Genomic DNA, 56,393 nt, shown 5'->3' with positions numbered 1-56,393 from the left:
AACACCCGTACACAGTGCACTCGGCCGCCCAGCTGGCACGCGACCTGCGGGAGGCCGGTGAATACGCCAACTCGGCCAAGATGCTGCGCACTGTGCACGAACAACTCGCCAGCCTGAAGGAGATCGGCAGCGAGGCGGGGGACACGCTGAACGCTCAGGTCAGTCTCGCGGTGTCGCTGCGGAGCGCGGGCCAGTTGGCGGAGGCGGCCGGACTGCTCGACGCGGCGTACCCGGTGCTCGAGGAGAAGTTCGGGCGGGACAATCCCGAAACGCTGATCTGCCAGGCGGCGCTGGTCGCGAATCTGCTGGCATTCGGCGAGACCGAACGCGCGGTGGCCGAGGCGACGCAGGTGGCAAGGATCTACGAGCAGCGGCTCGGGGCCACCCACCCGCACACCCTTGGCGCGTTCAGCAACCTCGCCGTGGCGCAGCGGGCCGTGGGCCGGGTTGCCGAGGCCCGCGCGACGGCCGAACGGGCGGCCGGTGCCCTGCGCGAGGCGCTCGGTCCGGACCACCCGCACACCCTCGCCGCTGAGGAGAACCTCGGCATCTGCCTCGCCGAGGAGGGGGACCGGGACGCCGCACTCGACCACCTCCGGGCAACCGCCGAGCGTTGGCTGGCCGCGTCCGGGTCGCGCCATCCGGACGCCCTGCGTTGCCAGGCGAACCTGGCACTCGTCGTGCGCGAGAACGTGGGCGACCGGCCGCCGACGGCCGCCCCGGTCGTCTCGTTGGGCGAGGTCGTCGGGGCCGACCACCCGGGCGTGCGGGCTCTGCGGGACGGGCGCCTGGTCGCACGGATCATCGACCCTCACCCGTTCTGAGTTCCAACGACACCAGACCGGGTCCGCCGCGTCCCCACGGAGCATGCCGATGAACAACGATCGCGAAGGCCAGGTCGTCACCTTCTACTCGTTCAAGGGGGGAACGGGTCGGACGATGGCGCTGGCCAACGTGGCCTGGATCCTGGCCGCCAGCGGCCGGCGGGTGCTCGTCGCCGACTGGGACCTCGAGTCACCCGGTCTGCACCGCTTCTTCCATCCGTTCCTCGACGCCGAGGCGATCCAGGGCACCAGCGGTGTGATCGACATGATCCGTGACTACGAGTGGGAGACCACCCGGGTCGACGACCGACCGGACCGCTGGATGGAGCAGTACGCCCGGGTCGGGCGGCACGCGTTCTCGCTGCGCTGGAGCTTTCCCGGCGACGGTGGTCTCGACTTCCTTTCCGCCGGCCGGCAGAACAGCGACTACGCAGTCTCGGTGAGCGGGCTGGACTGGGACAACTTCTACAACAGGCTGGGTGGGGCGCAGTTCTTCGAGGCGCTGCGGGCGGACATGAAGCGCCAGTACGACTTCACTTTGATCGACAGCCGGACGGGGCTCAGTGACGTCGCCGACATCTGCACCCTGCACCTGCCGGACACCCTTGTCGACTGCTTCACCCTCAGCGACCAGGGCATCGACGGCGCGGCCCTGGTGGCGCGCTCGGTCCGGGACCGGTACCGGCGGCGCGACATCCGGGTCCTGCCGGTGCCGATGCGGGTCGACGAGGCCGAGAAGGAGCGGGCGGAGGCGGGTCGCCTGCTGGCCATGCGGCGGTTCGCCGGGTTGCCGGCCAGCATGACCGAGGCGGAGCGGCGGCGTTACTGGGCGACGGTCGAGGTTCCGTATCGGCCGTTCTACGCGTACGAGGAGACACTTGCGACGTTCGGTGACCCGCCGGGCTCGCCGATGTCGTTGTTGGCCGCGTACGAGACGTTGACCGGGATCCTCACCGACGGCGCGGTGACCGCGCTACCCGTGATGGACGAGTCGGTGCGGGACCGGGGCAAGGCCCGTTTCCGCCGTCGCACCGAAGCGATCGACGGCCAGATCGTGCTCCGGTACGCGCCGGAGGACGCCATCTGGGCCGAGTGGCTGGAGCGGGTGCTCAGCTCCGCCGGGCTGCGGGTGGTGGACCTGACAGCCGCCGTCGGATCCGCCGGGACGCCGGCCCCGCGCACGCTGACAGTGGTCTCGCCAGCGTACGTGGCGACGCCGTCCGGCGGTCTGCCCGACCGGGACACGAGCACCGGCTCCACGGCCCTCGCCGTGTACGTCGCCGACCTTCGTCCGCTGGCCGAGTTCCCGTCCCAAAGCTCCACCAACATCGTCAAAGTGAGCGCCGCGACCGCCGTGGAACGGGTGTTGCGGCTGGTCGGCCGGCCGATGCCGTCGTCGGCGGACGGCCCGGCGGGCGGGAGTGCCCGCTACCCCGGCGCCGAGCCGTTGGTCTTCAACGCTCCGAACCGGAACGCCCGGTTCACCGGCCGGGAGGACGACCTGGCGCTGCTGCGCGCGCAGTTGCAGAGCGGGGGTAGCGCGGTGGTGCTGCCGGTCGCTCTGCAGGGCATGGGCGGCGTCGGCAAGACGCAGGTGGCTTTGGAATACGTGCACCGGTTCAAGGCCGCGTACGACGTCGTCTGGTGGATCGTGGCGGACCCGCCGCAGTTCGTCGACACCGCCCTCGCCGACCTTGCCGGCCGCCTCGGCATTCTCGTCGGGCCGAGCCTGTCCGACACGGTCCGGTCGGTGCTGCAGGTGCTCGGGCGCGGTGAGCCGTACGAGCGGTGGCTCGTGGTGCTGGACAATGCCGAAGAGCCCGACCAGATCGAGCCCTTCCTGCCGCGAGGCCCCGGGCACGTCCTGCTGACCTCCCGCAACCGCGCCTGGGGTGACCGGGCGAACCCGATCCAGGTGGACGTCTTCGACCGCACCGAGAGCGTGGCGCACCTCGCCCAGCGGGTGCCCACGATCAGCGCCGACGAGGCCGACCGGGTGGCGGAGGCGCTCGGCGACCTGCCGATCGCGGTGGCCGCCGCAGGCGCCTGGCTCGCCGACACCGGCACGTCGGTCGCCGACTACCTGCGGCAAATCGAACGGCACGGCCCCACCGCCCTCTCCATCGAGGCGACCTGGGACCTGTCTTTGAACCGGCTGCTGGAACAGGCGCCGGCCGCGTACCGGCTGCTGCAGCTCTGCTCGGTGCTGGCCCCCGAGATCGCCCTCGAACTCATCTACAGCGACGAGATGGCGGCTGCTCTCGTGCCGTTCGACCCGTCCGTTTCCGAGCGGCTCGTGCGCGGCGCCCTGGTCCAGCAGATCAACCGCCTGGCACTGCTGAAACTGGACGTCCAGGGCGGTCACGTCGAGGTGCACCGGCTGTTGCAGGCGGTGGTCCGCGACCGGATGACCGACGACGAGATCACCGCCGCCCGACACCAGGTGCACCTGGTGCTGGCCGCGTCCCGACCTCGTGGCGACGTGGACGACCCGAGCACCTGGGCTCGGCTGCGCATGCTCTGGCCGCACCTGGAGGTCTCCGAGGCGCTGACCTGCCCCGACGAGCCGGTGTGTCAGCTGCTGATCGGCCGGGTTCGTTATCTGTGGCAGCGCGGCGGTCTGGACCAGGCCGACGTGTTCAGCCAGGAGGTGGACGACATCTGGAGCGCCAGGCTCGGGGACACGCACGACGAGGTCGAGCCGTCGGCGCTGGGCCGCCAACTGCTGCACCTCCGGTTCAACCGGGCGAATATCCTGCGCAGCCTGGGCCGTTTCACCGAGTCCCGGGACCTGGACGAGGCGGTGCTGGCCGAGCAACACCGTCTGCTGGGTCCGATGCACCCGCACAGCCTGATGACCGCTGGCAGCCTCGGCAATGACCTGCGGGCGCTCGGCCACTACGCCGAGGCTCTGGAACGGAGCCGATCCACCTACGCCTCCTGGCTCCAGGTGTTCGGCGAGGACCACCCCGGGACGTTGAGCGCGGCAAGCGACCTCGCCGTCTCGTACCGGCTGGTCGGCGACTACCGGTCTGCCCGTCGCTGGGACGAGGAGGTGCACCAGCGGCGGCGGCTGGTGCTCGGCCCCACCCACCCCCACACCCTCGTCTCCGCCATGCGCCTCGGCATGGACTTTCGGGATGCTGGCGAGTACGAGAGGTCGGCCACCCTGCTACGCGCGGTGTACGACACGTACTGCGAGGTGCTCGGGCCGGATGACGGCCAGACTCTAATGGCGCAGGTCAACCTGGCGGTGTCCCTTCGCAGCTGCGGCCGGGGGAGCGAGGCGGCACCGATGTTCGAGACGGCCTACCGCCAACTCGATGAACGCTTCGGGCCGGACAACCCGGACACGGTGGCGTGCCGATCGAGCCGCGCGGCGAACCTGTTGGCGGTCGGTGATGCGGCCCGGGCATTGATCGAGTTGACCGCCGTGCGCCAAGCGTTCGAGGAGTTGCTCCGGTTCGGCCCGGAGCACCCGCACGTTCTGGCGACGGTGAGCAACATCTCGGCGGCGGAACGCGCGCTCGGCCGCAAATCGGACGCGCTCGCGTCGGCGGCCCAGGCGGCTGGCGAGTTGCGCAAGGTACTCGGCGCCGATCACCCGCACACGCTCGCGGCGGAGATCAACCAGGCGGTGTGCCTCGCCGAGGAGGGTGACTGGGAGTTGGCGCGGGACCGGCTGCGGGAGACCGCCGGGCGGCTGGCCAAGGTGATCGGTGCGGACCACCCCGACACGCTGCGTTGCCTCGGCGATCTAGCCTTGACGGCGAGGCGGGCCGGCGAAGGCCCCGTCAACGAGGACGTCGGCGTCGTGGCGGACCGACTGGCCGAGGTGATCGGTCTGGAACATCCCAGCGTGCAGACCCTGCGCGAACGGAGGTTCGTGGTCCGGGTGATCGACCCACACACCATCTGAGCGGGGCGTTCGGCGGGCGGCCGGTCGGGCCGACCCGCCGGTCCCGGCCGGCCGGTCAGAGCCGTGGGCTGGTCGCAAGGGCCGGCGTGGCCAGCCAGTTCAGGGTCTGCGGGAGGATCTCCACCGCCCCGAAGTGCGCGGAGCCGGGCTGCACCTGCACCTCGGCGCGCGCGATCCGCGAGGCGAGCCAGTGCGAGTGCTCCACCGGGGAGAAGCGGTCCTGCTCGCCGTGCCAGAGCCGGACCTCAGCGCGGATCGCGCTCAGGTCGAACCCCCAGCCACGCCGGATCGCCAGCACGTCGTCGATCCAACCCTCGGGGCCGTGTCGCAGCGCCTCGGAGTACATGTCGGTCAGCAGTCGGCGGATCGCGACGTCGTCGACCACCCGGATGTCCTCGTCGGGCAACTGGGGGCGGAGGAAGTCCAGCAGCGTCATCGGGTCCCGCCGCCCCTCTTCCGCGCGGACCGTCAGGTTGAGCGTGAGCGCGGCCAGGTCATCGTCGGCCTGCCCGTAGTCCTTTATGTTCGTCTCGGCCATCCCGGCGTACCAGTCCAGGTCGGGCGCGCCGGCCGGAGCGAGCCCCACCAGTACGGCGGCCCGGGTGACCCGGTCCGGCAGGAGCGCGGCGCAGGCCAGAGCATGCGGCCCGCCACCGGAGCGGCCCACCACCGCGAACCGCTCGATGCCGAGGTCGTCGGCGATCGCCGCCACGTCGGCCGCGGCATCGGCCACCCGCCGCCCCTCGTGCCGGTCGGAGTCGCCGTACCCGGGTCGGTCATAGCAGACGAGGTGCACGCCGAGGTGGTAGACGACGATGCCGCGGGGTCGGGGGCCACTGCGGCTGCCCGGGGTGCCGTGCAGCAGGAAGACCACGGGCCCGTCTGGCGCGCCCGAGGTCTCCACGGCGAGGTGCCGCCCGTCCGGCGTTATGACGGTGCGTTGTGCCGCATCTTGTCGCGTCACGTGTGGCCTCCCGCGGGTCGTTCTGCGCTGCCCAGCTGAGCGGAGCCGCGCAGCGGCCCTGAGTACGAAGACCCCGAATCGCCCGGGGTCACGTTCTGTGCCGAAGCGTACTGTCCGCCGTAAACCCTCACCATGGGCCGCCGGGTCAACGCCGCAGGACGGGACAACGCCGGTCGGAGGTGCCACCGGACCGGGCCGCTACCCTGGTAGCCCGAGGGGAAGGGGCACCAACAGGGTGGCTAGGACCTACAACGTCGTCACGTACGGCTGCCAGATGAACGTGCACGACTCCGAACGCATCTCCGGCCTGCTCGAGCAGGCGGGATACGAGCGTGCACCCGCTGGCGACGACACCCCGGACATCGTGGTCTTCAATACCTGCGCGGTGCGGGAGAACGCGGACAACCGGCTCTACGGCAACCTCGGTCGTCTGCGCCCGGTGAAGGACAAGCACCCCGGGATGCAGATCGCTGTCGGCGGCTGCCTCGCCCAGAAGGATCGGGGCGACATCGTCCGCAAGGCCCCCTGGGTGGACGTCGTCTTCGGCACCCACAACATCGGCGCGCTGCCGGTGCTGTTGGAGCGGGCCCGGCACAACGCCGCCGCCGAGGTGGAGATCCTGGAGTCCCTCGACGTCTTCCCGTCCACGCTGCCCACCCGCCGCGAGTCCACGTACGCCGGCTGGGTGTCGATCTCGGTGGGGTGCAACAACACCTGCACGTTCTGCATCGTGCCGGCGCTGCGCGGCAAGGAGAAGGACCGGCGTCCCGGCGACATCCTCTCCGAGGTGCGCGCCCTTGTCGACGAGGGCGTGCTGGAGGTGACCCTGCTCGGGCAGAACGTCAACTCGTACGGCGTGGAGTTCGGCGACCGGTACGCGTTCGGCAAGCTGCTGCGGGCCTGCGGCGACATCGACGGGTTGGAGCGGGTGCGGTTCACCAGCCCGCACCCGAAGGACTTCACCGACGACGTGATCGCCGCGATGGCCGAGACGCCGAACGTCTGCCACTCGCTGCACATGCCGTTGCAGTCCGGCTCCGACGACGTGCTCCGGGCGATGCGCCGGTCCTACCGCTCCGAGCGCTACCTGGGGATCATCGAGAAGGTCCGCGCGGCGATGCCGGGCGCGGCGATCACCACCGACATCATCGTCGGTTTCCCCGGTGAGACCGAGGCCGACTTCCAGCGCACCCTGGACGTGGTCCGGGAGGCCCGGTTCTCCTCGGCCTTCACCTTCCAGTACTCGAAGCGGCCCGGCACCCCCGCCGCGACAATGGACGACCAGCTACCCAAGCAGGTGGTGCAGGAGCGTTACGAGCGGTTGATCGCCTGCGTCGAGGAGATCACCTGGGCGGAGAACAAGCGCCTCGTCGGTGAGACCGTCGAGGTGCTGGTCGCGGTCGGCGAGGGCCGCAAGGACGAGCGGACCGGCCGGATGTCCGGTCGGGCCCGCGACGGTCGACTTGTGCACTTCGCGACCGAGACCGCCGACGGGGAGTCCCTGGCCGGTCAGATCCGGCCGGGCGACATCGTGCACACCACTGTCACGTACGCCGCGCCGCACCACCTGAACGCCGACGGCGCGCCGGTGGCGCACCGTCGCACCCGGGCCGGCGACGCGGCCGAGGCGGGGCGCTCCCCGCGTACCCCTGGGGTGTTGCTCGGTCTGCCGACGATCGGCGCACCGCCGGTCGTGGCTGCCCCCGCCGCTGGCTGCGCCACCCACTGACCACGCGGAAGGGGCCCCTGGACGAGGGGCCCCTCCGTGGTCAGACGGTGATCTTGCCGGCGCCGGCGCCGGCCGTCACGATGGACTTGACGTTGCTCGCGGTGTCCAGCTGGTACGAGTACGGGATGCTGGCGACGCTGCCGCCGGTCTGGCCGGTGGGCGAGTTGACGAAGTGGTTGTTGCGGGCGACCAGGCTGCCGGGCCCCGAGTCCCCCTCGCCGAGGTGGTACGGGTCGTCGACGTTCTCGAAGTAGTTGCCCTCGACGAGCACGCCGGCGTTCTCGGTGGACGCCACGCCGTAGCCGCCGTTGGCCCGGTAGTAGTTGTTGTAGACGTGCACCGGGTTGCCGAAGCGGACCCGGGGGTTGCGCTGGTTGCTGCCGTCGAACCAGTTGTGGTGGTAGCTCACCCGCAGGTGGCCGACGTCCTGGCTGGCGTTGTCGTCGCTGTGACCGAGCAGCATGGTCTTGTCGTGGCTGAAGACCCGGTTCCACGAGACGGTGACGAAGTCCGAGCCGCGCTTGATGTCGACGGCGCCGTCGTACCCGTTGCTGAAGCTGTTGTGGTCGATCCAGATGTTGGTGGCCGACTCCTGCACGTTTATCGCGTCGTCGTTCCAGTTGCGGAAGGTCAGGTTGCGAATGATCACGTTGCGGTCACCGCTGATGTTGAGCCCGCAGCCGACGATCGTCGCCCCGTAGTTGCCGATGATGGTCTTGTTGGACCGGACCCGCAGCATCCCCGAGCAGGTGATCGTCCCGGTCACCCGGATGACGGCGGCGCCTGTGGCGTTCAGCGCGCTGGTGAGGCCCGAGGCGTTGCTGACGGTGGTCGTGGCGGCGTTGCCGCCACCAGTGGTGCCGCCGTTCTGGGTGGCCCAGCCGACCAGCGCCGACGGCTGCTGGCCGGGCGGGGGAGTGGTCGACGGTGGCGGGGTGGTCGGCGGTGGGGTGGTCGGTGTGGTGCTGCCGGTGCAGGCGACGTTGTTCAGGCTGAAGCTGCTCGGAGCCGGGTTGCTGGAGTTGTTCCAACTCGCGTTGAAGCCGAACGAGGCGCTGGCGTTCGTCGCCAGGTTGCCGTTGTAGTCGACGTTCGTCGCGGAGACCTGGCTGCCGCTCTGCGTGACTGTGGCGCCCCACGCCTGGCTGGTCTGCTGACCGGCCCCGTACGACCAGCGCAGCGTCCACCCGGAGACCGGGTCGCCGAGGTTGGTGACTGTGACGTTGCCGGTGAATCCGCCCGGCCACTGGCTGGCGACCGAGTAGGCCACCTGGCAGCCGGCGGCCGCCTGGGCCGACACGGAGGTCAGGAGCCCGGCGGTGACCAGGGTGGCGGTGGCTGCGGCAGTGGTGGCGATCAGCGTCATTCGACGCCGTCCTGTGCGCATGCTGCTTCCTTTCGGTGAGGCGGACGGAGGTGTCGCGACGCCCATGCCCGTGGGCGGCGAATCTCGGCCGGGACCTGTGGTCCTCGGGCCCGCCGGTGCAGGTTCGTGAAGGAGAGCGGCTCCCGCGCTCGCACCCACCAACGAAGAGGCAAGCGCTTTCCCGATGAAAACATAGAAGAATCTGAATGTAAATGGCCGGGACGGCCGATGCGCTGCACACCGGCCGTCCCGGCAGCAATGCACCGGCCGTCCCGGCAAGCAGCGCACCGGCCGCCCCGGCAGTGGCGCACCGGCCGTCCTGGTGGATCAGCAGGCGGTGCCGTTGAGTTTCACAGTGCCCGGCGCGCTCGCCGTGCCGTTGGCGGTGAAGCCCACCGTGACCGACCCGCCTGCCGGCAGGGACGGAGCGTGGCTCGGAGCCGCCGCGGTCACCGTCGTACCGGACTGCGTGACAGTGGCGTTCCAACCGCTGCCCAACGTCACCCCGGACGGCCAACTCCAGGTGACCGACCACGGGTTCACCGCGCCCGAGCCGGTGTTCTTCACCGTCAACTCGCCCTGGAAGCCGCCCTGCCAGGCGTTGACCTGCCGGTAGGTGGCCGTGCAGGCGCCGGTCGGCGGGTCCGTCGGCCCGCCGGTCGGCGGCCCGCTGGTGCCACCACCGGACGGCGCGATCAGGTACGGCTGGAGGATCGCCTGCTTGACGGTGTTGACATTGGTCCAGTCGTCCAACGCGATACCGCCGGTGTCACCCGAGTTGGGGTTCCACGACCAGTAGGTGAAGGACATCCCGGTCACCCCGGTCCCGGTGTACGCCATCAACTTCTCCAGCCACACCTTGTCCTTCGGGTCGACCAGGGTGCTGCCGAACTCGCCCATCATGATCGGGGCGATGTTCTGCTTGTAGAGGTAACCGAAGTACTTGTCCCAGATGGCCGGCATGTTCGCCGGGTAGTCCGGGGCATCGAACCAGGTCTGCCGGTACACCGAGGTGGCGTACTCGTGCGGCGAGTAGACCAACCGGTTCGCCACACTCAGCCGGACCGGGAACTGACCCGCTTTCGACAGGTTGCCACCCCACCAACCGCAGTCCTCGTCGTTGCTGGTGTCGCCGTCCCAGACGTTGGAGAGGCCACCACTCGGGCAGCTCACCCCCTCCACGAAGATCAACCAGTTGGGCTGGACGCCGAGGATGGCGTTCCCGGCCCGCTCGGCGGCGAGCCGCCAGTCCCGGGTGGTGTCGCCACAGCCCCAGCACGCGCCGGTGGCCGCCGGGTTGGTGCCCTCCGCGTGCGGCTCGTTGTGCAGGTCGGCACCGATCACCGTCGGGTTGCCCGCGTACCGCTGAGCGAGCATCTTCCAGTCGTTGATCCAGGTTGCCTCGGAAACAGTCGACGTGTACCAGAGTGGTGACTGCCCGGCCGCCGTCGGCCGGTGCCGGTCCAGAATGATGCGCATGCCCTTGCTGCCGGCGTAGTTGATCACCTTGTCCAGGATCTGCAACGGCGACAGCCCGATCAGGTCCGGGTTGACGAAGTCGTTGATCCCACTGGCGGTCGCACCCGGCTTCAGGGCGTCGTTCGAGTACGGCACCCGCAACGTGTTGTAACCCAACCGGGCCATCGTGTCGAGCTGCCCCCGCCACGGGTTGTTCGACCACAGCCCGTGGAAGGTCTTGTTGTCGGTCTCCATGCCGAACCAGTTGATGCCGGTCAACCGGACCGTCGCACCGGTGCTGTCCACGATCTGGTTGCCACTGGTATGCAGATAACCCGTACCGGTGCCGGCGGCGACGGCCGGGCTGGTGCTGACAGCGGTGGCGAGGAAGACGCCAGCCGCGACGGTGACGAGCGCGGTGAGCGCGCCGCCGAGAGCCTTGGGACGGAACAATTCAAGCTCCACTTCGGAGATCCGGCGCCGTCCAGAAACGACGCCGGCGGGCGGCCGTCCGCACGTCACGGTCCCTCAGGGGTACGCGGACAGCACGCGACGGACCATGTCACGCGGACGTGGTCACTCGCGGAAGCTCACCGGCGACCCTCGACGGCGGATGCTCCGCCTTCGTCGCCCTCGCGCCGGTGGCCCTACCTGGCTCCGTCGCTCATTCTGATCAGCCCACGTCAATGCGTCAACATCAGGGATGTTGCTGTCTCCGGCCTGTCCGAGGCAGCAACATCCGGGAAACTGCGCGCATCTTGACGCGGTAGCGGCGACGCGGGCCCGGGTGAGCGGGGGTTCGGAGCGCGGAACGCGGGGCCTGTCTCGCGCGCATACCGGAGGCCGGACACGCGGGAGCCCCCGGTCCCATCAAGGGAACCGGGGGCTCCGGACGTCGTCAGCTCAGCCGGCCTGCTCGGCGAGTTGGAGGAACTGCCGCTTGGAGGCGAGGGCCTGCTCGGCCTCCTTGATCCGGCGTGCGTCCCCGGCGCTCTGCGCCCGGGCCAGCCGGTCCTCGGCTTCCGCGACCTGCGCCCGCATCTGGGCGAGCAGCGGGTTGTCCTCCTTGGTGGTGCGGCGCCACGCCGAGTCCATCACGTCACGGACCTTGTCGTCGATGACGCGCAGTCGACGCTCCAGCCCGGCGGCCGCTTCGCGGGGCACACGGCCGGCCTCGTGCCACTGGGCCTGGATCTCCCGCAGCTTGGCCTGGGCGCCCTTCGGGTCGGCGTCGATGTCCAACGCCTCGGCCTCGGCGAGCAGGGCCTGCTTGCGCTCCAGGTTGCCGCGCTGCTCGTTGTCCCGTGCGGAGAAGACCTCGCTACGCCGGCTGAAGAAGGCGTCCTGCGCACCCCGGAACCGTTCCCAGAGCTTCTGCTCGGCCTCCTTGGAGGCGCGCGGGGCGGCCTTCCACTGGGTCATCAGGTCCTTGAGCTGGTTGGCGGTGGCGGCCCAGTCGGTGGAGTCCGCGAGCTTCTCCGCTTCGGCGACCAACTCTTCCTTGGCGGTCTGGGCCTGCTTGCGCTGCGAGTCGAGGGAGGCGAAGTGGGCGCCGCGGCGGCGGGTGAAGCCGTCCCGGGCGGCGGCGAACCGCTTCCACAGCTCACCGTCGGCCTTCTTGTCGACCCCGCGGATGGTCTTCCACTCGTCGAGGATCTCCTTGAGCCGGTCGCCGGCGGTCTTCCACCCGGTGGATTCGGCGGCCAGCTTTTCGGCTTCCTCGACCAGCGCGGTCTTGCGGGCCAGGGCCTCGCCGCGGGCGGCGTCCCGGGCGGCGCGCGCTTCGCCGGCCTTCTCCTCGGCGAGGGTCGCCAGCTTGTCCAGGCGGGTGGCCAGCGCGTCGATGTCGCCGACCACGTTGGCCTCGGGCAGCGTGGTCCGGATCCGCCGGATCGTGCTCAACGAGTGCCCGGCGTCCGCCGCACCCGACTTGAGCCGCGCCTCGGTCAGGTCCACCTCGGTCACCAGGTCGGCGAAGCGTCGTGCGAAGTGTGCCAGGCCCTCCTCCGGTGCTCCCGCCTGCCAGGATCCGACCACCCGCTCTCCCTCGGTGGTCTTGACGTACACGGTGCCGTCCGCGTCCACCCGTCCGAAGGCAGTCCAGTCGCTCATGTGCCCATCCTCGTTCTCCCGGCGTCGAGGGATCGATCCCCCGCCGCCGCCACGGCGCAGCCAAGTTACTTCCGGCATTGTCACAGGTCCGACCCGGTCCGCGTCGAGCGCCTATCGCCGACCGTGACCATACGGTGTCCTAGGGGCCGAATGACCGGATCGGCGCGGAGACGCACCGGGGATTCCCGCTACGGTGGACGGGTGCCACTGGTCGCCGCCGCCGTCTGCCCGCATCCGCCCCTGCTCGTGCCCGAGGTGGCCGGCTCCGCAGCCCCGGAGTTGGACGATCTGCGGGCGGCCTGTGACACCGCCGTACGCCGGCTGTTGACCACCGATCCGGACATTGTGGTCCTGGTGGGCACCGGCCCGGTGACCGGCCCGATCCGCACCCCGGCGACCGGTTCCCTCCAGCCGTGGGGTGTCGACCTGGACGTGCCGATGGTGGCGGGCCAACCGGACCGGGGCGCGGTGCTGCCGTTGAGCCTGACCATCGGTGCGTGGTTGCTGGCCCGGCACGAAACCCGACCGCCGGTGACGGCCGTGCAGGTGGCCGCCGACGCCGGCCCGGCCGAGCTGGCCGCGCTCGCCGACGAGGTCGGTGCCGCCGGTGACCGGGTGGCGTCGCTGGTGCTCGGGGACGGGTCGGCCTGCCGCGGGGAGAAAGCACCCGGGTACGACGACGCGCGTGCCCTCCCGTACGACCAGAGGGTTGCCGAAGCGCTGGCCGACGCGGACCTGGACGCCCTGCTCGACCTCGACCCGGTGGTGTCGACGGAGCTGAAGGCCGCCGGTCGCGCCCCCTGGCAGGTGCTCGCGGGCGCGGCCCGCGCGGCCGGTGGTGGGTGGCGCGGCGAGTTGCTGCACGACTCCGCTCCCTACGGGGTGGCGTACTTCGTGGCGTCCTGGGAGCGGGCGTGACAGGCCTGGTCGTCGCCGTGGTCGGCCCGACCGCGGCCGGTAAGTCCGCGCTGAGCATCGCGTTGGCGCATGCGCTGAACGGGGAGGTGGTCAACGCCGACTCGATGCAGCTCTACCGGGGCATGGACATTGGTACGGCGAAGCTGACCCTCGCCGAGCGGGACGGGGTGCCGCATCACCTGCTGGATGTCTGGGAGGTCACCGAGGCGGCGAGCGTCGCGGAGTACCAGCGGCTGGCCCGCGCGGCGGTGGACGACATCCTGTCGCGGGGGCGGGTGCCGCTGCTGGTCGGTGGCTCCGGGCTGTACGTGCGGGCGGTGCTGGAGCGCTTCGAGTTCCCCGGCACGGACGCGGCGCTGCGGGAGCGGCTGGAACGGGAGTTGGCCGAGGGCGGCCCGGCCCCGCTGTACGCGCGGCTGCGCGCCGCCGACCCGGTCGCCGCCGAGAGCATCCTGCCGGCCAACGGCCGGCGGATCGTCCGGGCCCTGGAGGTGATCGAGCTGACCGGCGCGCCGTTCGCCGCCTCGTTGCCGCAGCCCACGCCGTACTACCCGTCGGTGCAGCTCGGCGTCGACCTGGACACCGGTCTGCTGGACGAGCGGATCGCGCTGCGGGTGGACCGGATGTGGGCCGACGGCCTGGTGCCGGAGACCCGGGAACTGGTCGGACGCGGGCTGCCCGAGGGGCGGACGGCGAGTCGGGCGCTCGGCTACCAGCAGGTGCTGCGCCTGCTCGCCGGTGAGCTGACCGAGGCGCAGGCGCACGACGAGACGGTCCGGGCGACCCGGCGGTTCGTCCGCCGGCAGCGGTCCTGGTTCCGCCGCGACCCGCGGATCCACTGGCTGGACTCGACGGAACCAGACCTGATCGGGGCCGCCCTGCGTCTGGTGCCGGCCGCTGCGCGATGATGGGGGCGTGGAGTTCACCAAGGGCCACGGCACCGGCAACGACTTCGTCCTCCTTCCCGACCCGGACGGTCAGCTCGACCTGACCCCGGAGCTGGTCGCGGCGCTCTGCGACAGGCGTCGGGGCATCGGCGCGGACGGCGTCCTGCGGGTGGTCCGCGCGGCCAAGCATCCGGACGGCGCGGGTCTGGCCGGCGAGGCCGAGTGGTTCATGGACTACTGGAACGCTGACGGCTCGTTCGCCGAGATGTGCGGCAACGGCGCTCGGGTCTTCGTGCGCTACCTGCTCGACAGCGGGTTGGCCACGCCCGCCGGCGCGGCGTTGCCGGTGGCAACCCGGGCCGGCGTCGTTCGCGCGCTGGTCGAGGGCGACGCCGTGTCCGTCGAGATGCGTCGACCCCAGGTGTACGACAGTTCTGCCGCCACCCTCGGCGGGCTGACCCTGACCGGTGCGGTGGTGGACGTCGGCAACCCGCACCTGGTCTGCGTCCTGCCGGCCGGCGTGGAGCTGTCGGCGCTGGACCTGACCGTCGCGCCCGGGTTCGACCAGGCGGTCTTCCCGAGCGGGGTGAACGTCGAGTTCATCGTGGCGGGCGACCCGGTCGACGGCACCGACGAGCACAGCCTGATGCGGGTGTACGAGCGCGGCAGCGCCGAGACCCTGTCCTGCGGGACCGGTGCCTGCGCGGTGGGCGCGGTGGCACTGCGCGACGCCGGCCTGGACACCGGCGTGGTCGCCGTCGACGTCCCCGGCGGTCGCCTGACGGTGACCGTCACCGAAACCTCCTGCTGGCTCTCCGGCCCCGCCGTCCTGGTGGCGACCGGCGAGATCAGCCTGTCCGCGCTCGCGGTGTGAACAGTCGGTCGAGGTGGTAGGTCAGGATCGCCAGCGCGCTCGCGCCGTCGCGTTGACCGCCGAGCACGCTGGAGCCCAGCCCGTTCGTCAGCGCCAGTAGCCCGGCGGCGACCGCGTCACAGTTCAGCTCCGGGTCGACGTCACCGTCCTGCTGGGCTTGCCGGAGTTGTCCGGCGAGCAGCCGTTCGAGCTTGTCGGGGTACGTGGTGCCGTGCCGTTCGGCGAGGTCCGGCTCGGTGAACACCAGCGCGTAGTAGCCGGTGTAGGCCCTGGTGAGCTGGTGGCCCTCGGGGTCCGTCGGGAGGACGGCGGAGAGGGTGCCGACGACGACGGTGCGCGGGGTGACCGGGCCGAGTGCCCGAATCCGTGCCTCGACGCGGGCGGTCAGCTGTTCGCCGAGATAGCCCAGCGCGGTCATCAGCAGCTCGTCCTTGGTGTGGAAGTAGTACTGCACCAGCCGTAGCGACACCCCGGCCTCGGCGGCCACCTCCCGCATGCTGGCGGACTGCAGTCCCCGGCTGCTGGCGATCCGCAGCAGCGCGTCGCCGATCTGCCGACGCCGCTGTTCATGGTCGACGCGCTTGGGCACTGGGCGGTCCGTCCTGTTCGGTCAGCGAGCTTTGATGGTACGGTCGTACCATGAAAAACCCCGGGGAGACGGAGTCATCGTGACAGTCGCACGGATCGGCGAGTTCACCAGCGATCGCGCCCGCGTCCGGTTCCTTGACGCGTACGAGCGGACCCGGCGTCGGGTGTGGCCCGCCGGCGCGGTTGCCGTCGACCTGCCGACGAGCTTCGGTCACACCCGGGCCTACCGATGGGGAGCCGGAGACGCTACGCCGTTCGTGCTGCTGCCCGGAGCCGGCGGCAACGCCCTGAGTTGGCACCCGCACGTACGCCGTCTCGGGCGGCACCGGCCGGTGATCGCCCTCGACCCGGTTGGCGAACCCGGCTGCTCCGTGCAGTCGCTGCCGCTCGACGACGGTCGGGACTGGGCGCGCTGGCTGTCCGAGGTCCTCGACGGGATGGGCGTGGACCGGGCGTACCTCGTCGGCTCGTCGTTCGGTGGTTGGGTGGGGTTGCAGTACTCCCGGCACTCACCCGGCCGGGTGGCGGGCCTTCTCCTCCTCGACCCGGCCGGCTTCGGCACCGTCAACGGCCGGTTCCTCGCCTGGGTGGTGCTGGGCGGCCTGGCCGGCCTCGCCCCCGCCCCGGTCCGCCGCGGCGCGGCCCGGCTGCTGCGCAACGCGACCCTGCGCGACGACGACCTGATGGGGCTGGCCCGCGCCACCTTCGGCTTCCGCCGCCGGCACCCGGTCCCACCGGCGCTCACCGACGACGAGTTGCGTGATCTCGCGGTGCCGGTCCTGGCGCTGCTCGGCGAGCGCAGCCAGCTGTACGACGCCCCGTCGGTGGCCGACCGGATCAGTGGCCTGATTCCGGGCGCCCGGTCGGAGGTCGTTCCCGGCGCGGGTCACGACCTGCCGCTGAGCCACCCGGACCTCATCGCCGCCCGCGCCGCCACCTTCGCACCCACCACCCAACCCCGACCCCCCGCCCCCGCCCCCGAAAGTTGATCAAGAGGTTTGCGTCAGAATCAGCGCGATTCCTGACGCAAACCTCTTGATCAACAAGGTGGGGGAGTGGGGTTGGGGGGCCGGGGTTACGGGGTGGCGCTGGCGGTGGCGGCGATCTCGGGGAGGTCCGCGGGGCCGGGGTCGGCGGCCGGGAGCGGGCTGGGGTTGTGCGCGGCGGCGCGGACGGCGGCGGCGACCGCCGGGGCGACCCGGGAGTCGAACACGCTCGGCACGATCACCGTCGGGTTGATCTTGTCTTCGCCGACCACGTCCGCGATGGCCCGGGCGGCCGCGAGGGCCATCTCCTCGGTGAACTCCTCGGCGTGCGCGTCGAGCATGCCGCGGAACACCCCGGGGAAGGCGAGCACGTTGTTGATCTGGTTCGGCTGGTCCGAACGGCCGGTGGCGACCACTGCGGCGTGCTTGCGCGCCTCCCGGGGGTCGACCTCCGGGTCCGGGTTGGCGAGCGCGAAGACGATCGAGTCCTTCGCCATCTGGGCGATGTCGTCGCCGGTGAGCAGGTTCGGCGCGCTCACCCCGATGAACACGTCGGCACCCCGGATCGCTCCGGGAAGGTCGCCGGAGTAGTTCTCCTTGTTGGTGTTCTCCGCCAGCCACTGCCACGCCGAGTTGAGCCCGGTCAACCCGCGGTGCAGGGCGCCCTCCCGGTCGCACGCGATGATGTCGCCGACGCCCTGGCGCAGCAGCAGCTTCATGATCGCGGTGCCGGCCGCGCCGGCTCCGGAGACGACCACCCGGACGTCCGCGAGTTGCTTGCCCACCACCCGCAGCGCGTTGGTCAGCGCGGCCAGCACGCAGATCGCGGTGCCGTGCTGATCGTCGTGGAAGACCGGAATGTCCAGCGCCTCGCGCAGCCGGGCCTCGATCTCGAAGCAGCGCGGCGCAGCGATGTCCTCCAGGTTGATGCCGCCGTAGGCCGGCGCGATCGCCTTGACGATCTGCACGATCTCGTCGGTGTCCTGGGTGTCCAGCACCACCGGCCAGGCGTCCACCCCGCCGAAGCGCTTGAACAGCGCGGCCTTGCCCTCCATCACCGGCAGCGACGCGGCCGGGCCGAGGTTGCCCAGCCCGAGCACCGCCGAGCCGTCGCTGACCACAGCGACGGTGTTGCGCTTGATGGTCAGTCGCCGGGCGTCGGCCGGGTTCTCGGCGATCGCCATGCAGACCCGGGCAACCCCGGGGGTGTACGCGCGGGACAGCTCGTCGCGGTTGCGCAGCGCGACCTTCGAGGTCACCTCGATCTTGCCGCCCAGGTGCAGCAGGAACGTCCGGTCCGACACCTTGCGTACGTCCACGCCGTCCAGCGCGGTCAGCGCGTCGACCACCTGGTCGGCGTGACCGGCGTCGGCGGTGTCGCAGGTGAGGTCGACGATGACGTTGGTCGGGTCCGAGTCCACCACGTCCAGCGCCGTGACGATCGCCCCGGCCTCGCCGACGGAGGTGGTGAGCCGGCCGATCGAGGAGGCGTCCGCGGTCACGGCGATCCGGATGGTGATCGAAAATCCGGCGCTGGGCATTCGGGTGATGGCCACGGGATCCCTCCGTAACGGCTGTGCGGCCGTTCGGCCGCCGCCCGCATTTCTACCGGGTTGTCGCGGCCGACCAGCATTCGCCCCCACTTTTGGCGACCTTCACCATGGGCATATAGCAGGTGCGTTCGGCGTTGTGTCATGTCAGGATTACGTTCTACTTATCAAAACGGACAGGAGAACCGCTTGCGAGACCAGGAGAGCTTTGTCCCCGTCGAGGACGAGCTCGACGACGTCACCACCGGCGAGATGGAGCTGTCGGAGCGGCAGTCCCTCCGACGCGTCCCGGGCCTGTCAACCGAGCTCACCGACGTCACCGAGGTGGAATACCGCCAGCTGCGGCTGGAGCGGGTCGTCCTGGTGGGCGTCTGGACCGAAGGCACTGTCACCGACGCGGAAAACTCGCTGACCGAGCTCGCCGCGCTGGCCGAAACCGCCGGTTCGCAGGTGCTCGAAGGGCTCATCCAACGTCGTACCCGACCTGACCCGGCCACGTACATCGGCCGTGGCAAGGTCGACGATCTTGGCGCGGTGGTGCTCGCCACCGGCGCCGACACGGTCATCTGTGACGGTGAGCTGTCCCCGTCGCAGCTGCGCAACCTGGAGCAGCGCACCAAGGTCAAGGTCGTCGACCGCACCGCGCTGATCCTCGACATCTTCGCCCAGCACGCCAAGAGCAAGGAAGGTAAGGCGCAGGTCGAGCTGGCCCAGCTCGAATACCTGCTGCCTCGACTGCGCGGTTGGGGTGAGACGCTCTCCCGGCAGACCGGTGGTTCCGGCCGGGGTGGCGGCGCCGGCGGCGGTGTGGGTGTCCGTGGTCCCGGTGAGACCAAGCTGGAGACCGACCGGCGGCGCATCCGGCACCGCATCTCCCGGCTGCGGCGCGAGATCAAGAGCATGAAGACGGTACGCGTGACCAAGCGTTCCCGCCGTTCCCGTAACTCCGTTCCCGCGGTGGCCATCGCCGGCTACACCAACGCCGGCAAGTCCAGCCTCCTCAATCGCCTGACCGGCGCGGGCGTGCTGGTGGAGAACGCGCTGTTCGCCACGCTGGACCCGACGACCCGCAAGGCCACCACCTCGGACGGGCGGCTCTACACCCTCTCCGACACCGTCGGCTTCGTTCGACACCTTCCGCACCAGATCGTCGAGGCGTTCCGCTCGACGCTGGAGGAGGTCGCGCAGGCGGATCTGGTGGTGCACGTCGTGGACGGCGCCCACCCGGATCCGGAGGAGCAGGTCCGGGCGGTCCACACGGTGCTTGCCGAGGTCAGCGCGGACCGGCTCCCCGAGCTGTTGGTGGTCAACAAGACCGACGCCGCTGACGAGGACACTCTGCTGCGGCTCAAGCGGCTCTGGCCGGACGCGATCTTCGTGTCCGCGCACTCCGGGCGGGGCATGGACGAGCTGCGCGCGGCGATCGAGGAGCGGCTGCCCAGTCCGGCCGTCGAGGTCCGCGCCGTGCTGCCGTACGACCGGGGCGACCTGGTCGCTCGGGCGCACCGTACGGGTGAGGTGCTCAGCACGTCGCACCTGCCGGAGGGCACTCTGCTGCACGTCCGGGTCGGCGCGGAGCTGGCGGCGGAGCTGACGGCCTTCGACGTGGAGCGGCAGGGGCAGGCGGCCGGCAGCCGGTCCTGACCGGCCACGGCGTCATCCCCCGGAAACGCGCGGCATGCGACACTGGCCGAATGCGCCGCGTTGTTTCCTCGGTCACGGTTGCCCTCGGCCTGCTCGGGGCAACCGTGGCGCTCGCCGGAGCCGCCGCGGCGGCTCCCGCCCCTGGGGCGTCCGGGCCGCCCGCCGCGAACCCTGGCCAGAAGCGATGCACGATCACCGACGAACGCCTACGGGAGCTGTCCGGGCTGGTCGCCACCAAGAGTGGCTACATCGTCATCAACGACGGCACCGACGTCGCGGAGCGCAAGCGGGTCTTCTTCCTCGACAGCAAGTGCAAGATCTCGAAGGAGCCGGTCCGCTACTCGGGGCAGGGTCCGTTCGACACCGAGGATCTCGCCCTGTCCAAGGACGGCCGCACCCTCTGGATCGCCGACACCGGTGACAACCCCGACTCGAAGGAGCGCCGCAGCCGCGTCGCGCTCTGGTCGATGCCGGTCACCGGCGCCAGGCAGCCGACGCTGCACCGGCTCTCCTACCCCGAGGCCAAACCGCACGACGCTGAGGCGTTGCTCATCGGCGACGACGGAAAACCGCTGATCATCACCAAGGTGACCAGCGGCAAGGCCGAGATCTACACGCCGTCGGCGGCCCTCAAGAGCGGCGACACCGATCCGGTGCCGATGCGTAAGGCCGGCGAGCTCACGCTGCCGAAGACCCAGACGGAGAACACCCTCAACACGTTCGGCCGGATCGCCATCACCGGCGCGTCCCGGGCACCGGACGGCTCCCGGGTGGTTCTGCGCACGTACGCGGACGCCTTCGAGTTCGACGTGACCGGTGGCGACATCGTGGGTGCGCTCACCACCGGCAAGCCGCGGGTGACGCCGCTGGCCGACCCGTTCGGCGAGGCCATCAGCTACACCCCGGACGGAAAGTCGTTCCTCACCGTCTCCGACGCGGGCCGGTTCACCGAGGACGAGCCGATCGACATCCTCGGCTACACCCCGTCCACGTCGACGGCCGCGCCACTGGCCGCCGAGGACGGTGCCAAACCGGCCGCCTCGAAGTCCTGGACCGACGGGCTGAGCCTCGACGACATCACGTACCTGGTGGGGGCGGTCGGGCTGATCGGCCTGCTGTTGGTCGCCGCAGGAATCTTCGGCATCGTTCGCGCCCGCCGTCGGCCGCCGACAGCTGACGCGTCCGACCCGTCGGAGCCGGACGATGAGCCGTTCGGCCCGCGTGCCGGCCGTGCCGTTGACGGGTTCCCTGCCGACGATGACCGCAGGGGTGGTGTGTACGGGGGCGGCGCGCCGGCCGGCGGCGCCGTCTACGGCGGTGGTCCGGGTCGCGGCGGCCCGGCCCCGGCGGGTGGCGCGGGTCGTGGTGGCCCGGCCCCGGCGGGTGGCGCGGGTCGTGGTGGCCCGGCCCCGGCGGGTGGCGCGGGTCGTGGTGGCCCGGCCCCGGCGGGCGGTGGGGTGTACGGCGGTGGCGGCCGGCCGGCCTCGGCTGACGGCGGCTACGGTGCGCCGCGACCGGACGGCGGCGGTGCTGGCGTTTACGGCGGCGGTGGTCGTCCCCCCGCTGGCGGCGGTGGTCGTCCCCCGGCTGGTGGTGGTCGTCCCCCGGCTGGTGGTGGTCGTCCGCAGGGCGGCGGTGGCCGTCCTGGCGGTGGCGTGTACGGCGGCGGTGACGGCGGTCAGCCCGGTCGCGCGGAGCCGCCCCGGCGCGGTGGGCCGGAGCCCGACCACCGGGGCCAGCGGCCCAGCCGGCGACGTGACGAGGACGCGCCCGTCGACCCGTACGGGCAGTATCCCGGGGGCGGTCGCGGCCCACGGGGCGACCGTTACTGATCGGACGCTGTAGCGCTCACCCGGTCTGACGAGCGGTGTGGGTGAGCGCTGGTGGCACCCACCCGCCGATCGGTCAGATCCGGCGTAGCACCGCCACGACCCGGCCCATGATGGTGGCGTCGTCGCCGGGGATCGGGTCGAAGGCCGGGTTCTGCGGCATCAGCCAGACGTGCCCGTCGCGCCGCCGGTAGGTCTTCACTGTCGCCTCGCCGTCGAGCATGGCGGCCACGATCTCGCCGGAGTCGGCGGTCGGCTGCTGCCGGACGACCACCCAGTCGCCGTCGCAGATCGCCGCGTCGAGCATCGAGTCGCCCTTGACCTGGAGCATGAAGACCTCGCCCTCACCCACCAGCTCGCGGGGGAGCGGGAAGATGTCCTCCACGGCCTGCTCGGCGAGGATCGGCCCACCGGCGGCGATCCGACCGAGCATCGGCACGTACGCCGGGGTGGGCCGCTGTGCCCTCGACAGCTCGTCGTCGATCACCTCGCTGGGGGCGCGTACGTCCACCGCGCGCGGCCGGTTCGGGTCGCGGCGCAGGAAGCCCTTCTTCTCCAGCTCCTTGAGCTGGTAGGCGACGCTGGACGGCGACACCAGGCCGACCGCCTCGCCGATCTCGCGGACGCTCGGCGGGTAGCCGTGGCGCTCCACCCAGGTGCGGATGAATTCCAGGATGCGCCGTTGGCGGGCGGTCAGGTCGACCGTCGCCGGGTCGGGGAAGGCGCTGACCACCGGGGTGACCGGACGCACGGCGGGCTGACCCGTCCGGCTGCGCGCGGCGCTGCGGCGTCGGGTGGCCGGGGGGCCCGCCTCGGTGATCTGCTGCGGGCTCTTCGGCCGGCTGGCCCGTTCCTCGGTCACGTCCGTCCTCCCTGGTCGGCGCTGGGTGCCTCGTCGGCTCGTGGTGCGTGCGGTGGTGCCACGTTGTTCATGACCGTATAGGTGAGATCAGTCATTTTCAAACATCTGTACGACCTCTCACCGGCGTGTCGGGGTGAAAAAGCGCTCCGCTCGTACGGATGTTCTGATAAATGGTACGTCAGGTAGCACTGGTGTTCGATCCTGCATCATTTCCCGGCTGGGTCCGGCCGGCTGGCCGGTAACCCGGGCGGCATCGTGACGTTGGGTCTTCGGGCGTTGTGCGGTGCGTTGATGACCGGATGGTCCGTGACGCGCCGGACACGCCGACCAACTTGACCCGGCTTCCGCAGCGACATACCGTCGACCCCTAGATGTAGTAGTGACACGGGCGTAAGTTGCCTACAGGTTGGGTCTGACTACCGACCGCACTCCCGTAAGGTTCATCACGGCGGGCGCTGTGAGCGCATCACACCGCCGTGGTGAGTCGTGCCCGGGCGTGCCCGGTACGACGCGGTTGATCACGATTAGGAGGTAGGCGATGCGGTGTCCGTACTGCCGGCACGCTGACTCCCGGGTGGTCGACTCGCGGGAGGCCGACGACGGCCAGCTCATCCGACGGCGGCGATCCTGCCCGGAGTGCGGCAAGCGGTTCACCACCGTCGAGGAGGCGGTCCTCGCTGTCGTCAAGCGCAGCGGGGTGACCGAGCCGTTCAGTCGCACGAAGATCATCGGCGGGGTGCGTAAGGCGTGCCAGGGCCGGCCCGTGGACGACGACTCCCTCGCGCTGCTCGCGCAGCGGGTGGAGGAGTCGGTCCGGGCCAAGGGGGCCGCCGAGATCCCCAGCCACGACGTGGGCCTGGCGATCCTGGGTCCGCTACGCGACCTGGACGAGATCGCCTACCTGCGGTTCGCCAGCGTCTATCGCTCGTTCGACTCGCTCGCCGACTTCGAGCGCGAGATCGAGACGTTGCGGGCCGCGGCGCGAGCCCGGGAGCAGGGCCGGGCCGATGCGGTGGAAACCGCCGGCCGTACCAGCTGAGTCTTCACGGTTTTTCACAGAGATTGGGACGCGCGGTGGGGCACCGCGCAGACGAGGGGGGCGACGGCGTGACAACTAGCCGTTCACGAAACAAGGCAGGCGCGGGGCTGAAGATCGAGCGGGTGTGGACGACCGAGGGGGTCCACCCGTACGACGAGCTCTCCTGGGAGCGCCGTGACGTCGTGATGACCAACTGGCGGGACGGCTCGATCAACTTCGAGCAGCGTGGGGTGGAGTTCCCGGAGTCGTGGAGCGTCAACGCCGCGAACATCGTCACCACCAAGTACTTCCGGGGAGCGGTGGGGACCCCGGAGCGCGAGTGGTCGCTCCGGCAGCTGATCGACCGGGTGGTCACCACGTACCGCACCGCTGGTGAGGAGTACGGCTACTTCGCGAGCCCGGCCGACGCCGAGATCTTCGCGCACGAGCTGACCTGGATGCTGCTGAACCAGGTGTTCAGCTTCAACTCGCCGGTCTGGTTCAACGTCGGCACGCCGTCGCCGCAGCAGGTCAGCGCCTGCTTCATCCTGGCCGTCGACGACTCGATGGACTCGATCCTCGACTGGTACAAGGAGGAGGGGCTGATCTTCAAGGGCGGCTCCGGCTCCGGGGTCAACCTGTCGCGCATCCGTTCGTCCCGTGAGCTGCTCTCCTCCGGCGGCAACGCCTCCGGCCCGGTCAGCTTCATGCGCGGCGCGGACGCCTCCGCCGGCACCATCAAGTCCGGCGGCGCGACCCGCCGGGCGGCCAAGATGGTCATCATCGACGTGGACCACCCGGACATCCAGGAGTTCGTGGTCACGAAGGCGCGCGAGGAGGACAAGATCCGCGCGCTGCGTGACGCCGGGTTCGACATGGACCTCGGTGGCTCCGACATCGTCAGCGTGCAGTACCAGAACGCCAACAACTCGGTCCGGGTCTCCGACGAGTTCATGTCGGCGGTCGAGAACGGCAAGGGCTTCGACCTGCGCGGCCGGCTGGACGGCTCGGTGATCGAGACCGTCGACGCCAAGAACCTGTTCCGCTCCATCTCCCAGGCAGCCTGGGAGTGCGCCGACCCCGGTCTGCAGTACGACGACACGATCAACGACTGGCACACCTGCCCGGAGACCGGGCGGATCACCGCGTCGAACCCGTGCTCGGAGTACCTGCACCTGGACAACTCCTCGTGCAACCTGGCGTCGCTCAACCTGATGAAGTTCCTCCGCGCCGACGGTGGCTTCGAGGTGGAGAAGTTCGTCAAGTCCGTCGAGTTCGTCATCACCGCGATGGACATCTCGATCTGCTTCGCGGACTTCCCGACCGAGAAGATCGGTGAGACGTCCCGCGCCTACCGGCAGCTCGGCATCGGCTACGCCAACCTGGGTGCCCTGCTGATGGCCACCGGCCTGCCGTACGACTCGGAGCAGGGCCGCTCGGTCGCCGCGTCGATCACGTCGCTGATGACCGGCACCGCCTACCGCCGTTCCGCCGAGCTGGCCGGTGTCGTCGGCCCGTACGACGGCTACGCCCGCAACGCTGAGCCGCACAAGCGGGTCATGCGCAAGCACGCCGCGGCCAACGACGAGATCAAGCCGACCAGCCCGGTGGCCACCGCGATCGTCCGCGAGGCGACCAAGCAGTGGACCCAGGGCAACAAGATCGGCGACAAGAATGGGTGGCGTAACGCGCAGGCCAGCGTGCTCGCCCCGACCGGCACCATCGGCTTCATGATGGACTGCGACACGACCGGCGTGGAGCCGGACCTGGCGCTCGTCAAGTTCAAGAAGCTGGTCGGCGGCGGCTCGATGCAGATCGTCAACCAGACGGTGCCGCGCGCCCTGCGCAGCCTCGGCTACCCCGAGGAGCAGGTCGAGGCGATCGTCGAGCACATCGCCGACCACGGCCACGTGGTGGACGCCCCCGGCCTCAAGCCGGAGCACTACCCGGTCTTCGACTGCGCCATGGGGGAGCGGACGATCGCCCCGATGGGTCACGTGCGGATGATGGCGGCCATCCAGCCGTTCGTCTCCGGCGCGATCTCCAAGACGGTCAACATGCCGGAGGCGGCCACCGTCGAGGACGTCGAGAAGATCTACTTCGAGGGCTGGAAGCTCGGCCTCAAGGCGCTGGCGATCTACCGGGACAACTGCAAGGTCGGCCAGCCGCTGTCGGTGGCCAAGTCCAACAAGACCACCGAGCCGGCCGCCGTCGAGACCGCAACCGCCGCGCCGGCCGCGGTCGAGAAGGTCATCGAGTACCGGCCGGTGCGTAAGCGCCTGCCGAAGAAGCGCCCGTCCGAGACGGTCAGCTTCTCCGTCGGTGGCGCCGAGGGCTACCTGACCGCGTCGTCCTACCCGGACGACGGCCTCGGTGAGGTCTTCCTCAAGATGTCCAAGCAGGGCTCGACCCTGGCCGGGGTGATGGACGCCTTCTCGGTGGCCATCAGCATCGGCCTCCAGTACGGCGTGCCGCTGGAGACGTTCGTCAGCAAGTTCACCAACATGCGCTTCGAGCCGGCCGGCATGACCGACGACCCGGACGTGCGGATGGCAGCCTCGGTGATGGACTACATCTTCCGTCGCCTGGCACTGGACTTCCTGCCCTACGAGCGTCGCGCCGAGCTGGGCATCTTCACCGCGTCGGAGCGGGCCGCGCAGCTGCGGGCCGAGGCCGACGCGGAGAGCGCCGCGGCGATGGGCGCGGAACTCACCGTGATGGCGTCCTCGGCACCGGTGGAGACCCCGGCGAAGCCGGAGGCGCTCGCCCAGCCGGCCCAGGAGATGGCCGACGTGGCCGCCGCCAAGCCGGCTCCGAGCGTGGGTTCCAGCACCGAACTGCTGGAGGCCGTGATCGGCAAGGCCGCCGACGCGCCGCTCTGCTTCACCTGCGGTACGAAGATGCGCCCCGCCGGTAGCTGCTACGTCTGCGAGGGCTGCGGCTCCACCAGCGGCTGCAGCTGACGTACGCGAATCGCGGCGCTGCCCCGGTCTCCGTGCTGGAGGTCGGGGCAGCGCCGTTTGGTTGATCGTAGGCCCGCGCAGGGGCTATGTGTCTGTTGGCGAAACCCAGTACGGCACCTCCGATGCGCGAGTCGATTCACGAGGCCTTTTCCAAAGCGGTTCACGCTTCGGAAATCTGAGGCGCGCAAACTCTCAATTCTTGGCCCGCCTCAATGGGGTGAGTGTTAGGCAACGACATGTTGCCAGAAGTATGGCGCAAAGACGCTCAACGGATTCTCCACCGCTGCTTGTTCGTCGAGTGTTTTGCGAATTTGGGTAGCGATCTGAGCTTTGAATGATTCAAGTTGAGGAACGAGCGAGTAGATGTCCGTTGTATCTATAACGACGGTTCGAACTTGTCCCACGTCGAATGGTAGTGGATCAGCGGCTCGACTAATTTGCACGATCGGCTTCCGTACCGCGTGCCTTAGTGCGAGTTCATAGAAAACGTTCGGGTTGTGGAACGACAGATCTGCTATCACCAGCTTGCTGCGAACGATGTATTCGATGATTTGGCGTGTAATCATACCGGCGTTGCCGATCTGGTCCGCGCGCACAAGCTGGAGTCCGAACTCGGACAATGCTGGTTCAATCAAGGAGCCCATGAAGAGGTCTGAATGCCTTCGATGCTCGGACTCCTCCGTGCCAATAGGGGTGATGTAGAAGCAGGTTTTTCCAAAATCCTCAGTGTTGCTACCGGGCTTCGCCTCGTTCCGAGGGTTCGGTAGGGCGGGGATTGTTTGTAGAAGTGATGCATTGTTGGTGCGAGGCAGAAAGTCGTCGAGCACCGTATCTATGCTAAGTACGCGCTCAGCTCCGCTTATTGAGCGCAGCACTCCCGTGAATTTCATGTTCACGGTGAATGTCTCAATGCATTTCGTTAGGTCGTCATCTGGTACGCCCAAGTCCCGCGCTTTGTCCATCAAGACTGCTTGTGCGGGAAGTCGGTTTCCGTTGTAAGTCTGGAAAAGTGTATTAAAAACTTCTATCTGCTCGATGGCCAACTTGAAGCGGGCGCGTGCCTTGGTTGACGGCGTGACATCATCTGCCACCGCCAGCAGGCCGTCTTCGGTCAGAGATAGGTGCTCGGCGCTGTAGCCCCCAGTGGTTAGGTGGTATTTTGCGCTGTTGGTCACTAACTGGCGAGTGGGACCGCTATCCGGGCTCTTTCCCAGGCTGTCGAACAACGTGAGCCTGCGAACCGGCTTGCCTGCCCCATATTCGTATATGGCTTTGGCGAGATCTAAGGCATCTTCGAAAGTTGCTGCTGGGAAGAGCGGTGTTCGACGAGTCTTCTTAGGTTCTGCGGAAGTCTTCTTGTTGGACGCTTTGCGGGCGGTTGTGGCCTTCTTTGTGGCTGCTTTTCGGGGCCGCGCGGCGGCGATCTTAGGAGACGGGCGGGTGCTGGAAGGTCCGTTGACCCGCTGCAGGTAGGGCCTCTGCTTGTCGGATTGATCATCAACAAAATGCGAAGACTGCTCGGATGCTGATGATCCACTTGCGGCGGAGTCGACATTTTCCAGCGTCGAACCGTTGGGTGAGGTGTCCACGCCTGCAGCCTAGGGGGACCACAGCCTTGTTTGCCGTAGGCGGGCCGCCACTGCTTCAATGATCAATCCGAGGCGTTGCAGTTCGTTGCGATGTCCTCGTCGTATACAGGGTGGTGCTACGTCTCGTAGGTCTTTGCGTTGAGCGGAGCCACCTGAAGGGTGTCCTTGGGCTGCTCGCTGACCTCTGCCAGGCGTAGGAGTTGATTGGGCATCGTCTTCGCGTCACCGATGCTTCCGCGTAGAGCCGACTCCCTGAGGATGAAGCTCAGATCGGGCCCGTCGTCCTACCGGAGAATCGACTGCCGTTCCCTGCGCACGGCAACCTGCCGGTCGACCTCATTGGTGGGCGGGCGTGGGTGGGCGGTCGCGTTCATGGCGCGGATGTAGGCCTCGACCTGAAGGACTCCGGGGATGACCTCTGGCTGGTGCCAGCAGATCTCTGACGCGTCACCTTCGAGGTCTAGGTACTGGCGGAACCATTCCGAAGCGGCGTTTCGATGTGTGCTGCCGAGTCAACGGTCGTCGTCGCCCTCGGTCGGACGTGGTGGGCGGTTGTGTTTGGCCCACTCGTCTACCTCGTCCGCGTCCCAGATGGTCGTCCCGATCAGGCGGGCCATCGGCTCGGGGAAGCCAGGGCGGCGGGTGATCTGCAGTACCCGCTGCCGCGACACGTTGAACAAGGCGGCCAACTCGCCAGGCCCGTACAAGCGCGGTCGCTTCACGGCCTGAAGGTAGGGGCAACTTTAGCTTGACTATCGTCACTTGCAGATTGACAAGACAGCACCGTGTGGTGTGTGGTGGAGTGGTCACGCCAGGCGACGGCGGGATAACTCGCCGGGAGGTCGGGTGCCAAAGCGCGTGCCGTACGACGACTACCTGCTGGCGGTGGCGCTGACCTTGGCTCGGCGGCATCGGCCGGTCTGGTCGTGGCGACGGTGGCGGTGGGTGTGCCGGTGTGGCGCTGATCTGCCGTGTCGGGCCCGGCACCGCATCCCGATCCGACGAGGCCACTGGCCAGGGGAGGAGCAGGAGTGACCGAGGATCAGGTCGGACAAATCTTGTCCGTGCACCTGCCCGGCGTCGACGGGCTCTGCGCCGGCTGTCGCTGGTGGTGGGCGCGGCTGTCCCCGTACCCCTGCTGTCAGGCGGTATGGGCGGTCCGCTGGCACGCCCGGTCGGCCATCCGGCGTTTCCTGGACGGTCTGCGGTGACCACCCACGGCCCGGTTCTTCCGGTGTGGACCTGCGGCGGCTGCGCCGCGCCCTGGCCCTGCCGAACCCGGCGCACGGAATTGCATGCCGAGTTCGAGGGCGCACCCGTGTCGTTGGCCCTCTACATGGGGTCCTACCTGGTCTGGGCGGCCGAGGACCTGACCTGGGTGCCTGCCGGGCTGCTACACCGACGTTTCCTGGGCTGGGTCCGGTGAGTCTGATCCGGCGGGGCGACGAGCGGTTCCACTACAGCGACAACTCGCACAAGTGGATCCCGCCGAACCCGGACTACGACCAGGAGGTCTGGGACGAGATGGTCCGGCAGCACCAACTCCAGCACCTGGAGGAGATCTCCAACCGCAGGAAGCCGCCTCGATCAAGTGATGAGAAATAGGTCGAAAGATGGCCTCGGGACCTACTTTTCATCACTTGATCATGGAATCGAGCGAAGCGGGCTACTGGTTTGCTCGTTCGGCGGCGCGTACGGCGTTGCGGAACAGCATCGCGACGGTGGTCGGGCCGACCCCACCGACCCGGGGGGTGATGGCACCGGCCACCTCGGCGCACGCTTCGTCCACGTCCGGCAGGAGGCGCCGCCCGTCGTAGCGGACGCCGGCGCCGATGACGACCGCGCCGGGCTTGACATGCTCAGGCTTCACGATCCCGGGTACGCCGGCGGCGGCCACGAGGATGTCGGCGCGGCGGGTGTAGCGGTCCCAGTCGGGCACGCCGGTGTGGACGACGGTGACGGCGGCGTTGGCGGTCGGGCGCTTCTGGGCGAGCAGCATGGCCAGGGGGCGGCCCAGGGTGGCGCCGCGACCGAGGATGACGACCTCACGGCCGGCGACGGGAATCTCGTAGTACGCCAGGAGGGCTTCGATGCCGGCGGGGGTGCACGGCAGCGGGCCGGGCAGGCCGACGGCGAGACGCCCCATGTTCAGTGGGTGCATGCCGTCGACGTCCTTGTCCGGGTCGATGGTCTGCAACGCCGCGTCGTAGTCCAGATGCCCCGGCACGGGGTACTGCACGAGCAGCCCGTGCACGTCCGGATCGGTGTTGAATCGGGCAATGGCCTGGTGCAGCTCGGCCTGGGTGGCGGTGGCCGGCAGATGCACGTGCGGGGAGGCGAACCCGAGCGCGGCAGCCTGACGCTGCTTGATGGCGATGTAACCGGCGCTGGCGTCGTCGTCGCCGACGAGGATGGTGGCGAGGCTCGGTGTGATCCCGCGGCTGCGCAGCCGGGTCGCCGCGGCGGCGGTCTCGGCCAGGACGGCTTCGGCGACTGGTGCACCCGGCAGGAGCCGGGCCGCGCCCGATGAGGTGTGGTGCTCGGCGGATGGGCTGGTCGTGGTCATGACGGTTCCTCGACGCAGGCGCCCAGGCGGTCGACGCCCGCGAGAGGCTCCCCGATGGTTGTGACCATCCCCGTGCCGCCAGTCGCCGGTGCCTCGATCATGCCCCATCACCAGGGCAACTGCCCAGTTGGACCAGCACCGCCGCCGTCAGCGGCGGGTGGGCTCAGTCGGTCGGCAGCAGCGGGCGCATGAACGTCCGCTCGTACCGCACGACACAACCCGAGTTGTCCCGGATGCTGTCGGCCGCGAGGAACTCCGGGTCGTTGCCGAACCGCGCGCGGTAACGCTCGTAGGCCGCCAGGCTCTCGAAGCTGAACAGCGCCTCGGCCTTGTCGCTGGCGCCCTCGGCGGGCAGGAAGTAGCCGTGGTGCACGCCACCGTGCGTGGCCACCAGCCGCATCCATGCCCGGGCGAAGTCCTCGAACGCTTCGATCTGCGCGGGATCGATGGTGTAGTGCACGACACAGGTGATCACGCCGTCACCCTACGGCCGGATGTTCGGTAACACTCGTGCTCCGCCTGACGAAGAAGGGGTGTGAAGGCTACGAGGGAGGACGGCCTGTGAATGAGCCGAGCCGAGCCGACGATGACATCTCCGGCATCGGAGCCGATCCGCTGGCTTTCGAGGTCTTCTACCGCCGGCACCTGGAGGCGGTGGGCCGTTTCGTGGCGCGGCGGGTCGACGACCCGCATCTCGCCGCCGACCTCACCGCCGACGTGTTCCTGGCGGTGATCGAGTCGGCGGCCGGCTACCGGCCGGAGCGGGGCAGCCAGATCGGCTGGCTGTACGGGGTGGCCCGCAACGTCATCGGCGACGAGCGGCGTCGGGCGGCCCAACGGCTGCGGGTGACCGGCCGACTGGCCGGACGACGGGACCTCGGCCCCGATGACATCGCGCGCATCGAGGAGCGGATCGACGCCGAGTCGGCGGCCCGCCGCACCCACAGGGCGCTGAGCGAGCTGCCCGAGGGCACCCGGACGCTTGTCGAACTCGTCGCCGTGGACGGCCTCAGCGTCGCGGAGGCGGCGACAGTGCTCGGGATGTCACCGGTGGCCGCCCGGGTCCGCCTGCATCGTGCCCGCCGCATCGTCCGCGCCGTGCTCGCCCGCCCGGTCACCACCCTCGCCTGATGAGACGGAGATGACGATGAACGAGACCGAACGGTCGCCGCAGGGGTTCGAGGAGCAGCTTCTCAGGGATCTGACCGCACACGTCGCCCAACGGGCCGAGGAGGCGTCGGCGGTCCGTCCGGCCGGACGCCGTGCCCAGTTCCTGCGCGGTTGGCGTCTCGTCGGAGCGCTCGGACTGGCGGTGACGCTGACGGCCGGTGCGTTGGCGGTCCAGACCATGAGGCTTGGCGATCAGCCGCCGCCGACTGCCAGCGCCTCGGAGATCTTCCACCTGGCGGCCGACGCGGCCCGGCAACAGCCGGAGCTCACCGCCCGACCCGACCAGTACGTCTTCACCGAAACCCTGGCGACGATCCGGGACCTGCCGGACAGCGGGCCCTACCAGACCATCCGGAACCAGCTGTGGCAGTCGGCTGGCGGAGTCGCGTACACGAAGGGACGCTACCGACCGGAGGCTGATCCGAACGGGTGGGGCGAGCTGAGGGAGCTCCGCATCGACGATGCCGCCGATCCCACGAAGGAGCTTGACGCGTTCCAGCCGCCGGCGTACCACGGCGACCTGCCCACCGACCCGGACGAGCTGCTTCGCTACCTTCGGGAACACCCGGTCGACCTGCATCTCCCCGAAGGGGCCGACGAGGAGGCCGTCTACGGTGACGAGAGCATGGCGTACACCACGGCGCGGTCGATGCTCAACGGCTACGTGCCGCCCCGCGCGCTCGCGGCGCTGTACGAAGTGCTGGCCCGGGAGCCCGGCGCGACAGTCATCTCCGCCGACGTGGTGGACGCCGCAGGCCGGCACGGGGTGGCGATCCGGATGCCCGGCGTGATCGCTGGCAACGTGGACCTGCTCTTCGACCGCGACACCCACGTCTTCCTCGGGCGCCGCCACTCGGTGATACGCAACGGCAAGGAGTCACTGGAGTCGGCTGCCGCGCTCCTGCGGGTCGCCATCGTCGACCGGCCGGGCCAGGTGCCGTGAGCCAGCCGGTCACGGCCGGCCGGTCAGGGCTGGGCGAACAGGGGGCCGTAGTTCGAGCGGAACATCTGCTCGCCGAGGCGGCGCATCACCAGGTCGCGCAGCGCGGGCGGGAGCCCGGTGGCCTTGTCGCGGCGATGGGTCTGGCTGAGCACCCAGTCGGTACGCGGGCGGCGCCGCGCCTCGTACCCGCGCAGGGCCTCGGCAACGGACCCGGCGGTCGCCAACGACGAGGCGAGCACGACCGCGTCCTCCAGGGCCATCGCCGCGCCCTGGGCCATGTTCGGTGAGGTGGCGTGGGCGGCGTCGCCGATCAGCAGCACCGGCCCCCGGGACCAGGCGTCGAGCACGACCTCCTGGTTCGGCCCGGCGTGCAGGGTGCTGTCGTCGTAGTCGAGGGCCTTGAGCATGGTGGCCACCGGCTCGGTGAACGTCTCCGCCAGCTCGTCGCGCCAGCCGGGCCGGTCGGCCACCGGGCCGTCGTTGTAGTAGCAGTACGTCCGCTCGGCGCTGATCGGAATGGTCAGGAACTGCCTGCCGCGCCCCAACTGCACCGACCAGACCGGCTCGTCGTCGATGCGGGGGGCGACCCACCGGTACGCGTACTGGCCGAGGTCGCGGGCGGCCTGACCGTCGAAGGCGAGCCGGCGGACCGTCGAGTTCACCCCGTCCGCGCCGAGCACCAGGTCGTACCGTTCGGTGGCACCGTCGTCGAACTCGACGGCGGCCTGGTCGCCCTCCGCGAGGAGCGCGACCGGTTGGCGGCCCCAGCGGATCGGGGTGTCGCCGACGCCGGCGAGCAGCGCCCGGTGCAGTTGTGCTCGGGGCAGCGACACGCACGGCCCGACGCCCCGCCACAGCGCGGCCACGTCGATGTCGAATAGGCGACGCCCGCGCTGGTTGGCGCTGCGCTGCCGGGTGATCTCCACGGACACGTCGGCGACCGGCTTCCGCAGACCGAGTACGTCGAGCATCCGGGTGGCGTTGCCGGTCAGGTAGATCCCGGTGCCGGAGTCGGTCGGCCCGGATGCCCGCTCGACCACGTCGACAGTGGCACCCCACTCGCGCAGCGCGGCAACCGCCGCCAGCCCGGCGACACCTCCGCCGACGATCAGCACCCGGACGCCGTCACCCCGCACGACACATTCCTCCCCGTTGCCCCTGCGCGACCCCGCTGAGCTGCTGCTCAACCGTCCAACCGCGGCAGCACTCTACGAGGCGGGTGAGCCGGCGCACGGGAACGGGGGCTGAAATACCGAGGAATGGGCTGCGACGATGAGGCCATGACGACCGCTGAGACGTACGCCGAGTTCGGCAGCCGCGAGGCGCGCGGTGTGTCGCCCACGTATGAGCGCCTGTCGCAGGCGGTCGCCCGCGACGATGACCTGCTCACCCTGCTCGACGGGCTGCCGCCGGCCAAGCGGCAGCCGAATCTGCTGTTCGGCGTCGTCCGTTGGCTCGGTGGTCCGGTCGACGACCCGGCCGCGTTCCACGACTACGTGGTGACGCACTGGCCGGCCATCGAGACGCAGATGCTCACCCGGGCGACCCAGACGAACGAGGCGGGCCGATGCGCGGTCCTGCTGCCGGTGCTCGCCGCGCTGCCGCAGCCCCTCGCCCTGCTGGAGGTCGGTGCGTCGGCCGGGCTCTGCCTCTACCCCGACCGGTACGCGTACCGCTACGGCGACCATCAGGTGGGCTCCGGTGAGCCGCTTCTCGACTGCACGGCCGACAGGTTGGTGCCGCCGGCAGGCGTACCCCAGGTGGTGTGGCGGGCCGGGCTCGACCTCAACCCGCTCGATGTGACCGACAGCGACGACGTGTCCTGGTTGGACGCGCTGATCTGGCCGGAACAGGCCCATCGGCGGGCCCGGCTGCGCGCCGCGGCGGCGGTGGCCGCGGCCGACCCGCCGTTGTTGGTCCGCGGTGACCTGGTGGACGATCTGCCGGCGCTGGCCGCGCAGGCACCGACCGATGCGACGCTGGTGGTCTTCCACACGTCCGTGCTCTATCAGGTGCCGTCCCCGCGCCGGGACGCGTTCGTCCGGTTGGTCGGCGAGCTGCCGGGGCACTGGGTGGCGAACGAGGCGCCCACGGTGCTCCGGTACGACGGGCTGCCCGCCCCGCCGAGCGACGCGCTGCACAACGTCCTCGCGCTCGACGGAAAGCCGCTGGCCTGGACCAGGGGCCACGGTCAGGCGCTCACCTGGTTCGGCTGACGCCGCCCAGCCGACCCCGCTCCCTAGCCTCCAGGCACGGTCAGCTCAGCGGGCCGGCTCGGGCATCCGGTGGCGTAGGGCCCGGATGAACCAGGCCACCGCAGGCGCCGTCGCATCGCCTGTCGACCAGCCGTTGAGCACCGCCAACAGGTCGAGGTAGCGGTCCCGGCGGGGGTCGTTGGCCGGCACCAGCCGGTCGAGCAACCGCCGACGCAGGTCGGCCTCGTCGGAGCGACCGTGCAGGCTCGCGTACCGGTTGCTGACGGCCGCGACCACCGGGCCGGCGTCCGGGCTGGTTGGGTCGAGGCCGGCCGCGAGGGCGGGTGCCACCGCGTCCCGGACCAGCGCGACGGCGTCCGGGCGGGGCAGCCCCGGGATGTCGTGGTCGGCGGCGTGCTGCCGCGCGAGCCGCCGCATCCGGGCCCGGAACTCCCGGTCCCGGCACAACTCGGCCAGCTCCAGCCACGCCTCGACCTGCTCAGTGCTCGGGTCGTCGGGAAGCTCCGGTGTCATTGAGACGATCACACCCGGGTACGCGGTCTGGTCGCCGAGACCGGCGAAGACGCCGTCCAGGAAGTCGGTGACCAACTGCCCGCGTTCGCGGGTGGTGAGCTGGGCCAGCCGGTGCAGCTCGTCCACCTCGGCCGGGCTCGACCCGCGCCTCGCCGCGACGGTGAGCACCGCCTGGCGCAGCCGCAGCACCCGGATCTGCACGGCCAACGCCTCGGCGTGCGCGGCGGCCACCTCGTGCAGGGGCACCTCGTCGTTCACCACCCGCCGGATGGTGGCCAGGTCCAGGCCCAGGTCACGCAACGTCCGGACCAGCTCCAACCGGGCCACGGCCGCCGGGCCGTACCGCCGGTAGCCGGCCGGGCTCCGATCGGTCGGCGGCACGATCCCGCTGTCGGCGTAGTACCGGATGGTCTTGACGCTCAGGCCGGTCCGTCGGGCCAGCTCGCCGATCGTGTGACGCGTCTCCCCGCTCATGCCCCCACCCTCGCGTCTCCCCCCGGTGGAGACTCAAGCACCATCCGAGCCGGCGAGGAATGCCCCGACCGTCGCGGTGAACGCCTCGGCGTCGTCGAGCCACGGGTAGTGCCCGGCGCCCGGCTGGACGACCAGCGTGGCGCGCGGACTCAGCTCGGCGAACCGGGCCACCAGTCCCGGCGGCGCGGCCAGGTCGACCGCACCGGCGAGCAGCAGCACCAGGCCTCGATGTGTGGCGAGCGCCGTACGACAGGCCGGCGGGTCGAAGGCGCCTTCAGAGCTGAAGATCCGCGCCGCCTCTTCGTTGCGCTGACCATCCTCGGCCGCCTGATGCGCCCGTGCCGTCTCGTCCCACCGGCCGTAGAGGAACGGCGCGATTGCCTGCCGGGCGTCCGGGTCGGCCTGACCTGAGAGGACCGACTCCAACGCCGCTGCCGCTGCTGGAAACCACGGCTCGTCGGCCCGGGGCTGGATGACCTCCTGGCGCTGGGCAGCGGTCACCTCCAGCCCGACCGCTCGGATGCTCGGGTTGATGAGCGCGAGTCGGCCCACCCGATCGGGGTGCCGGGTCAGGTATCGCAGAGCCAGGTTGGCGCCGGCGGAGTGCCCGAGCAGATCCAGCCGGTCGAGGCCCAGGTGTCCGCGTAGCGCCTCCACATCGTCGACCATGCGGTCGCAGCGGTAGGTCGAGACGTCCGCTGGGGCCTCCGAGCGGCCGGTGCCCCGTGGATCGAGGATGACAAGCGTCCGGTGTGCGCCCAGACCGCCGAGGTCACCGAGGTACGCGGAGTCGCGCATCGGCCCGCCCGGCAGGCAGACGAGCGGGTCTCCAACCCCGATCGTCCGGTACGCGAGGGTGGTCCCGTCGATCCCGGCGAAGGTGCTCATCATCGGTCAGCGGACCCGCTGGTGGCGGAGCAGGACCACGCCGTTGCCGAAGACGCGGCTCTCCACCAGCCGCAGACCTGTCGGAGTCTCGGCGTCGGGGAAGAGTCGGCGGCCCCGACCGACAAGCACCGGGTGGACGTAGATCCGGTACTCGTCGATCAGGTCGTGTCGGGCGAACGTCGCGGCCAGGTCAGCCCCACCGAGCGCCAGGTCGCCGCCCGGTTCGGCGGTGAGTTTGCGGACCTGCTCGACGTCGACCTCGCGCACGACTGTGGAGTTCCAGTCGGCGTGGTCGAGGGTGCGCGAATAGACGATCTTCGGCATGTCCCGCCAGATCCGGGCGAACTCGCGCTCCGGGCCGCTGGCGGTCGGGTCCTGATCGGCGGTCGGCCAGTAGGCGGCCATCAGCTCGTAGCTGACCCGGCCGTTGAGGAACCCGCCCATCGGGGCGATCACGTCGTTGAAGTGCTGGTGCAACTCCTCGTCGACCTGGTGCCAACTGATGTCGCCACCCGGGCCTTCGAAGAACCCGTCCAACGACAGCCTCATCTGCACAACGATCTTCCGCATCGCGTCTCCTCCGTAGGCGTCGACGGGTGTCGAACCCGATCGTCGTCGGACCGTACGACGAAACGCGACCACGCCGGGGGCATGTCGCCGGATTCCAGGCAGCGGGAGGCCGACACCGCACCGTCCCTAGACTGCTGCGGTGAGCGAAGAGCGGAAACCCCTGGCCGGCCGGCCGCTCACCGAGCCGCACCCCTCCCGGCTGTCGCCGGAGCACCCCGACCGGGCCCCGATCCTCGCCGCGCACACCGCCGCATTGGCCGCCGGTGAGGCTGGTTACCTCGACCCGGCGAGCGGGCTGTTCGTGCTCAGCGCCGGCTTCCTGGCCCGTCGTGGCACGTGCTGCGGGCGCGGCTGCCGGCACTGTCCGTACGTGGACGATCCACCGTCGGAATAGGCGTGAGCGGGGGCTTTCGCCCGACACCGACACCCCGTACGGTGTCCGACGGACACCTGGCGGGCGCCTTCCGCCGTCGGTCGGCGAGAGGGTGGAACGTGCGCGGGCGGATCATGGTCGCCGGGCTGGCCGGGCTGCTGGTGAGCGGGTGCGCCGACGAGGCGGAACCGGTGGCGGTGCCGCCACCGGCGCCGATCGCTGTGGACGTGGCGGCGGCCTCCTCGGGCGGCGCCTGCCGTCTGCTGGACTTCGGGGTGATCGAGCAGGTGGTGAAGGTCCGCTTCGACGTGGCGGCGGCCAGCGCGCAGGGCGACACCCACACCTGTGTGGTCCGGGCCGCGGGTGCCACCCTGCCGGAGCTGGCGCTCAGCGTGACCGAGACCACGATCGACAAGACCACCTTCGGCGCGGACGTGGTGCCGGACAAGGCGGCGAAGGTCACCGGGCTGGGTCAGCAGGCGTACAAGCGGACCACCGCGGCGGCGAGCGGGCACGGGCCGGTCGCCGAAGTCGGCTGGCTGGCCGGCGACGGAAGGCTGGCCACGGTGAGTTGGACCACTGCCCGTGGCAGTGAGCGCTCGGCGGCGGAGAAGCTGACCGGTGACCTGACCACGTTGGCGAAAAAGGTGGACACCCGGGCGTTGTGACGCCCGGATGCCCGGTTGATCAGTTGGCGGCGACGAAAACCCGGGAGGCGACCTCGCGGGGCAGCCGCACCCGGTCACCGGAGCGGTCGATCGACACCCCGTCGCGCTCCTGGGCCACTGTCACAGTGGCGCCCGGGTCGACACCGGCGGCGTGCAGCTGACGCAGCACGTCGCCGTCGGTCTGCACGCTCTCGCAGATCCGGCGGACGACCACCGGCCCGGAGAGGCCGGGGAAGGCCAGGTTGCGCTCACCCTCGGCGGCCTCGGTCGCTTCCGCCTCGGGGGAGCCCAGCTCCTCCAGACCCGGGATCGGGTTGCCGTACGGGGAGCGGGTCGGCCGGTTGAGCAGGTCGTAGACCCGCTTCTCCACCGCGTCGCTCATCACGTGCTCCCAGCGGCAGGCCTCCTCGTGGGCCTCCTCGTAGGGCATCCCGATGACGTTGACCAGCAGCAGCTCGGCGAGGCGGTGCTTGCGCATCACGGAAACGGCGGAGCCGCGACCCAGCGCGGTGAGCGTGAGGTGTCGGTCACCCTCGACGGTGAGCAGGCCGTCGCGCTCCATCCGGGCGACGGTCTGGCTCACTGTGGGGCCGCTCTGTCGTAGCCGCTCGGCGATCCTGGCACGCAGCGGTGGCACCCCCTCCTCTTCGAGTTCGAGGATGGTGCGCAGGTACATTTCGGTCGTGTCGACCAGGTCGTGAGACTTCATAACGTCAGCGGCCCTCCGGTGCACGATGGTACCTCGGGTAAACGGCCGACGACCGTCGCCGAACCGCATGCCGTCCAGCCGAATGGTGTTGGATGTCGCCATGTCCGGTACCCAGGAGCCGTTGGTCGAGGTCGACCGGCTCGCCGCCGAGCTCGACCAGGTCGACCCGCCCACCCTGCTCGACGTCCGCTGGCGGCTCATCGGCGCGCCCGGGCACGACGACTACCTCGCCGGCCACCTGCCGGGGGCTGCCTTCGTCGACCTGGACACCGCGCTCTGTGGGGTGCCGGGCGTCGGCGGCCGGCACCCGTTGCCCGACCCGGCAGCGTTGCAGGCGGCGCTGCGGGCCGCCGGCGTCCGCGCCGGTCACCCCGTGGTGGTGTACGACGGCGGCGACGGCATGGCCGCCTCGCGGGCCTGGTGGACGCTGCGCTGGGCCGGCCACCGGCCGGTGCGCCTGCTGCACGGTGGCTACCCGGCCTGGGTCGCCGCCGGCCGACCCGTCTCCACCGATGCGCCCGCCCCACCCCCCGGTGACATCGTGGTGCGCCCCGGGGATCTCCCGGTGCTCGACGCCGGGCAGGCCGCCGCGTTGGCCGCCGCGGACGGTGCTGTGCTGCTCGACGTACGGGCGGCGCCCCGCTACCGGGGCGAGGTCGAGCCGATCGACCCGGTGGCCGGGCACGTGCCGGGAGCGGCGAACCTGCCCGCCGGGGAGTACGTCGGGCCGGACGGACGTTTCCTGGCCGCCGACGTGCTGAGTGAGCGGTTCGCCGCCGCCGGGGTGACCGAGGGGCGGGCAGTCGGGGCGTACTGCGGCTCGGGGGTGACCGCCGCCCAGGCGGTGCTGGCGCTGCACCTGGCCGGCCGGACGGACGCCGCGCTCTACGTTGGATCGTGGAGCAACTGGGTGGCGGACCCGGCCCGACCGGTCGCCTCGGGGTCGACACCCGGCCGCTGACCAGCGCGTGCGGTGGGCCCGCGCCGATCCTCGTGCGACGATGGGCTCATGTCCGACGACACTGTGGTGGTGTGGGACGAGTCGCTGCTCGCCTACGACATGGGTGACCATCCACTCGACCCGGTCCGGGTGGAGCTGACCATCGCGCTCGCCCGCGAGCTGGGCATCCTGAATCGGCCAGGGGTGCGGATGGTCAAGCCGGAGCCCGCCGACGATGCCCTGCTCACCCGGGTGCACGCGCCGGCCTACCTCGCCGCGGTGCGCAACGCGCCGCGCGACCCGCTCTTCGCCGGGTACGGGCTGGGCACCTCCGACAACCCGGTCTTCGAGGGTATGCACGAGTCCAGCGCGCTCATCGCCGGCGCGACGGTTGCCGCCGCCGAGGCGGTCTGGCGCGGCGACGCCCGGCGGGCGGTGAACGTGGCGGGTGGGCTGCACCACGCGATGTCCGCCCGAGCCTCCGGCTTCTGTGTCTACAACGACCCCGCAGTGGCCATCGCCCGCCTGCTCGACCTGGGCGCCGAGCGGGTCGCGTACGTGGACGTCGACGTGCACCACGGCGACGGCGTGCAGGACATCTTCTGGAACGACCCGCGGGTGCTGACGGTCAGCCTGCACGAGACCCCGCTGGCGCTCTTCCCGGGCACGGGTTTCCCGGACGAGACGGGTGGGCCGGGTGCGCAGGGCACCGCCGTCAACATGCCGTTGCCGCCGGGTGTCGACGACAGCGGCTGGCAGCGCGCGTTCCACGCGACAGTGCCGTCGGTGCTGCGCGCGTTCAAGCCGCAGATACTGGTCAGCCAGTGTGGCGCCGACGGCCACCGGCTGGATCCGCTCGCCGATCTCAACCTGACTGTGGACGGGCAGCGGGCCACCTACCTGGCGCTGCGGGCGCTCGCCGACGAGCTGTGCGACGGCCGGTGGGTGGCCACCGGCGGCGGCGGGTACGCGCTCGTCGAGGTGGTGCCCCGGGCCTGGAGTCACCTGCTGGCAGTGGCCACCGGTGACCCGATCGACCCGGCCACGCTCACCCCACCCGCGTGGCGGGACCTGGTCGTCTCCCGAGGTCTGGGCCGGGAGGTGCCGCTGCGGATGACCGACGACGCCGACCCGTCGTACGAGCCGTGGCAGCCGACCGGCGAGCCGAACGCGGTGGACCGGGCGATCGCGGCCACCCGCAAGACGGTCTTCCCGCTGCTCGGGCTCGACCCGCACGATCCGCGGGACTGAGCCGGGCCGTTCGGTGACGAGTCTGGACCAGCCGGTCGACGTGCTGCTCAGCGATGGCAGCACTGTCCAGTTGCGACCGATCGACCCGGCCGACGCGCCGGGCATCGTGGCGATGCACAGCCGGTTCTCCGAGCGCACCCGCTACCTGCGGTACTTCTCGCCGTACCCACGCATCCCGGAACGGGATCTGATCCGTTTCGTCACAGTGGACCACCACGACCGGGAGGCGATCGTGGTGCTGGCCGCCGACCAGATCGTCGCTGTCGGCCGGTACGAGCGGCTCGGCCCGCAGGCCCCCGAGGCCGAGGTGGCCTTCGTGGTGGAGGACGCCTACCAGGGGCGGGGGATCGGCTCGGTGCTGATGGAGCACCTGGCCGACGCGGCCCGCCGCAACGACATCATGAGCTTCGTCGCGGAGGTGCTGCCGGCCAACGGGACGATGTTGCGGGTCTTCGCCGACTTCGGCTACCAGGTCCAGCGCGAGTACGCCGACGGCGTGGTCCACCTGAGCTTCCCCATCGCGCCCACCGAGGCCAGCCTGGAGGTGCAGCGCGGCCGGGAGCACCGCACCGAGGCCCGCTCGATCGCCCGGCTGCTCGCCCCGCGCGGCATCGTCGTCTACGGTGCCAGCGCCACCGGCCAGGGCGTCGGCGCGGCGGTGCTCGGGCACCTGCGCGACGGTGGGTTCACCGGTGCGGTGGTGCCGGTGCATCCGAGCGCGTCGACAGTGGCGGGCCTCCCCGCGTACCCGTCGGCTGTTGCTGCCGGAGCGCCGGTGGACCTGGCGGTGGTGGCGGTCCCACCGGAGGCGGCGACCGCTGTGGTCGCCGACGCCGCCGCCGCGGGGGTGCACGGCCTGGTGGTCATCTCGGCCGGCTTCGCCGAGGCCGGCGGCGAGGGCGCGGCCACCCAGCGGGCGCTGGTCCGCGCGGCGCACGCAGCCGGCATGCGGGTCGTCGGCCCGAACTGCCTGGGCGTGGCCAACACCGACCCGACGGTACGCCTCAACGCCACCCTCGCCCCGGCGTTGCCGCCGGCCGGCCGTGTCGGCATCTTCAGTCAGTCCGGTGCGTTCGGGGTGGCGCTGCTCGCCGAGGCGGACCGGCGAGGCCTCGGGCTGTCCAGCTTCGTCTCGGCCGGCAACCGGGCCGACGTCTCCGGCAACGACCTCCTGCAGTACTGGCAGGACGACAGCGGCACCGACGTGATCATGCTTTACCTGGAGACCTTCGGGAACCCGCGCAAGTTCGCCCGGCTGGCCCGGCGGATCGGCCGCGCCAAACCGGTGGTCGCGCTCGCCTCGCCGGCCCGCCCGCCAGGGGTCGGAGACGCCGCCGGGCCGGACGAGGTGGCGGTGGGGGCACTCTTCGCCCAGTCCGGGGTGATTCGGGTGGACACCGTGCCGGAGCTGCTCGACGTGGGTGTGCTGCTGGCCAACCAGCCGTTGCCGGCCGGCGGCCGGGTCGGTGTGGTCGGCAACTCCTCGGCCCTCACCGGGCTCGCCGCGACCGCCTGCGTCGGGCACGGGCTGAGCGTGGCAGACGGATATCCCCGCGACGTCGGGCCGAGCGCCGGCGCCGCCGCGTTCGCCGCCGCGCTCGCCGAGACGGCCGCTGACGAACGGGTGGACGCCCTGGTGGTGGTCTTCGCCCCGCCGCTTCCCGGCCAGCTGACCGAGGTGGACGCCGACGTGACCGCCGCGCTGCCGGCCGCCCTCGCGTTGGGCAAGCCGACAGTGGCGACGTTCCTGGTCGGGCGGCTGCCACCGGGGGTGCCGGCGTACGGCGGCGTGGAGGAGGCGGTCCACGCGCTCGCCCGCGCCCACCGGTACGCCGAATGGCTCCGCCGCCCACCCGGGGTGGCACCGGAGCTGCCCGACGTCGATCGGGCCGCCGCGCAGGCCGCGCTGCGGGCCGATGGCACCGACCCGGGTGCGCTGCTGGCCGCGTACGGCATCGACGTGGTGGCCTCGGTGTCTGTCGACTCGGTCGACGCTGCTGTCGACGCGGCGGCGCGGCTGGGCTTCCCGGTTGCGCTCAAGGCGGCCGCTCCCGGGCTGCGACACCGACTCGACCTCGGCGCGGTCCGGCTGGACCTGCCCGACGAGCCGACCCTCCGCCGGGCGTACACCGACCTGGCGGCGACCTTCGGCGCGGACGCGCTGGTGCAGCCGATGGTCCCGCCCGGCGTGGCCTGCGTGGTGGAGGTGGTGGAAGACCCCGCGTTCGGGCCGGTGGTCGGCTTCGGCCTGGGAGGGGTCGCCACCGAGCTGCTCGGCGATCGGGCCTGGCGGGCGGTGCCGCTGACCGACACCGACGCGGCCGAGCTGGTCGACGAGCCTCGGGCGGCGCCGCTGCTGCGCGGGCACCGGGGAGCCGCGCCGGTCGACCGGGCGGCCCTGGCCGATCTGCTGCTACGGGTGGGTCAGCTCGCCGACGAACAACCCCGGGTGCGCTCGCTGACCCTCAACCCGGTGCTCGCCCGCCCGGACGGCATCTCGGTCCTGCACGCGCAGGTGGGGGTGGGTGGCGTGGTCGCCCGTCCGGACACCGGCCCCCGCCGCCTGTGAGCGTGCCCGGTCAGGCGCGGCTGGAGATCTGCTGGACGCCCCAGGTGTTGCCGTCCGGGTCGGCGAAGAAGACGAAGCCCACATTGTCCAGTGGATCCGGCACCGGCCGGGGGTTCTGACCGATCACCTGGATCTCGCTGACCTCCACACCCCGTTCGACCAGCTCCTCGTGGGCTCGCTTCAGATCGGGCACCACCAGTTGCAGGCCCTTGAGTGAGCCGGGCGGCATCTCCGGGACGACGCCCTTGCCGATCACGACCGAGCAGCCCGAGCCGGGCGGCGTCAGCTGGACGATGCGCGCGTCGTCATTGATCACGGTGTCGTGGTCCACGGTGAAGCCGAGCTGCTCGGCGTAGAACGTCTTCGCCCGGTCCACGTCGGAGACCGGCACGATCACCACTTCGAGTGTCCAGTTCATGGGTGCTCTTTCTCTGTCGTTGTTGAGTGCAGCAGGTCGGCCAGGCGGGTGAAGCTCTGCCCGACGCCTCGCGTCATCGGGTAGCGCAGCACGGTGTCCCGTCCCGTCGCGGTGGCGTAGAGCAGTGTGGTGGTGACCGTCGTCTGACTGGCCAGCTCGGTGATCTCGTGGCTGACCAGCGTCTCTCCCGGGTAGGACTGGTCGTCGAACAGCTCGGTGTAGACCAGACGGTGCGGTGGCTCGATCTGCCGGTACACCCCAGCCTGGACCATCTGCGCGCCCTCCGGGCCCTGCGACACGAACCGCCATTGCCCGCCCACCCGCAGGTCGACATCGCACTCCGTCAGCCGCCAGCCGCGCGCGCCGTACCACCGAACCAGCAGTTCGGGTTGGGTGAAGGCCGCGAACACCAGGTGCGCCGGTGCCTCGAACAGCCGACTCAACACGATCTCCCGGTCGCCCGAGGTGTGGACGACGAGCGGGTCATCGACGCCGCTCACCCGTGCGACTCGTTCGGTCGGGGGCGTCGAGGGGCGGAGTCGGGTTGGTCGACGGCCTGGAGTTCGCCGAGTAGCGCGTCGAGGCGCTGATAGCTCTCCGCCCAGTAGTCGCGGTAGTCGGCGAGCCAGGCTGTCGCCTCCCGCAGCGGTCGGGCCTCCAGGCGGCAGGGTCGGCGCTGGGCGTCCCGTCCCCGGCTGACGAGCCCCGCGCGTTCCAGCACCTTGAGGTGCTTGGAGATGGCCGGCTGGCTCATCGCGAAGGGTGCTGCCAGCTCCGTCACGGTCGCCTCCCCAGCCGCGAGTCGGGCGAGGATTGCCCGCCGAGTCGGGTCGGCCAGCGCCGCGAAGGTCGCGTCCAGCAATTCGGTGCCCACCACGTATAACCTCCTGGTTTCATAACCAAACGGTTTCTACCGTGGATGGTGACGTTGGTCAAGCACCCCGACAGCACGGAAGGCCCCGGCGAACCGCCCGGGCCTTCCGTGGGAACCGGGTGCGTCAGCAGGCGTACGCCTCCAGGCGCTGGGCCCGCTCCGGGGCGCGCAGCTTCAGCAGCGTCACCTTCTCGATCTGCCGGATCCGCTCCCGGGACAGGCCGAACTCCCGACCGACCTCGTCCAGGGTGCGCTGACGGCCGTCGTCCAGGCCGAACCGGAGGCGGATGACCGCCTGTTCCCGCTGGGACAGGGTGGAGAGCACGACGCTGACCTCGTTGCGCAGCTCGCCCTGGGCTGCGGCGTCGCCCGGCTCGGTCCGCGGGTCCACCGAGGCCACGAAGTCGCCGAGCGCGCTCTCACCGTCGTCGCCGACGGCCTGGTCCAGGCTGACCGGCTCCCGGTCGTAGGAGATCAGCTCGATGACCTGGATCTCGGGGACCTCCAACGCGCGGGCCACCTCGGCGACAGTCGGTTCGCGGCCCAGCGTCACCGCCAGTTCGCGGCGGGCCCGGACCATCCGGTTGACCTGCTCGACCATGTGCACGGGGATGCGGATGGTGCGGGCCTGGTCGGCCATCGCGCGGGTGATGGCCTGCCGGATCCACCAGGTGGCGTATGTGGAGAACTTGTAGCCCTTGGCGTAGTCGAACTTCTCAACGGCCCGGATCAGACCGAGGTTGCCCTCCTGGATCAGGTCGAGAAACGCCATGCCACGGCCCGTGTAGCGCTTGGCGATGCTGACCACCAGCCGCAGGTTCGCCTCCAACAGGTGGTCCTTGGCCGCCCGACCCTCGGCGACGATCAGCTCCAGGTCGGCTCGCAGCTCCGCGGAGACCGGGGTGCAGGTGGCCAGCTTCTCGTCGGCGAACAGGCCGGCCTCGATGCGCCGGGCCAGGTCGACCTCCTGCGCGGCGGTCAGCAGCTTCGTCCGGCCGATTCCGTTGAGGTAGGCCCGGACCAGGTCGGTGGAGATGCCGCGCTCGTCGGTGGCGTCCAGGTCGACGAGGGCCTCGGGGGCCCCGTCAGTGTCGGTCGTGGTGGCCGGGCGCGTCCGGTGTTCCGTCATCTGCAGGACCATCTCTGTCTCTCCCCGTTTCCACGTCGGTGCCGTGTTCCCGGCCCAGTGGTGCCGGTGTGACAACAGCTTGGCGGGCGGGGCGTAAAACGGGAGTGAGGCGATCGGGCACCCGACAGGAATCGCGTCAGATCGCTGGTGCGGTGTGTCGTCGGAGTGTGTGGTTGCCCGCCCCGGCTACGTTGCGGACGGCCGGCCATCTCTGGCCAGCCGGAAACGACAGTTGGAGGACGGTGTGGTCTTCAAGCGGCTCATGAAGGCGATGGGCGTCGGTGGTCCGTCGGTGGAGACGGTGCTGGCCAACCCGAACTGCCGCCCGGGCGGCCAGTTGGAGGGCCGGATCCAGGTGCTGGGCGGCGACCACCAGGTCGACATCGACCACGTCACCCTCGGCCTGGTCACCCGGGTCGAGGTGGAGAGCGGCGACAACGACTACGACACCACTCAGGAGTTCCACCGCCAGCAGGTCACCGGCGCGTTCCGGCTGGAGCCGGGGCAGCGCTACGACCTCCCGTTCCGCTTCGACGTGCCGTGGGAGACACCGGTCACCGAGCTGTGCGGGCAGCACCTGCACGGAATGACGATGGGCCTGCGTACCGAACTGGAGGTCGCCCGCGCTGTCGACAAGGGTGACCTGGACGCCGTGTCGGTGCACCCACTGCCGGCACAGGAGCGACTGCTGGACGCGTTGCTGCGGCTGGGATTCCGGTTCGCGCGCGCCGATGTGGAGCGCGGTCACATCTACGGCGTACGCCAGACGTTGCCGTTCTACCAGGAGATCGAGTTCAGCCCGGCACCGCAGTACGCCCGCTCGATCAACCAGTTGGAGGTCACCTTCATCGCCGACGCCCAGCAGATGCAGGTGGTGCTGGAGGTCGACAAGCGCGGCGGCGTCTTCACCGAGGGTCGGGACGCCTTCGGTCGGTTCACTGTCGACCACGCCACCGCCGACCGCACCGACTGGACCGCCGAACTCGACAACTGGCTCCGCCAGTCCCTGACCCGCCGAGGCCTCTTCTCCTAACCCCACCCCACCCCCACCCCGCCATCAACCGTGTGGGGTGGGTGGGGGCGGGGGGTTAGAGGTCTAGGAGGAGGGTTTGGGGGCCTATGTTGGTGCTTTCCACCACCATGTGGGCGCGGAAGCGGCCGGTCTCCACCTTCGCTCCTCGTTCGCGTAGGGCGTCGACCACCGCTGTCACCAGTGGCTCGGCGACCTCGGCGGGGGCGGCGGCGGACCAGCTCGGCCGGCGGCCCTTGCGGGCGTCGCCGTAGAGGGTGAACTGGCTGACCAGCAGGATCGGCGCGCCGGTGTCGGCGGCGGACCGCTCCCCGTCCAGGATGCGTACCTCGTGCACCTTGCGGGCCATCGTCTGAGCCGTCTCAGCGGTGTCGGTGTGGGTCACGCCGAGCAGCACCAGCAGGCCGTTCTCGATCGCACCGACAACCTCGTCGTCCACCGTCACGCTGGCCCGCCCGACGGTCTGCACCACCGCCCGCATCAGACGTTCACCGGCTCGATGAAGCCGCGCTCCACCAGGTGCGCCACGATCGGGCCGGCGGCCTCGGCCATCTCGTCGGGCTCGACGTCGTGCGCGGCGGCGAGCAGGGCGAGCTGGTCCCGCAGTGGCAGCCGGCCGTCCGCGCCACCGACCAGCGCCAGTACCAGCGGGTCGATCTCCTCGGTCCAGCGCAGGCCGTGCGGCATCGCGAGGACCTGACGGTCCACCCCCCAGCCCTCGTCGCCCATGGTGGCCTCCTGTCGCAGTTGGAGGCCCTCGGCGGCCCGGTAGCGCTCGGCGAGCAACGCTTCGGTGTCGCGTACCCGGAGGAAGTCCTGGCGGTCGAACCAGGCGGCGACCTGATCGCCCAGCGGCGGCTGCACCTGCTGGCGCAGATCCTCCACCCGGACCACCGGGTCGGCATGCCCGCCACGACGCAGCGACACGATGCCGAAGCCGATGCCCTCCACCTTGTGCGCGTCGAACCAGTCCAGCCAGGCGGCCATCCGCTGCGGGTCGGCGGTCTCGGCGGCGTCGGTGAGCCACAGGTCGACGTACGCCATCGGGTCGGCCACCTCGCGTTGGATCACCCAGGCGTCCAGGCCGGTCCCGGCGAACCAGCCGGCCACCCGCTCGTCCCACTCCTCGCCGGCGACGTGCACCCAGTTGGCCAGGTACTGCATGGTGCCGCCGTCGGTGAGCAGGCCCGGGGCGGCGGCGGCCAACTCGGCGCCGACCGCGTCACCGACCCGGCCGGAGTCGCGGTACACGTGCGTGGTGGTGCCCGGGCCGACCACGAACGGTGGGTTGCTCACCACCAGGTCGAACCGCCGACCGGCCACCGGGGCGACCAGGTCGCCGCGGAGCAGCTCCCAGTCCTGACCGTTGAGGGCGGCGGTGGTCGCGGCGAAGCGCAGCGCCCGCTCGGAGAGGTCGGTGGCGGTCACCGATTCGGCGTGCGTGCCCAGGTGCAGGGCCTGGACGCCGGATCCGGTGCCCAGGTCCAGCGCGGTGCCGACCGGTCTGCGCACGGTCGCGCCGATCAGCGTGTGGGTGGCCCCCCCGATCCCGAGGACGTGCTCGGCGTGCAACGGGCGACCCGGGCGGGCGCTGGCCGGCACGTCGGCGAGCACCCACCAGTCCTCGCCGTACGGCTCCAGGTCGACGCCGGCGCGCAGGCCGTCGCTGTACCGCTCGACCAGCCCGCCAGCGAGGGCCTCCGCCAGGCTCAGCGGTGTCAGCGCGGCGGCCACCGCTTCCTCCGGCTCGGTCTGGTCGCAGATGAACACCCGGATCAGGGTGCCGAGCGGGTCGCCGTCCTCGGTGGCGCGCAGCGCGGCCCGGTAGTCGTTGCGGGCGACCGCCGCAGTCGCCTGCGCGCCCAGCCGCTCGGCGATGCCGTGGCTGGTGAAGCCGGTCCGGGTCAGCGCGGTGCGCAGCGCGTCGACACCGGCGGGGGAGAGCAGCATGTCGTGTTCGTCCACCCCGACATCCTGCCTCCCGTCGCGTCCCGGGTGAGCGTCACCCGCCGGAAGGTGTCGGAGCGTCGGTGTACGCCCGGGTCGGTGCGCCGGGCAGGATGGTCGGCATGACGCTCGTGCTGCCCATCGACCCCGAAGCAAACCGGCTGCTGGAGCGCAGCCCACTGGCCCTGCTCCTCGGCATGGTCCTGGACCAACAGGTGCCGATGGAGAAGGCGTTCTCCTCGCCGTACGTGCTGGCGCAGCGGCTCGGCCATGAGCTGGACGCGGCGGAGCTGGCCGGGTACGACCCGGAGGCCCTGGTCGCGCTCTTCGCCCAGCCGCCTGCGCTGCACCGGTTTCCCAAGGCTATGGCGGCCCGGGTTCAGGAGGTCTGCCAGGTGCTGGTGGAGCGGTACGACGGTGACGCTGCGCTGCTCTGGGCCGAGGTCGCCGACGGGCCGGAGTTGCTGCGCCGGGTCTCCGCGCTGCCCGGCTTCGGCAAGCAGAAGGCGCAGATCTTCGTGGCCCTGCTCGGCAAGCGGTTCGGGGTGACACCGCAGGACTGGCGGAAGGCGGCCGGGGACTACGGCGATCCGGGCGCCTACCGGTCGGTGGCCGACGTCACCGACGCCGATTCGCTGCGTCGGGTGCGGGAGTTCAAGCAGCAGATGAAGGCGGCGGCCAAGGCGAAGACCGCCGGCGGCTGACCCGCCTGGTGAGGCGTGGTCGGCTCAGGCGGCGGTGGGGTGCGCCAGCGAGGCCAGCGCGCGCCGGACGTCGGCCAGCGAGACGGTCGCCGAGTCGTCCAGGTCGGCCAGGCCGGCCTCGATCCACTGGCGCATGAGCGTGGTGACCCCGATGCCCCGGGCGTCGGCGGCAGCGCGGACCCGCTCGTAGGTGTCCAGTGGCAGCCGCACCGAGCGGCTCACCATCGGCACGTCGCTGTCGGGGGTGGGCAGCTCCGCCGCCGGGCTCTCGTCGATCAGCTCGGCGATTCGTTCGCCGCCGCCGTGGAACTGCTTGGTCGCGTCGTTACGGTGCATCGTCACGGCCTCCTCATCTACCGAGATCTCCGCACGGCCTCGTCGTAGCGCTTGGACTCGACGTCGCTCAACTCGCGGGCGGAGAGAATGTCCCAGTCGTTGTCGGTGCCATCGGCCTCGGCGAGCAGCACCGCCAGCCTGCGGCCCCGACGGGCGGCGGCGTAGACCACCATCACGTCGTCACCCAGATGACGGATGACCCGTCGGGCGCTGTGCAGCGCCTCCCAGACTTCCCCGGGTGTGACGTCGTAGACCCTCAGGTTGGCCAACGCCTCGTCGGTGAAGCTGAACCTGCTGCCCACATCGCGGAGCGTACCACGGGCGTAACACGTGGCGGGATGAGTAGAAGTTCGCTGATCACGGACCTGCGGTGACAGGATGAGGCGTAACCCCCTCGAGGAGGTCCTTGGTGAAGCGTCAGGCGTACCAGCCGATTCTGATCACCGACGCCTCGCGCAGCCAGGACGATCAGCTCAACAGTCGCCAGCGCCGCTATGTCCTGATGATGGGCATCCGGGTGCTGTGCATCATCGTCGGCGCGATCCTGGTCGGTGCGAACGCCCCACTGCTCTGGCTCTGGCTGCCACTGTGCGGCCTCGGCATGGTGCTCATCCCCTGGCTGGCCGTGCTGCTGGCCAACGACCGGCCGCCGAAGGAAGAGCACCGGCTGGCGAACCGGTTCCACCCCCGTCAGCAGGACGACACCCCGCCGATGAGCCTCACCGCCGAGGAGCGCCCACACAAGGTCATCGACGCCGAACCCTGACCCGCGAACGGGCCAGGGTTCGAGCAGCCGGGGCGGTGGCCGTGCGCCGGCCGCTACGCCTGTGGCCGAGCCCCGGCGGTGGAGACGGCCAGCGCGCCCAGGTCAGTGGCGCGACCCAGTGCCGCGGTCGGAGTGGCACCGGCGAGCCACGCGGTGAGCAGACCGGCCGCGAAGGCGTCCCCCGCACCCGTGACGTCCACCACCGCCACCCGGTTGGCCGGAGCCACGCAGACCGGCGTGGTGCGATCCACCCAGACCGCGCCGGCCGCACCGCGCTTCACCACCACCCGTCGAGCCGTCGCCGACAGCGCCCGCCCCTGCGCCGCCGGGTCCAGGCCGCCGGCCAGCACCGTGGCCTCGTCCGCGTTGACCAGGAGCAGGTCGATGTCGCGTACCCAACTCAGGAACACCGCCGCGCCGACCCGCCGCAACGGCGCCGCGGAGGCTGCGTCGACGCTGATGGTGAGCCCGCGCTCGCGGGCGGAGGCCAACGCCCGCAGCCCCGCGCCGCGCGACTCCGCGTCCAACAGGGTGTACGCGGACAGGTGCAGATGCCCAGCGTCGGGCACCGCCGCGAGGGCCTGCTCGACGTGGGCGGCGCTCAACCGCAGGTTCGCGCCCCGCTGGCTGACCATGGTGCGCTCGTCGTCGGCGGCCAACACGATGACGGTGCCGGTCGGGGCGCCGTCGATCCGCTCGATGGCGCAGTCGACGCCGGCCCGTTCCAGCTCGGCCACCCGGTCCCGCCCGGCGTCGTCGTCACCGACGGCCCCCACGAGCGTGACGTCCACCCGCTGCGCGGCGATCCAGGCGGCGGTGTTGGCCGCCTGACCGCCGCCGCCGAGACTGATGGTGGCCCCGGTGTCCGAGCCAGCGGCCAGCGGTCCGGACAAGACGGCGACCACGTCGGTGATCACGTCCCCGACGACGACCATCCGGGCCGGTCGGGTCATGCCGGGACGGCGGTGCCGCGGGCCACCGAGGCGACCGCGATCCGCGCGGCCAGGTCGGCGTTGCGCAGGATGATCCGTACGTTCACCGCCAGGCTCGCACCCTCGGTTGCCGAGTGGAAGTGCGCGAGCAGGTACGGCGTGACCGCCTTTCCGGTGATGCCGTCCCGCTCCAGCAGGGCCAGGCCCTCGGTGAGAGTCCGGTCGTGCAGCTCCGGGTCGAGCTGTTCGTCGACCGGCAGCGGGTTGGCGATGAGCAGCCCGCCGGTGTGAACGGCGTGTTCGTCCCGGGCGGCGAGCACGGCGGCGACCTGCTCCGGCGAGTCCACCGACCAGTCCAGGTCGAAGCCGGCGTCGGTCAGGTAGAAGCCGGGGAACCGGCGGGTGCGGTAACCGACGACCGCGACCCCGAGGGTCTCCAGGCGCTCCAGGGTCGCGCCCACGTCGAGGATCGACTTGACCCCGGCGCAGACCACGGCGATCGGGGTCTGCGCCAGGGTGACCAGGTCCGCCGACTCGTCGAAGGTGTGCTCGGCCTCCCGGTGCACCCCACCCAGCCCGCCGGTGGCGAACACGCCGATGCCGGCGGCGGCGGCGACGGCACTGGTGGCGGCGACGGTGGTCGCGCCGTCCGCGCCGGTCGCGGCGGCGACCGCGAGGTCGCGGACGGAGAGCTTGGTCACGCCGTCGACCGTGGCCAGCCGGGTCAGCTGTGCGTCGTCCAGGCCGACCACCAGCTCACCGGCGATCATGCCGATCGTCGCCGGAACGGCCCCGGCCTCCCGAACCGTCCGCTCGATCTCTCTGGCCACGCGCAGGTTCTCCGGTCGGGGAAGCCCGTGCGAGACGATGGTGCTCTCCAGGGCGACGACGGGTCGGCCGTCGCGCTGGGCTTCGGCCACCTCGGTGCCGTAGCTGATGCGAAAGTCAGTCACACGGGCACCGTACGGGGTGGGGCCCCCGCAGGGCTCAAGTGGACCCGGCCGTGATGACCTGCCAAACTTGTCCGTCGGAGGTGCAGACGTGAGCACAGAGGTTCTCGAGCGTCCGGAGCTGAAGGACGCCGATACCGGTCCCGAGATGTTCCATTACGTCCGCAAGGAGAAGATCGCCGAAAGCGCCGTCATGGGCACTTTCGTCGTCGCTCTCTGCGGCGAGACCTTCCCGGTCACCAAGGCGGCCAAGCCGGGTTCGCCGGTCTGCCCCAAGTGCAAGGAGATCTACGACTCGTACCGTGAGTGAACCCCGGCCGGTGCTCCGGCCGGCGACGTAGCCTGCGGCGGTGACCACCTCCACCGCCCTGCTCTTCGCCGACCTGACCGGGGTGGCGGTGTTCGCCGCGTCCGGGGCCTCGGCGGCGGTGGCCAAGCGACTGGACCTGTTCGGTGTCGCGTTCGTCGGCTTCGTCGCCGCCCTCGGCGGTGGGATCTTGCGGGACCTGGTCATCGACGAGGTGCCGCCGCTGGCTTTCGCCGACTGGCGGTACGCGGCCACTGCCGCGATCACCGCGCTCGCCGTCTTCTGGCTGCACCCGCAACTGGCCCGACTGCGCACCACGGTGCTGGTGCTGGACGCGGCCGGTCTGGCGCTGTTCACCGTCACCGGCACGCTCAAGGCGCTCGACGCCCGGGTGCCGGCGGTCGGGGCCTGCCTGATCGGCATGCTCACCGCCATCGGCGGCGGGCTCGGCCGCGACCTGCTCACCGCCGAGATCCCGGTCGTGCTGCGCCGGGAGATCTACGCGCTGGCCGCGCTGGCCGGTTCGATCCTGGTGGTGCTGCTGTACGTCACCGGGCAGACCGGGCCCGTCCCGCTCACCGCCGCCGCCGTCCTGGTCTTCGGGCTGCGCCTGATCGCGCTGCGTCGACGCTGGTCCGCGCCGGTGGCGACGCTGCGCCCGCCGCGCGCCGACGGGGCGGATCCGCGCACCGACCGGGAATGGTGAGACGGTCGGGCCGCTGATCGCTCGGGTGCGGGATTGTGACCAGCGTGGCGTCGCCTGGGCCCGACGGCCCGTGCTGGTTATGCTGAGTCGGCCTTCGCGGCAGCTTCTGCGCGGAGGCGTTTTCATGGGCGGCGGATCCTCGTGGCCCTCGCCCGGGGTCCGCCATAGTGCGGTCGGAGAGGAGCTTCGCGTGGCAGCCCGGACGCCGGTGCTCGAGACGTTCCCGGCGCTACGCGCCTGGCAGCGCAAGGCGATGGTGGAATACCTGCGTCGCCGTACCGAGGACTTCACCGCGGTCGCCACTCCCGGCGCCGGCAAGACCACCTTCGCCCTGCGGATCGCGGCCGAGTTGCTCGGTGACGGCACCGTAGAGGCGGTCACTGTGGTCGCCCCGACCGAGCACCTGAAGAGCCAGTGGGCAGACGCGGCAGCCCGGGTGGGCATCCAACTCGACGCCGCCTTCCGCAACGCCGACCTGCACTCCTCGGCCGACTTCCACGGCGCGGTGATCACCTACGCGCAGGTGGGGATGGCCCCGCAGGTGCACCGACGGCGCACCATGACCCGACGCACCCTGGTCATCCTCGACGAGATCCACCACGCCGGCGACTCCCGCTCCTGGGGCGACGGGGTGAAGAACGCCTTCGAACCCGCCGTACGCCGGCTGATGCTCACCGGGACGCCGTTCCGCTCCGACGACAACCCGATCCCGTTCGTCAGCTACGAGCGGGGCGGGGACGGGCTGCTGCGCTCCCGCGCCGACTCGGTGTACGGCTACTCCGACGCGCTGCGCGACGGGGTGGTCCGGCCGGTGCTCTTCCTGGCGTACTCCGGGGAGACCCGCTGGCGTACCAACGCGGGGGAGGAGCTGGCGGCCCGGCTGGGCGAGCCGATGACCCAGGACCTGGTGGCCCAGGCGTGGCGTACCGCCCTGGACCCGGCCGGCGACTGGATGCCGCAGGTGCTGCGGGCCGCCGACGCCCGACTCACGGTGCTGCGCAACGCGGGCATGGCCGACGCCGGTGGTCTGATCATCGCCACCGATCAGCAGACCGCCCGCTCGTACGCCAAACTCATCGAGCAGGTGACCGGTGAGAGGGCCGCCGTGGTGCTCTCCGACGACCAGGGCGCGTCCGCGCGGATCGCGACGTTCGCGGCGTCCGACCAGCGGTGGATGGTCGCGGTGCGGATGGTGTCCGAGGGGGTCGACATCCCACGACTGGCGGTCGGGGTCTACGCCACCAGCGCCAGCACGCCGCTGTACTTCGCCCAGGCGATCGGCCGGTTCGTGCGGGCCCGCCGGCCCGGGGAGACCGCGTCGGTATTCCTGCCCAGCGTGCCGCACCTGCTCGGGCTGGCCAGCGAGATGGAGACCGAGCGCGACCACGTACTCGGTAAACCCAAGGAAGCCGACGGTTTCGACGACGACCTGTTGGAACGCGCGCAGCGCGACGACCAGGCCAGCGGGGAACTGGAGAAGCGGTTCGCGGCCCTCTCGGCCACCGCCGAGCTGGACCAGGTGATCTTCGACGGCGCGTCGTTCGGCACCGCGGCCCAGGCCGGCACCCCCGAGGAAGAGGAATACCTCGGCCTGCCCGGTCTGCTCACCGCCGACCAGGTTTCGCTGCTGCTCACCAAGCGCCAGGCCGCACAGCTCGCCGCCCAACGCCGTCGTACGGCCGACGGGGCCGCTCAGCCGGCCGCTGCGGCCACAGCAGCGCCGCCCGCACCCATGAGCGCCGCCCAGCGTCGCGTGGCGCTCCGGCGCCAACTGAACGCTCTGGTGGCCGCCCGACACCACCGCACCGGCCAGCCGCACGGCAAGATCCATGCCGAGCTGCGCCGGCTCTGCGGCGGGCCGCCAAGCGCCCAGGCCACCATCGAGCAGCTTGAGGAACGCATCGCCACCGTGCAGACCCTCTAGACGCGGCCGGCCGTGGCTGGCCGTGGCGGGCCGGTGGCCGGTCGGCTGCGCCCGTACCCCCGCAGGTCCTGGCGCGGCCCGGCGCGGGCCCGGCGGCTGCTGGGCGTGCTTCTCGACGGCAAGAGCGTGGAGAAAGGCTATGGATGCCCCTGTGCGGGCGTCCCGATCTCAAGATCGCGCACCATCCTGGTTCTAGTGGCTTCCCGGGGTTCCGTGGCCACTACATCCTGGGTCGCGTGCGATCTTGGTAGCCGGGGGCGCCAAACCCGGGGTTCCGATCTCCAAAGGGGCGGCGTTCGTCGTCAAGATCTGCGCAGGATCAGGGATGTTGCGGTCTACGGCGTGCTTGGGCTCAAGTGGTTGTTGCAACGGGGTGGATTCTCGTCAGGATGAGGGGTCATGCCGGGGCAGAGGTTGGCGTCCGCGGAGCGGGCGCAGAT

General features: G+C 70.9%; 53 protein-coding genes and 1 pseudogene (1 of these 54 running past the window's edge). 27 read left to right on the top strand and 27 right to left on the bottom strand.

Annotated features, from left to right (window positions below; genetic code table 11):
* Together fxsT (ACFYPG_RS32265) and fxsT (ACFYPG_RS32260) are read left to right on the top strand one after the other, a co-directional pair.
* Positions 1–824, top strand: the final stretch of a protein-coding gene (gene fxsT / locus ACFYPG_RS32265) for an FxSxx-COOH system tetratricopeptide repeat protein (RefSeq protein ID WP_355009918.1). It extends 3,037 nt beyond the left edge of the window; the window shows 824 of its 3,861 coding nt (coding positions 3,038–3,861); its start codon lies beyond the left edge, outside the window; its stop codon occupies positions 822–824.
* 49 nt (positions 825–873) lie between these two features.
* Positions 874–4,743 (top strand): FxSxx-COOH system tetratricopeptide repeat protein, encoded by a 3,870-nt coding sequence (gene fxsT / locus ACFYPG_RS32260; RefSeq protein ID WP_387354990.1) that lies wholly within the window; start codon positions 874–876, stop codon positions 4,741–4,743.
* Between the two features lie 55 nt (positions 4,744–4,798).
* Here fxsT (ACFYPG_RS32260) and ACFYPG_RS32255 read toward each other — a convergent pair whose 3' ends face one another.
* A complete protein-coding gene (locus ACFYPG_RS32255; protein WP_387354989.1) occupies positions 4,799–5,707 on the bottom strand; it encodes an alpha/beta fold hydrolase in 909 nt (302 codons plus the stop codon).
* A gap of 235 nt (positions 5,708–5,942) precedes the next feature.
* Between ACFYPG_RS32255 and miaB the strand changes: the two genes are divergently transcribed.
* Complete coding sequence (gene miaB / locus ACFYPG_RS32250) at positions 5,943–7,436, top strand: tRNA (N6-isopentenyl adenosine(37)-C2)-methylthiotransferase MiaB (protein ID WP_387354987.1); 1,494 nt, start codon at positions 5,943–5,945, stop codon at positions 7,434–7,436.
* 40 nt (positions 7,437–7,476) lie between these two features.
* On the opposite strand, the gene ACFYPG_RS32245 is transcribed toward miaB, so the two are convergent.
* The 3 genes from ACFYPG_RS32245 to ACFYPG_RS32235 form a co-directional block, all read right to left on the bottom strand.
* On the bottom strand, positions 7,477–8,823 hold the full coding sequence (locus tag ACFYPG_RS32245) for a cellulose binding domain-containing protein (RefSeq protein ID WP_387354985.1): 1,347 nt from the start codon (positions 8,821–8,823) through the stop codon (positions 7,477–7,479).
* 306 nt (positions 8,824–9,129) lie between these two features.
* Complete coding sequence (locus ACFYPG_RS32240; RefSeq protein WP_387355006.1) at positions 9,130–10,713, bottom strand: cellulase family glycosylhydrolase; 1,584 nt, start codon at positions 10,711–10,713, stop codon at positions 9,130–9,132.
* Between the two features lie 450 nt (positions 10,714–11,163).
* The gene (locus ACFYPG_RS32235) at positions 11,164–12,372 is read right to left on the bottom strand and encodes a DUF349 domain-containing protein (RefSeq protein ID WP_355009914.1); all 1,209 of its coding nucleotides are present in this window, start codon (positions 12,370–12,372) and stop codon (positions 11,164–11,166) included.
* A 150-nt stretch (positions 12,373–12,522) separates the two neighbouring features.
* On the opposite strand from ACFYPG_RS32235, the gene ACFYPG_RS32230 reads away from it, so the two are divergent.
* From ACFYPG_RS32230 to dapF, 3 genes are read left to right on the top strand one after another with little or no spacing between them, the layout of a single operon-like run.
* The gene (locus ACFYPG_RS32230) at positions 12,523–13,290 is read left to right on the top strand and encodes a hypothetical protein (RefSeq protein ID WP_355009913.1); all 768 of its coding nucleotides are present in this window, start codon (positions 12,523–12,525) and stop codon (positions 13,288–13,290) included.
* Positions 13,275–14,198 carry a tRNA (adenosine(37)-N6)-dimethylallyltransferase MiaA gene (gene miaA, locus ACFYPG_RS32225; protein ID WP_387355004.1) on the top strand — a complete coding sequence of 308 codons (924 nt, stop codon included), beginning with the start codon at positions 13,275–13,277 and terminating at the stop codon, positions 14,196–14,198. Before ACFYPG_RS32230 ends, miaA begins: the two co-directional genes overlap by 16 nt.
* A 7-nt stretch (positions 14,199–14,205) precedes the next feature.
* Entirely contained in the window at positions 14,206–15,051 is an 846-nt protein-coding gene (dapF, locus tag ACFYPG_RS32220) for a diaminopimelate epimerase (protein WP_387354983.1), read from the top strand.
* Here dapF and ACFYPG_RS32215 read toward each other — a convergent pair.
* Positions 15,026–15,640 (bottom strand): TetR/AcrR family transcriptional regulator, encoded by a 615-nt coding sequence (locus tag ACFYPG_RS32215; RefSeq protein WP_355009910.1) that lies wholly within the window; start codon positions 15,638–15,640, stop codon positions 15,026–15,028. The genes dapF and ACFYPG_RS32215 overlap by 26 nt on opposite strands.
* A 79-nt stretch (positions 15,641–15,719) precedes the next feature.
* On the opposite strand from ACFYPG_RS32215, the gene ACFYPG_RS32210 reads away from it, so the two are divergent.
* Positions 15,720–16,628 (top strand): alpha/beta fold hydrolase, encoded by a 909-nt coding sequence (locus ACFYPG_RS32210; protein ID WP_355009909.1) that lies wholly within the window; start codon positions 15,720–15,722, stop codon positions 16,626–16,628.
* A gap of 86 nt (positions 16,629–16,714) precedes the next feature.
* Here the strand turns inward: ACFYPG_RS32210 and ACFYPG_RS32205 are convergent, their stop codons facing one another.
* A complete protein-coding gene (locus ACFYPG_RS32205) occupies positions 16,715–18,181 on the bottom strand; it encodes an NAD-dependent malic enzyme (protein WP_387354981.1) in 1,467 nt (488 codons plus the stop codon).
* Between the two features lie 183 nt (positions 18,182–18,364).
* Between ACFYPG_RS32205 and hflX the strand changes: the two genes are divergently transcribed.
* Positions 18,365–19,819, top strand: a complete 1,455-nt coding sequence (gene hflX, locus ACFYPG_RS32200; protein WP_387354979.1) for a GTPase HflX — start codon at positions 18,365–18,367, stop codon at positions 19,817–19,819.
* A 50-nt stretch (positions 19,820–19,869) separates the two neighbouring features.
* Entirely contained in the window at positions 19,870–21,651 is a 1,782-nt protein-coding gene (locus ACFYPG_RS32195) for a hypothetical protein (RefSeq protein WP_387354977.1), read from the top strand.
* 73 nt (positions 21,652–21,724) lie between these two features.
* On the opposite strand, the gene lexA is transcribed toward ACFYPG_RS32195, so the two are convergent.
* Positions 21,725–22,510, bottom strand: a complete 786-nt coding sequence (gene lexA, locus ACFYPG_RS32190) for a transcriptional repressor LexA (RefSeq protein WP_387354975.1) — start codon at positions 22,508–22,510, stop codon at positions 21,725–21,727.
* A 538-nt stretch (positions 22,511–23,048) separates the two neighbouring features.
* Here lexA and nrdR point away from each other — a divergent pair.
* Both nrdR and ACFYPG_RS32180 read left to right on the top strand, forming a co-directional pair.
* The gene (gene nrdR / locus ACFYPG_RS32185) at positions 23,049–23,549 is read left to right on the top strand and encodes a transcriptional regulator NrdR (protein ID WP_124854399.1); all 501 of its coding nucleotides are present in this window, start codon (positions 23,049–23,051) and stop codon (positions 23,547–23,549) included.
* A gap of 35 nt (positions 23,550–23,584) precedes the next feature.
* Positions 23,585–26,491 (top strand): vitamin B12-dependent ribonucleotide reductase, encoded by a 2,907-nt coding sequence (locus ACFYPG_RS32180; protein ID WP_387354972.1) that lies wholly within the window; start codon positions 23,585–23,587, stop codon positions 26,489–26,491.
* A gap of 224 nt (positions 26,492–26,715) precedes the next feature.
* On the opposite strand, the gene ACFYPG_RS32175 is transcribed toward ACFYPG_RS32180, so the two are convergent.
* The 3 genes and pseudogenes from ACFYPG_RS32175 to ACFYPG_RS32165 all read right to left on the bottom strand — a co-directional run bounded on the left by ACFYPG_RS32175 (position 26,716) and on the right by ACFYPG_RS32165 (position 28,802).
* On the bottom strand, positions 26,716–28,080 hold the full coding sequence (locus ACFYPG_RS32175; RefSeq protein ID WP_387354970.1) for a hypothetical protein: 1,365 nt from the start codon (positions 28,078–28,080) through the stop codon (positions 26,716–26,718).
* 116 nt (positions 28,081–28,196) lie between these two features.
* Positions 28,197–28,544 (bottom strand): annotated as a pseudogene (locus ACFYPG_RS32170) (DUF5753 domain-containing protein); the annotation flags it as partial.
* A gap of 48 nt (positions 28,545–28,592) precedes the next feature.
* On the bottom strand, positions 28,593–28,802 hold the full coding sequence (locus ACFYPG_RS32165) for a DNA-binding protein (RefSeq protein WP_355160481.1): 210 nt from the start codon (positions 28,800–28,802) through the stop codon (positions 28,593–28,595).
* 309 nt (positions 28,803–29,111) lie between these two features.
* On the opposite strand from ACFYPG_RS32165, the gene ACFYPG_RS32160 reads away from it, so the two are divergent.
* Both ACFYPG_RS32160 and ACFYPG_RS32155 read left to right on the top strand, forming a co-directional pair.
* On the top strand, positions 29,112–29,291 hold the full coding sequence (locus ACFYPG_RS32160) for a hypothetical protein (RefSeq protein WP_387354969.1): 180 nt from the start codon (positions 29,112–29,114) through the stop codon (positions 29,289–29,291).
* Between the two features lie 211 nt (positions 29,292–29,502).
* Positions 29,503–29,685, top strand: a complete 183-nt coding sequence (locus ACFYPG_RS32155) for a hypothetical protein (protein WP_387354967.1) — start codon at positions 29,503–29,505, stop codon at positions 29,683–29,685.
* Positions 29,686–29,746: 61 nt separating this feature from the next.
* On the opposite strand, the gene ACFYPG_RS32150 is transcribed toward ACFYPG_RS32155, so the two are convergent.
* Both ACFYPG_RS32150 and ACFYPG_RS32145 read right to left on the bottom strand, forming a co-directional pair.
* Complete coding sequence (locus ACFYPG_RS32150; protein ID WP_355009903.1) at positions 29,747–30,646, bottom strand: bifunctional 5,10-methylenetetrahydrofolate dehydrogenase/5,10-methenyltetrahydrofolate cyclohydrolase; 900 nt, start codon at positions 30,644–30,646, stop codon at positions 29,747–29,749.
* A 163-nt stretch (positions 30,647–30,809) separates the two neighbouring features.
* Complete coding sequence (locus ACFYPG_RS32145; RefSeq protein ID WP_355009902.1) at positions 30,810–31,121, bottom strand: NIPSNAP family protein; 312 nt, start codon at positions 31,119–31,121, stop codon at positions 30,810–30,812.
* Positions 31,122–31,207: 86 nt separating this feature from the next.
* Here ACFYPG_RS32145 and ACFYPG_RS32140 point away from each other — a divergent pair, with 86 nt between their 5' ends.
* Positions 31,208–31,777, top strand: a complete 570-nt coding sequence (locus tag ACFYPG_RS32140) for a sigma-70 family RNA polymerase sigma factor (RefSeq protein WP_355009901.1) — start codon at positions 31,208–31,210, stop codon at positions 31,775–31,777.
* Between the two features lie 10 nt (positions 31,778–31,787).
* Complete coding sequence (locus tag ACFYPG_RS32135) at positions 31,788–32,759, top strand: CU044_5270 family protein (protein WP_387354964.1); 972 nt, start codon at positions 31,788–31,790, stop codon at positions 32,757–32,759.
* Between the two features lie 23 nt (positions 32,760–32,782).
* Here the strand turns inward: ACFYPG_RS32135 and ACFYPG_RS32130 are convergent, their stop codons facing one another.
* On the bottom strand, positions 32,783–33,895 hold the full coding sequence (locus ACFYPG_RS32130; RefSeq protein WP_387354962.1) for an FAD-dependent monooxygenase: 1,113 nt from the start codon (positions 33,893–33,895) through the stop codon (positions 32,783–32,785).
* Between the two features lie 144 nt (positions 33,896–34,039).
* On the opposite strand from ACFYPG_RS32130, the gene ACFYPG_RS32125 reads away from it, so the two are divergent.
* On the top strand, positions 34,040–34,975 hold the full coding sequence (locus ACFYPG_RS32125; protein ID WP_387354961.1) for a DUF2332 domain-containing protein: 936 nt from the start codon (positions 34,040–34,042) through the stop codon (positions 34,973–34,975).
* A gap of 45 nt (positions 34,976–35,020) precedes the next feature.
* Here ACFYPG_RS32125 and ACFYPG_RS32120 read toward each other — a convergent pair whose 3' ends face one another.
* From ACFYPG_RS32120 to ACFYPG_RS32110, 3 genes are read right to left on the bottom strand one after another with little or no spacing between them, the layout of a single operon-like run.
* Positions 35,021–35,962: a MerR family transcriptional regulator gene (locus tag ACFYPG_RS32120; protein ID WP_387354959.1), complete on the bottom strand. Its 942-nt coding sequence runs from the start codon at positions 35,960–35,962 to the stop codon at positions 35,021–35,023.
* A gap of 33 nt (positions 35,963–35,995) precedes the next feature.
* Positions 35,996–36,850 (bottom strand): alpha/beta fold hydrolase, encoded by an 855-nt coding sequence (locus ACFYPG_RS32115; RefSeq protein ID WP_387354957.1) that lies wholly within the window; start codon positions 36,848–36,850, stop codon positions 35,996–35,998.
* A gap of 6 nt (positions 36,851–36,856) precedes the next feature.
* On the bottom strand, positions 36,857–37,420 hold the full coding sequence (locus ACFYPG_RS32110) for a dihydrofolate reductase family protein (protein WP_387354955.1): 564 nt from the start codon (positions 37,418–37,420) through the stop codon (positions 36,857–36,859).
* A gap of 139 nt (positions 37,421–37,559) precedes the next feature.
* On the opposite strand from ACFYPG_RS32110, the gene ACFYPG_RS32105 reads away from it, so the two are divergent.
* On the top strand, positions 37,560–37,814 hold the full coding sequence (locus tag ACFYPG_RS32105; RefSeq protein ID WP_387354953.1) for a DUF5522 domain-containing protein: 255 nt from the start codon (positions 37,560–37,562) through the stop codon (positions 37,812–37,814).
* Between the two features lie 98 nt (positions 37,815–37,912).
* Positions 37,913–38,461: a hypothetical protein gene (locus ACFYPG_RS32100; protein WP_387354951.1), complete on the top strand. Its 549-nt coding sequence runs from the start codon at positions 37,913–37,915 to the stop codon at positions 38,459–38,461.
* A 19-nt stretch (positions 38,462–38,480) separates the two neighbouring features.
* Here ACFYPG_RS32100 and ACFYPG_RS32095 read toward each other — a convergent pair whose 3' ends face one another.
* Positions 38,481–39,170, bottom strand: a complete 690-nt coding sequence (locus ACFYPG_RS32095) for a metal-dependent transcriptional regulator (RefSeq protein ID WP_355009892.1) — start codon at positions 39,168–39,170, stop codon at positions 38,481–38,483.
* Positions 39,171–39,270: 100 nt separating this feature from the next.
* On the opposite strand from ACFYPG_RS32095, the gene ACFYPG_RS32090 reads away from it, so the two are divergent.
* The 3 genes from ACFYPG_RS32090 to ACFYPG_RS32080 are packed head-to-tail and all read left to right on the top strand — an operon-like array spanning position 39,271 to position 43,930.
* Positions 39,271–40,131 carry a sulfurtransferase gene (locus ACFYPG_RS32090; RefSeq protein ID WP_387354949.1) on the top strand — a complete coding sequence of 287 codons (861 nt, stop codon included), beginning with the start codon at positions 39,271–39,273 and terminating at the stop codon, positions 40,129–40,131.
* 48 nt (positions 40,132–40,179) lie between these two features.
* A complete protein-coding gene (locus ACFYPG_RS32085; protein WP_355009890.1) occupies positions 40,180–41,361 on the top strand; it encodes an acetoin utilization protein AcuC in 1,182 nt (393 codons plus the stop codon).
* A gap of 13 nt (positions 41,362–41,374) precedes the next feature.
* Positions 41,375–43,930: a GNAT family N-acetyltransferase gene (locus ACFYPG_RS32080; protein ID WP_387354947.1), complete on the top strand. Its 2,556-nt coding sequence runs from the start codon at positions 41,375–41,377 to the stop codon at positions 43,928–43,930.
* A gap of 10 nt (positions 43,931–43,940) precedes the next feature.
* On the opposite strand, the gene ACFYPG_RS32075 is transcribed toward ACFYPG_RS32080, so the two are convergent.
* The 4 genes from ACFYPG_RS32075 to sigB all read right to left on the bottom strand — a co-directional run bounded on the left by ACFYPG_RS32075 (position 43,941) and on the right by sigB (position 46,363).
* A complete protein-coding gene (locus tag ACFYPG_RS32075; RefSeq protein WP_355009888.1) occupies positions 43,941–44,348 on the bottom strand; it encodes a VOC family protein in 408 nt (135 codons plus the stop codon).
* Positions 44,345–44,848, bottom strand: a complete 504-nt coding sequence (locus ACFYPG_RS32070) for an SRPBCC domain-containing protein (RefSeq protein ID WP_387354945.1) — start codon at positions 44,846–44,848, stop codon at positions 44,345–44,347. The genes ACFYPG_RS32075 and ACFYPG_RS32070 overlap by 4 nt, the downstream gene beginning before the upstream one ends.
* Complete coding sequence (locus ACFYPG_RS32065) at positions 44,845–45,222, bottom strand: ArsR/SmtB family transcription factor (protein WP_387355002.1); 378 nt, start codon at positions 45,220–45,222, stop codon at positions 44,845–44,847. The genes ACFYPG_RS32070 and ACFYPG_RS32065 overlap by 4 nt, the downstream gene beginning before the upstream one ends.
* Positions 45,223–45,346: 124 nt before the next feature.
* Positions 45,347–46,363: an RNA polymerase sigma factor SigB gene (gene sigB, locus ACFYPG_RS32060; protein WP_387354943.1), complete on the bottom strand. Its 1,017-nt coding sequence runs from the start codon at positions 46,361–46,363 to the stop codon at positions 45,347–45,349.
* A 232-nt stretch (positions 46,364–46,595) separates the two neighbouring features.
* On the opposite strand from sigB, the gene ACFYPG_RS32055 reads away from it, so the two are divergent.
* Positions 46,596–47,384 carry a sporulation protein gene (locus ACFYPG_RS32055; RefSeq protein ID WP_355009936.1) on the top strand — a complete coding sequence of 263 codons (789 nt, stop codon included), beginning with the start codon at positions 46,596–46,598 and terminating at the stop codon, positions 47,382–47,384.
* Between the two features lie 55 nt (positions 47,385–47,439).
* On the opposite strand, the gene dtd is transcribed toward ACFYPG_RS32055, so the two are convergent.
* The gene (gene dtd, locus ACFYPG_RS32050) at positions 47,440–47,862 is read right to left on the bottom strand and encodes a D-aminoacyl-tRNA deacylase (RefSeq protein ID WP_387354941.1); all 423 of its coding nucleotides are present in this window, start codon (positions 47,860–47,862) and stop codon (positions 47,440–47,442) included.
* Positions 47,862–49,346 carry a methyltransferase gene (locus ACFYPG_RS32045; protein WP_387354939.1) on the bottom strand — a complete coding sequence of 495 codons (1,485 nt, stop codon included), beginning with the start codon at positions 49,344–49,346 and terminating at the stop codon, positions 47,862–47,864. The genes dtd and ACFYPG_RS32045 overlap by 1 nt, the downstream gene beginning before the upstream one ends.
* 95 nt (positions 49,347–49,441) lie before the next feature.
* Here ACFYPG_RS32045 and ACFYPG_RS32040 point away from each other — a divergent pair, with 95 nt between their 5' ends.
* Complete coding sequence (locus ACFYPG_RS32040) at positions 49,442–50,032, top strand: HhH-GPD-type base excision DNA repair protein (protein ID WP_387355000.1); 591 nt, start codon at positions 49,442–49,444, stop codon at positions 50,030–50,032.
* 24 nt (positions 50,033–50,056) lie between these two features.
* On the opposite strand, the gene ACFYPG_RS32035 is transcribed toward ACFYPG_RS32040, so the two are convergent.
* Together ACFYPG_RS32035 and ACFYPG_RS32030 are read right to left on the bottom strand one after the other, a co-directional pair.
* The gene (locus ACFYPG_RS32035; RefSeq protein ID WP_124858894.1) at positions 50,057–50,368 is read right to left on the bottom strand and encodes a hypothetical protein; all 312 of its coding nucleotides are present in this window, start codon (positions 50,366–50,368) and stop codon (positions 50,057–50,059) included.
* 17 nt (positions 50,369–50,385) lie between these two features.
* Positions 50,386–50,670 carry a hypothetical protein gene (locus ACFYPG_RS32030; RefSeq protein WP_030489374.1) on the bottom strand — a complete coding sequence of 95 codons (285 nt, stop codon included), beginning with the start codon at positions 50,668–50,670 and terminating at the stop codon, positions 50,386–50,388.
* Positions 50,671–50,777: 107 nt separating this feature from the next.
* Between ACFYPG_RS32030 and ACFYPG_RS32025 the strand changes: the two genes are divergently transcribed.
* Positions 50,778–51,134, top strand: a complete 357-nt coding sequence (locus ACFYPG_RS32025) for a DUF3099 domain-containing protein (protein ID WP_387354937.1) — start codon at positions 50,778–50,780, stop codon at positions 51,132–51,134.
* Positions 51,135–51,187: 53 nt separating this feature from the next.
* Here ACFYPG_RS32025 and ACFYPG_RS32020 read toward each other — a convergent pair whose 3' ends face one another.
* Both ACFYPG_RS32020 and ACFYPG_RS32015 read right to left on the bottom strand, forming a co-directional pair.
* Positions 51,188–52,087, bottom strand: coding sequence for a PfkB family carbohydrate kinase (locus tag ACFYPG_RS32020; protein WP_355009881.1), 900 nt, complete (start codon positions 52,085–52,087; stop codon positions 51,188–51,190).
* The gene (locus ACFYPG_RS32015) at positions 52,084–53,019 is read right to left on the bottom strand and encodes a pseudouridine-5'-phosphate glycosidase (protein ID WP_357263499.1); all 936 of its coding nucleotides are present in this window, start codon (positions 53,017–53,019) and stop codon (positions 52,084–52,086) included. Before ACFYPG_RS32015 ends, ACFYPG_RS32020 begins: the two co-directional genes overlap by 4 nt.
* Before the next feature lie 88 nt (positions 53,020–53,107).
* Between ACFYPG_RS32015 and ACFYPG_RS32010 the strand changes: the two genes are divergently transcribed.
* From ACFYPG_RS32010 to ACFYPG_RS32000, 3 genes are all read left to right on the top strand, one after another.
* Positions 53,108–53,326 carry a DUF3039 domain-containing protein gene (locus tag ACFYPG_RS32010; RefSeq protein ID WP_007456912.1) on the top strand — a complete coding sequence of 73 codons (219 nt, stop codon included), beginning with the start codon at positions 53,108–53,110 and terminating at the stop codon, positions 53,324–53,326.
* 40 nt (positions 53,327–53,366) lie between these two features.
* Positions 53,367–54,029 carry a trimeric intracellular cation channel family protein gene (locus tag ACFYPG_RS32005; protein ID WP_355009879.1) on the top strand — a complete coding sequence of 221 codons (663 nt, stop codon included), beginning with the start codon at positions 53,367–53,369 and terminating at the stop codon, positions 54,027–54,029.
* Between the two features lie 190 nt (positions 54,030–54,219).
* On the top strand, positions 54,220–55,953 hold the full coding sequence (locus ACFYPG_RS32000; RefSeq protein WP_387354934.1) for a DEAD/DEAH box helicase: 1,734 nt from the start codon (positions 54,220–54,222) through the stop codon (positions 55,951–55,953).
* The last annotated feature ends 440 nt before the right edge of the window (positions 55,954–56,393 follow it).

This window comes from Micromonospora sp. NPDC005553 (assembly GCF_042871765.1).
GTDB lineage: Bacteria > Actinomycetota > Actinomycetes > Mycobacteriales > Micromonosporaceae > Micromonospora.
This window is presented reverse-complemented; position numbering and strand designations above follow the sequence as displayed.

Excerpts from the sequence above, each read along its gene's own strand:
- fxsT (WP_387354990.1), top strand. The coding sequence starts at position 874 with ATGAACAACGATCGCGAAGGCCAGGTCGTCACCTTCTACTCGTTCAAG.
- ACFYPG_RS32245 (WP_387354985.1), bottom strand. The coding sequence starts at position 8,823 with ATGCGCACAGGACGGCGTCGAATGACGCTGATCGCCACCACTGCCGCA.
- ACFYPG_RS32235 (WP_355009914.1), bottom strand. The coding sequence starts at position 12,372 with ATGAGCGACTGGACTGCCTTCGGACGGGTGGACGCGGACGGCACCGTG.
- ACFYPG_RS32230 (WP_355009913.1), top strand. The coding sequence starts at position 12,523 with ATGACCGGATCGGCGCGGAGACGCACCGGGGATTCCCGCTACGGTGGA.
- ACFYPG_RS32195 (WP_387354977.1), top strand. The coding sequence starts at position 19,870 with ATGCGCCGCGTTGTTTCCTCGGTCACGGTTGCCCTCGGCCTGCTCGGG.
- nrdR (WP_124854399.1), top strand. The coding sequence starts at position 23,049 with ATGCGGTGTCCGTACTGCCGGCACGCTGACTCCCGGGTGGTCGACTCG.
- ACFYPG_RS32150 (WP_355009903.1), bottom strand. The coding sequence starts at position 30,646 with ATGACCACGACCAGCCCATCCGCCGAGCACCACACCTCATCGGGCGCG.
- ACFYPG_RS32135 (WP_387354964.1), top strand. The coding sequence starts at position 31,788 with ATGACGATGAACGAGACCGAACGGTCGCCGCAGGGGTTCGAGGAGCAG.
- ACFYPG_RS32125 (WP_387354961.1), top strand. The coding sequence starts at position 34,040 with ATGACGACCGCTGAGACGTACGCCGAGTTCGGCAGCCGCGAGGCGCGC.
- ACFYPG_RS32120 (WP_387354959.1), bottom strand. The coding sequence starts at position 35,962 with ATGAGCGGGGAGACGCGTCACACGATCGGCGAGCTGGCCCGACGGACC.
- ACFYPG_RS32115 (WP_387354957.1), bottom strand. The coding sequence starts at position 36,850 with ATGAGCACCTTCGCCGGGATCGACGGGACCACCCTCGCGTACCGGACG.
- ACFYPG_RS32110 (WP_387354955.1), bottom strand. The coding sequence starts at position 37,420 with ATGCGGAAGATCGTTGTGCAGATGAGGCTGTCGTTGGACGGGTTCTTC.
- ACFYPG_RS32095 (WP_355009892.1), bottom strand. The coding sequence starts at position 39,170 with ATGAAGTCTCACGACCTGGTCGACACGACCGAAATGTACCTGCGCACC.
- ACFYPG_RS32090 (WP_387354949.1), top strand. The coding sequence starts at position 39,271 with ATGTCCGGTACCCAGGAGCCGTTGGTCGAGGTCGACCGGCTCGCCGCC.
- ACFYPG_RS32085 (WP_355009890.1), top strand. The coding sequence starts at position 40,180 with ATGTCCGACGACACTGTGGTGGTGTGGGACGAGTCGCTGCTCGCCTAC.
- ACFYPG_RS32075 (WP_355009888.1), bottom strand. The coding sequence starts at position 44,348 with ATGAACTGGACACTCGAAGTGGTGATCGTGCCGGTCTCCGACGTGGAC.
- sigB (WP_387354943.1), bottom strand. The coding sequence starts at position 46,363 with ATGGTCCTGCAGATGACGGAACACCGGACGCGCCCGGCCACCACGACC.
- dtd (WP_387354941.1), bottom strand. The coding sequence starts at position 47,862 with ATGCGGGCGGTGGTGCAGACCGTCGGGCGGGCCAGCGTGACGGTGGAC.
- ACFYPG_RS32040 (WP_387355000.1), top strand. The coding sequence starts at position 49,442 with ATGGTCGGCATGACGCTCGTGCTGCCCATCGACCCCGAAGCAAACCGG.
- ACFYPG_RS32035 (WP_124858894.1), bottom strand. The coding sequence starts at position 50,368 with ATGCACCGTAACGACGCGACCAAGCAGTTCCACGGCGGCGGCGAACGA.
- ACFYPG_RS32020 (WP_355009881.1), bottom strand. The coding sequence starts at position 52,087 with ATGACCCGACCGGCCCGGATGGTCGTCGTCGGGGACGTGATCACCGAC.